The 57469-nt window shown below is 40.3% G+C and carries 62 protein-coding genes, 1 tRNA gene, 3 pseudogenes and 1 riboswitch (2 of these 67 running past the window's edge); of the genes and pseudogenes, 17 read left to right on the forward strand and 49 right to left on the reverse strand.

All coding sequences use genetic code 11. The features are described from left to right. The 3 genes from ABIE66_RS27040 to ABIE66_RS27050 form a co-directional block, all read right to left on the reverse strand. On the reverse strand, positions 1-52 hold the 5' portion of the coding sequence (locus ABIE66_RS27040) for a DUF423 domain-containing protein (RefSeq protein WP_054398573.1). The gene continues 317 nt to the left of window position 1, outside the view; only the first 52 of its 369 coding nucleotides appear in the window; it begins with the start codon at positions 50-52; its stop codon lies off the left edge, out of view. A 25-nt stretch (positions 53-77) separates the two neighbouring features. Next, positions 78-335, reverse strand: a complete 258-nt coding sequence (locus ABIE66_RS27045; protein WP_289327084.1) for a YwdI family protein — start codon at positions 333-335, stop codon at positions 78-80. 269 nt (positions 336-604) lie between these two features. Next, positions 605-1285, reverse strand: coding sequence for a uracil-DNA glycosylase (locus ABIE66_RS27050; RefSeq protein ID WP_370016882.1), 681 nt, complete (start codon positions 1283-1285; stop codon positions 605-607). Between the two features lie 150 nt (positions 1286-1435). Between ABIE66_RS27050 and ABIE66_RS27055 the strand changes: the two genes are divergently transcribed. Continuing rightward, positions 1436-2869 (forward strand): phospholipase D family protein, encoded by a 1434-nt coding sequence (locus ABIE66_RS27055; RefSeq protein WP_370016883.1) that lies wholly within the window; start codon positions 1436-1438, stop codon positions 2867-2869. Between the two features lie 136 nt (positions 2870-3005). Further along, positions 3006-3327, forward strand: a pseudogene (locus tag ABIE66_RS27060) (YflT domain-containing protein). A gap of 100 nt (positions 3328-3427) precedes the next feature. On the opposite strand, the gene ABIE66_RS27065 reads toward ABIE66_RS27060, so the two are convergent. Genes ABIE66_RS27065 through mobA form a run of 4 tightly spaced genes read right to left on the reverse strand, consistent with a single transcriptional unit; the run spans position 3428 to position 5797 of the window. Further along, entirely contained in the window at positions 3428-4447 is a 1020-nt protein-coding gene (locus ABIE66_RS27065; RefSeq protein WP_370016884.1) for a MoeB/ThiF family adenylyltransferase, read from the reverse strand. Positions 4448-4481: 34 nt separating this feature from the next. Further along, positions 4482-4715 (reverse strand): molybdopterin converting factor subunit 1, encoded by a 234-nt coding sequence (gene moaD / locus ABIE66_RS27070; RefSeq protein ID WP_289314266.1) that lies wholly within the window; start codon positions 4713-4715, stop codon positions 4482-4484. Beyond that, entirely contained in the window at positions 4708-5172 is a 465-nt protein-coding gene (locus ABIE66_RS27075; protein WP_370016885.1) for a molybdenum cofactor biosynthesis protein MoaE, read from the reverse strand. Before ABIE66_RS27075 ends, moaD begins: the two co-directional genes overlap by 8 nt. Beyond that, entirely contained in the window at positions 5162-5797 is a 636-nt protein-coding gene (gene mobA / locus ABIE66_RS27080; RefSeq protein WP_370016886.1) for a molybdenum cofactor guanylyltransferase, read from the reverse strand. The genes ABIE66_RS27075 and mobA overlap by 11 nt, the downstream gene beginning before the upstream one ends. A 379-nt stretch (positions 5798-6176) precedes the next feature. Between mobA and pdxK the strand changes: the two genes are divergently transcribed. From pdxK to bshB2, 3 genes are all read left to right on the forward strand, one after another. Then, positions 6177-7001 carry a pyridoxine/pyridoxal/pyridoxamine kinase gene (gene pdxK / locus ABIE66_RS27085; protein WP_289314263.1) on the forward strand — a complete coding sequence of 275 codons (825 nt, stop codon included), beginning with the start codon at positions 6177-6179 and terminating at the stop codon, positions 6999-7001. 125 nt (positions 7002-7126) lie between these two features. Further along, positions 7127-7474 (forward strand): YojF family protein, encoded by a 348-nt coding sequence (locus ABIE66_RS27090; protein WP_034315946.1) that lies wholly within the window; start codon positions 7127-7129, stop codon positions 7472-7474. Positions 7475-7571: 97 nt separating this feature from the next. Continuing rightward, on the forward strand, positions 7572-8237 hold the full coding sequence (gene bshB2 / locus ABIE66_RS27095; RefSeq protein ID WP_289314261.1) for a bacillithiol biosynthesis deacetylase BshB2: 666 nt from the start codon (positions 7572-7574) through the stop codon (positions 8235-8237). 148 nt (positions 8238-8385) lie between these two features. Here bshB2 and ABIE66_RS27100 read toward each other — a convergent pair whose 3' ends face one another. Both ABIE66_RS27100 and ABIE66_RS27105 read right to left on the reverse strand, forming a co-directional pair. Then, complete coding sequence (locus ABIE66_RS27100) at positions 8386-9591, reverse strand: MFS transporter (protein WP_289327092.1); 1206 nt, start codon at positions 9589-9591, stop codon at positions 8386-8388. A gap of 18 nt (positions 9592-9609) precedes the next feature. After that, positions 9610-10029 (reverse strand): MarR family winged helix-turn-helix transcriptional regulator, encoded by a 420-nt coding sequence (locus tag ABIE66_RS27105; RefSeq protein WP_370016887.1) that lies wholly within the window; start codon positions 10027-10029, stop codon positions 9610-9612. 165 nt (positions 10030-10194) lie between these two features. On the opposite strand from ABIE66_RS27105, the gene ABIE66_RS27110 reads away from it, so the two are divergent. Both ABIE66_RS27110 and ABIE66_RS27115 read left to right on the forward strand, forming a co-directional pair. After that, positions 10195-10347, forward strand: coding sequence for a hypothetical protein (locus tag ABIE66_RS27110; RefSeq protein ID WP_370016888.1), 153 nt, complete (start codon positions 10195-10197; stop codon positions 10345-10347). A 57-nt stretch (positions 10348-10404) separates the two neighbouring features. Continuing rightward, a complete protein-coding gene (locus tag ABIE66_RS27115) occupies positions 10405-10710 on the forward strand; it encodes a hypothetical protein (protein WP_370016889.1) in 306 nt (101 codons plus the stop codon). Between the two features lie 105 nt (positions 10711-10815). Here ABIE66_RS27115 and ABIE66_RS27120 read toward each other — a convergent pair whose 3' ends face one another. The 19 genes and pseudogenes from ABIE66_RS27120 to ABIE66_RS27210 all read right to left on the reverse strand — a co-directional run bounded on the left by ABIE66_RS27120 (position 10816) and on the right by ABIE66_RS27210 (position 28041). Next, a complete protein-coding gene (locus ABIE66_RS27120; protein WP_370016890.1) occupies positions 10816-11910 on the reverse strand; it encodes a PQQ-dependent sugar dehydrogenase in 1095 nt (364 codons plus the stop codon). 26 nt (positions 11911-11936) lie between these two features. Further along, positions 11937-12803 (reverse strand): Cof-type HAD-IIB family hydrolase, encoded by an 867-nt coding sequence (locus ABIE66_RS27125; protein WP_289327098.1) that lies wholly within the window; start codon positions 12801-12803, stop codon positions 11937-11939. Between the two features lie 155 nt (positions 12804-12958). Then, a complete protein-coding gene (locus ABIE66_RS27130; RefSeq protein WP_289327099.1) occupies positions 12959-14077 on the reverse strand; it encodes a PRK06851 family protein in 1119 nt (372 codons plus the stop codon). Positions 14078-14166: 89 nt separating this feature from the next. Then, on the reverse strand, positions 14167-14643 hold the full coding sequence (gene ybaK / locus ABIE66_RS27135; protein WP_289327100.1) for a Cys-tRNA(Pro) deacylase: 477 nt from the start codon (positions 14641-14643) through the stop codon (positions 14167-14169). A 95-nt stretch (positions 14644-14738) separates the two neighbouring features. Further along, positions 14739-16283 (reverse strand): gluconokinase, encoded by a 1545-nt coding sequence (gntK, locus tag ABIE66_RS27140; RefSeq protein WP_289318251.1) that lies wholly within the window; start codon positions 16281-16283, stop codon positions 14739-14741. Positions 16284-16305: 22 nt separating this feature from the next. Then, positions 16306-16846, reverse strand: a pseudogene (locus ABIE66_RS27145) (GntT/GntP/DsdX family permease); the annotation flags it as partial. Positions 16847-17206: 360 nt separating this feature from the next. Further along, positions 17207-17905: an ATP-binding protein gene (locus ABIE66_RS27150; protein ID WP_289327101.1), complete on the reverse strand. Its 699-nt coding sequence runs from the start codon at positions 17903-17905 to the stop codon at positions 17207-17209. Next, positions 17902-18396 carry an ECF transporter S component gene (locus ABIE66_RS27155; protein WP_289327102.1) on the reverse strand — a complete coding sequence of 165 codons (495 nt, stop codon included), beginning with the start codon at positions 18394-18396 and terminating at the stop codon, positions 17902-17904. Before ABIE66_RS27155 ends, ABIE66_RS27150 begins: the two co-directional genes overlap by 4 nt. A gap of 2 nt (positions 18397-18398) precedes the next feature. Beyond that, on the reverse strand, positions 18399-18983 hold the full coding sequence (locus tag ABIE66_RS27160; RefSeq protein ID WP_289314252.1) for a cob(I)yrinic acid a,c-diamide adenosyltransferase: 585 nt from the start codon (positions 18981-18983) through the stop codon (positions 18399-18401). 14 nt (positions 18984-18997) lie between these two features. Next, positions 18998-19372, reverse strand: coding sequence for a bifunctional adenosylcobinamide kinase/adenosylcobinamide-phosphate guanylyltransferase (locus ABIE66_RS27165; RefSeq protein WP_289333844.1), 375 nt, complete (start codon positions 19370-19372; stop codon positions 18998-19000). 5 nt (positions 19373-19377) lie between these two features. Continuing rightward, positions 19378-19995 carry a histidine phosphatase family protein gene (locus tag ABIE66_RS27170; protein WP_289327104.1) on the reverse strand — a complete coding sequence of 206 codons (618 nt, stop codon included), beginning with the start codon at positions 19993-19995 and terminating at the stop codon, positions 19378-19380. Continuing rightward, positions 19953-20744 (reverse strand): adenosylcobinamide-GDP ribazoletransferase, encoded by a 792-nt coding sequence (gene cobS, locus ABIE66_RS27175; protein ID WP_289314249.1) that lies wholly within the window; start codon positions 20742-20744, stop codon positions 19953-19955. The genes ABIE66_RS27170 and cobS overlap by 43 nt, the downstream gene beginning before the upstream one ends. Continuing rightward, the gene (locus ABIE66_RS27180; protein ID WP_370016891.1) at positions 20741-21316 is read right to left on the reverse strand and encodes a bifunctional adenosylcobinamide kinase/adenosylcobinamide-phosphate guanylyltransferase; all 576 of its coding nucleotides are present in this window, start codon (positions 21314-21316) and stop codon (positions 20741-20743) included. The genes cobS and ABIE66_RS27180 overlap by 4 nt, the downstream gene beginning before the upstream one ends. After that, complete coding sequence (gene cobD / locus ABIE66_RS27185; RefSeq protein WP_370016892.1) at positions 21289-22362, reverse strand: threonine-phosphate decarboxylase CobD; 1074 nt, start codon at positions 22360-22362, stop codon at positions 21289-21291. The genes ABIE66_RS27180 and cobD overlap by 28 nt, the downstream gene beginning before the upstream one ends. After that, positions 22337-23302, reverse strand: coding sequence for an adenosylcobinamide-phosphate synthase CbiB (gene cbiB / locus ABIE66_RS27190; RefSeq protein WP_370016893.1), 966 nt, complete (start codon positions 23300-23302; stop codon positions 22337-22339). Before cbiB ends, cobD begins: the two co-directional genes overlap by 26 nt. Further along, positions 23299-24771: a heme ABC transporter ATP-binding protein gene (locus tag ABIE66_RS27195; protein ID WP_370016894.1), complete on the reverse strand. Its 1473-nt coding sequence runs from the start codon at positions 24769-24771 to the stop codon at positions 23299-23301. The genes cbiB and ABIE66_RS27195 overlap by 4 nt, the downstream gene beginning before the upstream one ends. A gap of 5 nt (positions 24772-24776) precedes the next feature. Beyond that, positions 24777-25790, reverse strand: coding sequence for a FecCD family ABC transporter permease (locus ABIE66_RS27200; protein ID WP_370017125.1), 1014 nt, complete (start codon positions 25788-25790; stop codon positions 24777-24779). 4 nt (positions 25791-25794) lie between these two features. After that, a complete protein-coding gene (locus ABIE66_RS27205) occupies positions 25795-26760 on the reverse strand; it encodes an ABC transporter substrate-binding protein (RefSeq protein WP_289327111.1) in 966 nt (321 codons plus the stop codon). A gap of 179 nt (positions 26761-26939) precedes the next feature. Beyond that, a riboswitch (cobalamin riboswitch) is annotated at positions 26940-27114 on the reverse strand. 87 nt (positions 27115-27201) lie between these two features. Next, a complete protein-coding gene (locus tag ABIE66_RS27210; protein ID WP_370017126.1) occupies positions 27202-28041 on the reverse strand; it encodes a polysaccharide deacetylase family protein in 840 nt (279 codons plus the stop codon). Positions 28042-28287: 246 nt separating this feature from the next. Between ABIE66_RS27210 and ABIE66_RS27215 the strand changes: the two genes are divergently transcribed. Both ABIE66_RS27215 and ABIE66_RS27220 read left to right on the forward strand, forming a co-directional pair. Next, positions 28288-28361 (forward strand) — tRNA-Arg (locus ABIE66_RS27215). A 497-nt stretch (positions 28362-28858) separates the two neighbouring features. After that, positions 28859-29026 carry a hypothetical protein gene (locus ABIE66_RS27220; RefSeq protein ID WP_289314241.1) on the forward strand — a complete coding sequence of 56 codons (168 nt, stop codon included), beginning with the start codon at positions 28859-28861 and terminating at the stop codon, positions 29024-29026. Positions 29027-29240: 214 nt separating this feature from the next. Here the strand turns inward: ABIE66_RS27220 and ABIE66_RS27225 are convergent. After that, positions 29241-31434, reverse strand: a pseudogene (locus tag ABIE66_RS27225) (DNA topoisomerase III). A 248-nt stretch (positions 31435-31682) separates the two neighbouring features. Here ABIE66_RS27225 and ABIE66_RS27230 point away from each other — a divergent pair. Both ABIE66_RS27230 and ABIE66_RS27235 read left to right on the forward strand, forming a co-directional pair. After that, entirely contained in the window at positions 31683-33233 is a 1551-nt protein-coding gene (locus ABIE66_RS27230; RefSeq protein ID WP_061465848.1) for an ABC-F family ATP-binding cassette domain-containing protein, read from the forward strand. A 75-nt stretch (positions 33234-33308) separates the two neighbouring features. Beyond that, positions 33309-33515 (forward strand): hypothetical protein, encoded by a 207-nt coding sequence (locus ABIE66_RS27235; protein WP_370016895.1) that lies wholly within the window; start codon positions 33309-33311, stop codon positions 33513-33515. A gap of 168 nt (positions 33516-33683) precedes the next feature. On the opposite strand, the gene ABIE66_RS27240 is transcribed toward ABIE66_RS27235, so the two are convergent. The 3 genes from ABIE66_RS27240 to ABIE66_RS27250 form a co-directional block, all read right to left on the reverse strand. Then, positions 33684-35090 (reverse strand): hypothetical protein, encoded by a 1407-nt coding sequence (locus tag ABIE66_RS27240; protein WP_370016896.1) that lies wholly within the window; start codon positions 35088-35090, stop codon positions 33684-33686. After that, complete coding sequence (locus ABIE66_RS27245) at positions 35087-35776, reverse strand: ATP-binding cassette domain-containing protein (protein WP_289327414.1); 690 nt, start codon at positions 35774-35776, stop codon at positions 35087-35089. The genes ABIE66_RS27240 and ABIE66_RS27245 overlap by 4 nt, the downstream gene beginning before the upstream one ends. 102 nt (positions 35777-35878) lie before the next feature. After that, a complete protein-coding gene (locus tag ABIE66_RS27250; protein ID WP_289327116.1) occupies positions 35879-36091 on the reverse strand; it encodes a hypothetical protein in 213 nt (70 codons plus the stop codon). Between the two features lie 333 nt (positions 36092-36424). Here ABIE66_RS27250 and ABIE66_RS27255 point away from each other — a divergent pair, with 333 nt between their 5' ends. Then, complete coding sequence (locus tag ABIE66_RS27255) at positions 36425-36619, forward strand: hypothetical protein (RefSeq protein WP_289314235.1); 195 nt, start codon at positions 36425-36427, stop codon at positions 36617-36619. Between the two features lie 716 nt (positions 36620-37335). On the opposite strand, the gene ABIE66_RS27260 is transcribed toward ABIE66_RS27255, so the two are convergent. The 3 genes from ABIE66_RS27260 to ABIE66_RS27270 all read right to left on the reverse strand — a co-directional run bounded on the left by ABIE66_RS27260 (position 37336) and on the right by ABIE66_RS27270 (position 40088). Then, positions 37336-38052 (reverse strand): LytR/AlgR family response regulator transcription factor, encoded by a 717-nt coding sequence (locus ABIE66_RS27260; protein WP_289327117.1) that lies wholly within the window; start codon positions 38050-38052, stop codon positions 37336-37338. A 130-nt stretch (positions 38053-38182) separates the two neighbouring features. Next, on the reverse strand, positions 38183-38827 hold the full coding sequence (locus tag ABIE66_RS27265) for an accessory gene regulator B family protein (protein WP_370016897.1): 645 nt from the start codon (positions 38825-38827) through the stop codon (positions 38183-38185). Further along, positions 38808-40088, reverse strand: a complete 1281-nt coding sequence (locus tag ABIE66_RS27270) for a sensor histidine kinase (protein ID WP_289327119.1) — start codon at positions 40086-40088, stop codon at positions 38808-38810. Before ABIE66_RS27270 ends, ABIE66_RS27265 begins: the two co-directional genes overlap by 20 nt. 212 nt (positions 40089-40300) lie before the next feature. Between ABIE66_RS27270 and ABIE66_RS27275 the strand changes: the two genes are divergently transcribed. Then, positions 40301-40510 (forward strand): response regulator transcription factor, encoded by a 210-nt coding sequence (locus ABIE66_RS27275; RefSeq protein ID WP_289314231.1) that lies wholly within the window; start codon positions 40301-40303, stop codon positions 40508-40510. A gap of 187 nt (positions 40511-40697) precedes the next feature. Here the strand turns inward: ABIE66_RS27275 and ABIE66_RS27280 are convergent, their stop codons facing one another. Both ABIE66_RS27280 and ABIE66_RS27285 read right to left on the reverse strand, forming a co-directional pair. Next, positions 40698-42428 carry a sensor histidine kinase gene (locus ABIE66_RS27280; protein WP_289327120.1) on the reverse strand — a complete coding sequence of 577 codons (1731 nt, stop codon included), beginning with the start codon at positions 42426-42428 and terminating at the stop codon, positions 40698-40700. Continuing rightward, positions 42425-43132: a response regulator transcription factor gene (locus ABIE66_RS27285; RefSeq protein WP_289327121.1), complete on the reverse strand. Its 708-nt coding sequence runs from the start codon at positions 43130-43132 to the stop codon at positions 42425-42427. Before ABIE66_RS27285 ends, ABIE66_RS27280 begins: the two co-directional genes overlap by 4 nt. A gap of 142 nt (positions 43133-43274) precedes the next feature. Here ABIE66_RS27285 and ABIE66_RS27290 point away from each other — a divergent pair, with 142 nt between their 5' ends. From ABIE66_RS27290 to ABIE66_RS27300, 3 genes are read left to right on the forward strand one after another with little or no spacing between them, the layout of a single operon-like run. Further along, positions 43275-43964, forward strand: a complete 690-nt coding sequence (locus tag ABIE66_RS27290) for an ABC transporter permease (RefSeq protein WP_289314228.1) — start codon at positions 43275-43277, stop codon at positions 43962-43964. Further along, a complete protein-coding gene (locus tag ABIE66_RS27295; protein ID WP_370016898.1) occupies positions 43964-44893 on the forward strand; it encodes an ABC transporter ATP-binding protein in 930 nt (309 codons plus the stop codon). Before ABIE66_RS27290 ends, ABIE66_RS27295 begins: the two co-directional genes overlap by 1 nt. A gap of 1 nt (position 44894) precedes the next feature. Next, positions 44895-45173, forward strand: a complete 279-nt coding sequence (locus ABIE66_RS27300) for an AbrB/MazE/SpoVT family DNA-binding domain-containing protein (protein ID WP_289314226.1) — start codon at positions 44895-44897, stop codon at positions 45171-45173. A 204-nt stretch (positions 45174-45377) separates the two neighbouring features. Here the strand turns inward: ABIE66_RS27300 and ABIE66_RS27305 are convergent, their stop codons facing one another. Genes ABIE66_RS27305 through ABIE66_RS27320 form a run of 4 tightly spaced genes read right to left on the reverse strand, consistent with a single transcriptional unit; the run spans position 45378 to position 49179 of the window. Then, positions 45378-45638, reverse strand: a complete 261-nt coding sequence (locus ABIE66_RS27305; protein WP_370016899.1) for a hypothetical protein — start codon at positions 45636-45638, stop codon at positions 45378-45380. Then, positions 45622-46566: a class I SAM-dependent methyltransferase gene (locus tag ABIE66_RS27310; protein WP_370016900.1), complete on the reverse strand. Its 945-nt coding sequence runs from the start codon at positions 46564-46566 to the stop codon at positions 45622-45624. Before ABIE66_RS27310 ends, ABIE66_RS27305 begins: the two co-directional genes overlap by 17 nt. A 39-nt stretch (positions 46567-46605) precedes the next feature. Continuing rightward, positions 46606-47514, reverse strand: a complete 909-nt coding sequence (locus ABIE66_RS27315; protein ID WP_370016901.1) for a phosphotransferase — start codon at positions 47512-47514, stop codon at positions 46606-46608. Between the two features lie 15 nt (positions 47515-47529). Further along, positions 47530-49179, reverse strand: a complete 1650-nt coding sequence (locus ABIE66_RS27320; RefSeq protein ID WP_370016902.1) for a DEAD/DEAH box helicase — start codon at positions 49177-49179, stop codon at positions 47530-47532. Between the two features lie 300 nt (positions 49180-49479). Between ABIE66_RS27320 and ABIE66_RS27325 the strand changes: the two genes are divergently transcribed. After that, the gene (locus ABIE66_RS27325; protein ID WP_289327127.1) at positions 49480-50772 is read left to right on the forward strand and encodes an NCS2 family permease; all 1293 of its coding nucleotides are present in this window, start codon (positions 49480-49482) and stop codon (positions 50770-50772) included. Between the two features lie 86 nt (positions 50773-50858). Here the strand turns inward: ABIE66_RS27325 and ABIE66_RS27330 are convergent, their stop codons facing one another. The 8 genes in view from ABIE66_RS27330 to ABIE66_RS27365 are tightly spaced (at most 59 nt apart) and all read right to left on the reverse strand, a layout consistent with a single transcriptional unit that may run on beyond the window. Then, positions 50859-51395 (reverse strand): serine O-acetyltransferase, encoded by a 537-nt coding sequence (locus ABIE66_RS27330; protein WP_289327128.1) that lies wholly within the window; start codon positions 51393-51395, stop codon positions 50859-50861. A 19-nt stretch (positions 51396-51414) separates the two neighbouring features. Next, the gene (locus ABIE66_RS27335; protein WP_370016903.1) at positions 51415-52527 is read right to left on the reverse strand and encodes a glycosyltransferase; all 1113 of its coding nucleotides are present in this window, start codon (positions 52525-52527) and stop codon (positions 51415-51417) included. After that, a complete protein-coding gene (locus ABIE66_RS27340) occupies positions 52524-53810 on the reverse strand; it encodes an O-antigen polymerase (RefSeq protein WP_370016904.1) in 1287 nt (428 codons plus the stop codon). The genes ABIE66_RS27335 and ABIE66_RS27340 overlap by 4 nt, the downstream gene beginning before the upstream one ends. Next, entirely contained in the window at positions 53807-55078 is a 1272-nt protein-coding gene (locus ABIE66_RS27345; RefSeq protein ID WP_370016905.1) for an oligosaccharide flippase family protein, read from the reverse strand. Before ABIE66_RS27345 ends, ABIE66_RS27340 begins: the two co-directional genes overlap by 4 nt. A gap of 59 nt (positions 55079-55137) precedes the next feature. Then, the gene (locus ABIE66_RS27350; RefSeq protein WP_370016906.1) at positions 55138-55851 is read right to left on the reverse strand and encodes a WbqC family protein; all 714 of its coding nucleotides are present in this window, start codon (positions 55849-55851) and stop codon (positions 55138-55140) included. Further along, positions 55852-56478: a PIG-L deacetylase family protein gene (locus ABIE66_RS27355; protein ID WP_370016907.1), complete on the reverse strand. Its 627-nt coding sequence runs from the start codon at positions 56476-56478 to the stop codon at positions 55852-55854. After that, entirely contained in the window at positions 56478-57455 is a 978-nt protein-coding gene (locus tag ABIE66_RS27360; protein WP_289327134.1) for a Gfo/Idh/MocA family protein, read from the reverse strand. The genes ABIE66_RS27355 and ABIE66_RS27360 overlap by 1 nt, the downstream gene beginning before the upstream one ends. Further along, positions 57445-57469: the end of a DegT/DnrJ/EryC1/StrS family aminotransferase gene (locus ABIE66_RS27365; protein WP_289327135.1), read on the reverse strand. It continues 1100 nt past the right edge of the window; the window shows 25 of its 1125 coding nt (coding positions 1101-1125); its start codon lies beyond the right edge, outside the window; the stop codon is at positions 57445-57447. Before ABIE66_RS27365 ends, ABIE66_RS27360 begins: the two co-directional genes overlap by 11 nt.

Genomic DNA, 57469 nt, shown 5'->3' on the forward strand with positions numbered 1-57469 from the left:
GTGCTACAGCAATAAACCCATTCAATGCACCTAAAATGATGAACAGTTTCACTATGATTTCGCTCCCCTACTCTAATTTAAAAATCAAACAAGGATTCCCCATTGGCTTCTTCCATTTTAACCGGTTCTACATTCGATGTAGCCGACATAACGGGCTGGCTCAATGTGATTGGCTTCGGGATGCTGATGTTCCCAGCCTTTTCATCAACCATTACTTCACAAAGGGACTTAATGGCAATTACATACCCCTGCACCTTATCTTCTGAATTTGCCTGTTTCGCTTTCAAAACAAGCTCTTCGATTTTATCTAACATTTGTCTTGATGAAATATCCACCTTTACCACCTCGTCTATTTACAGGTCAAAACTTTCATAACTAGCATAGCAAAAATCAGAGAAGAAAACACCTTGCATATCCCTACTTTTTAATTGGCTTGGAGTGAAATTTCAAGCATGGTTGTCCTGAAGAACGAAAGACCTCAAGAGAGGGCAGGTTTGATGTTTTGAATTGAAACGCACGGCAGCCCTTTGGAAACCTGGGATCCCAAGTTATATAGAAATGACAGCACGCCATACAATTCACCCGTTCCTTTTTCTTGCCCATATCATCGCTTCGAGATTTTCCAATCAATTGGGAATTCCCCCATTTCCACCAGTAACTGATTTGTTTTGGAAAAAGGTTTGCTGCCAAAGAAACCACGGGAGGCAGACAGCGGACTAGGATGGACGGACTTAATGATTCTATGACGGGTTTCATCAATCAAAGGGATTTTGGATTGAGCAGGTTTCCCCCACAGGATGAATACAACCGGTTTCGGACGTTCATTCAATAGGCGAATAACTTGATTCGTGAAATTTTCCCATCCTTTTCCTCGGTGTGAATGAGCCTCTCCCTCGCGGACAGTCAAGACTGTGTTCAATAGAAGCACCCCCTGTCCCGCCCATTCAACAAGGTAACCATTATCAGGAGCCTCATATCCTAGATCAGTGTGTAACTCTTTAAAGATATTTCTTAAAGAAGGCGGGATGCGAACCTCCGGCTTAACTGAAAAACTAAGGCCATGCGCTTGATCCGGGCCATGATAAGGGTCCTGTCCAAGGATGACAACCTTTACGTCTTCATAAGAGGTATAGTGAAGCGCATTGAAGATATCATCTTGATCCGGGTGAATGACTTGCTGACTGTACTCCTGCTTTATAAATTCCCTTAGCTCCTGGTAATATGTTTTTTTGAATTCCTCTTCCAATAGAGGCCACCAATCATTTGTTAATAACTGCTTTTCCATGTGCCACAGCCCCTTTCAACCTTTTGAAACTATATTATATCAAACTAATCGCCTTACCTTTTTCCATAGATTAAGATTTATGTTTCTATATACCCCTATGTGGGAAAATAGATAGTTAGCAAGCAATTTATCCATGTTGGAGGATTCCCTATGAAAAAATGGTATAAAAGAAAACGGTTTTATCTGCTTGTCTGCATTTTGATCGTCATTACGGCCGTAATCGTCTATAACAGCTACAAGCCTCTCCCTGATGGCATTTCTTATGAAGGGAAGGTTCATCATGTCGAGGATATTGATTTCATCTATGACCTTTCCTATCATGATGAACAAGGGAATCTGCAACATGAGCAGCGAATTTTCCAAACCATAAATCAAGCCATAGAAGACGCTGATTCTTTTATCGTAATCGATATGTTTTTGTTTAATGCTTTTTATGATGAAAAGATAAACTTCCCGAAGTTAACCGAGAATCTGAAGGATAAACTGGTTGAACAGAAGAAAAAGAAACCTGACCTCCAGGTTATCTTCATTACTGATGAAGTGAATACTTCCTATAATGCCTACCAGTTAGAGGCATTGGAAACGATGAAGAAAAATGGCATTGATGTCATCGTTACCAACTTAGACCGGCTTCGGGATCCGAATCCCCTCTATTCAGGTGTGTATCGGACCTTTTTCCAATGGTTCGGTGAAAGCGGGAAAGGATGGATTGTGAATCCAATGGCTAAAAGCGCACCAAAGGTCACCTTTCGTTCTTATCTTAGACTGATGAATATTAAGGCCAATCATAGAAAAGTGGTCGCTACCGAAAAAACGGCCATCATCTCTTCTGCCAATCCTCATGACGCAAGTGGATTCCATTCCAATATTGCGTTTCAGATGGATGGGAATATCATCGGCGACTTTGTTAAAGCCGAAGAAGCAGCTTCGAAATTCTCGGGAGGTCCAAAGTCATTTCCTGAGTTCAAAGGGGCATCAGCAGATAAAGGACCGATATCGGTACAATTGCTAACGGAAGGAAAAATCAATAAACATGTCCTTAAAGTAATAAAGGATGCAGAAAAAGGCGACAAGATCCATCTTGCCATGTTCTACATTGCCGATCGTGATGTTGTCGAAGCATTAACCGATGCAGCTAAACGTGGTGTAAAGATCCAAATGATATTGGATCCGAATCAAAATGCTTTCGGAAGTGAGAAAATCGGGCTTCCTAATCTTCCAGTTGCCGCTGAATTCGAAAAACTTGGGGATGAAAATATCTCGATCCGCTGGTACAAAACAGATAAAGAACAGTTCCATACAAAGTTGATGATGATCCAAAAGGCTAATGAAACGATTATTCTTGGAGGATCGGCTAATTATACATCACGTAATCTAGATGACTATAACCTTGAAGCCAATGTTGAAATCCATGCTCCAAATGATGCGGACGTTTCTAATGATGTCGATAGCTATTTTCAAAGACTATGGACAAATCAAAATGGAACATACACCGTTGATTACAGTGAATATCAGAAGAAACTGCCTGTCTTCAAATACTTGACCTACCGCATCCAGAAGGTGTTCCGCTTCACCACTTACTGAATAAATTCGGTATAAATGTTTATCAGTAACCAAATAAGGTTATATACTACTATAGCCAATCAAGAACTGTAATAAGCAAGATTCCATTTACCTATATCCAAGAGAATCTTACACTGAAATTCAAGGAGGAGTTTATATGTATCAAGTACATGTAGTAGAAAACGGTTTACAAGCAAAGGAAAAAATCGATGAACTAGTCACATCAGGTTATACGAAGGACGATGTATATTTGTTTGCCCATGATAAAAACCGTTCAAAAACACCTAACCGAGAATACAAATACAGAAGATGTAGGCATGAAGGAACAAGGTTTCCTTGATTCCGTTGGAAATCTCTTTAAATCACGCGGCGATGAACTTCGTAATCGAATGAGCAACCTTGGCCTTAGTGATATGGAGGCAGAACGTTACGAGGAAGTGCTTGACGAAGGAAAAGTCGTCATCGTTGCTTCCAAATAAGAAAAAAGCGGGGTTACACACTAATACCCGAAAACCATTACCCTATATGGATTCATAAAAAACGAGGCTCCTTAATCGGCAGCCTCATTTTTTATATTCATTAACCCAGAATTCTTTGGTACGTGGCCTTTGCATGGACCATGTCCTTCGTGCCGTGAATCAACGCCCGGCCATCCTTGAAAATGACAATACGTTCCTCGGCTTTTTCACAAGAGAGTAGAAATGGATTGAATTTTACCAAATAGCCGCTGCCATTCAGTTCCTTGGCTAATTTATCGAGTTGAAGTTTCAAAGGTTTTGGCGGTCTTACCTGTACAGTATCCCTTCCGCAAAGAACCGCAGTTTTCGTTGCGTTTTCCATAGTTAAAAAGGGATATGTCCTCTGATCTCCGCAAGAGAGACAATCTTTCTTTTTAGCTTTTGTTAATCGAACGGTTTGGTATTGATTCCTCCACAGATCAAAAGTAACAAGTGCAGGTCGAACCGATTTCCAGTCTTCAACAAGGATTTTCAAAGCTTCGGCAGTTTGGTGTGCCACTACCATCGTTACAGCTGGCGATATGATTCCTCCTGTGTCACAGGTCATTCCTTGAATGGGGATAGATTTAAGTAAACAGTGCAAACATGGCGTCTGTCCGGGAAGAATGGTCAAAGTCATGCCCACACTCCCCACACATGCCCCATAAATCCAAGGTATTTGAAGCTTTTGTGACAAATCATTTATAATCATCCGTGTCTCAAAATTATCGGTCGCATCCAATATCAAATCAACATCACCAAGCAGCTGTTCAAGGTTCTGGGCGGTTGCATCCATGATGATGGCATTCACTTCAACTTCATGATTGATTTCAAATAAATGACGCTTTGCCGCTTCTGCTTTTGGCAGATTCTCCTCGACATCCCGTTCCGTATACATTTGTTGGCGCTGTAAATTACTAGTCTCCACATAATCCCTGTCGACAATCGTAAGCTTCCCTACTCCCGCACGAGTAAGGGCCTCGGCGTTAGCAGATCCCAAAGCCCCTGCCCCTAGAAGTAAGACATGCTTCTTCAAGATTTTCAATTGGCCGCCTTCACCAATGGGGGCGAATAAAGTCTGTCTTGAATAACGCTCTTTCACTGTAAACCCTCCCCTCCAATTCAATCCGATTCTCTCAGCCTCCGCTGACAGGTGGAATGAAAGCTACTGTATCTCCATCAGATAGAACCGTGTCATCGTCGGCAAATTCTTCATTGACCGCTGTCATCACGGATTCAAGACCTTCCAATTGAAATTCCACCCTCATCTTCCCTTTTAGCTGGGCCACACTCATTCCATTTCCTTCTATAGAAAGAGTCTCTTTGCCTAACGCATCTTTCAATTGGGCAAATAAAAGTACATTAATCATTGATATCCACCTCTTCCGGTTTTCCTTTTGGATATGAAACGGTTTCCAACTGGTTTCCGACCCATGTCTCCCCATCTTCCCAATGTTCTTTTTTCCAAATCGGGACGATTTCTTTAATTCTTTCAATTGCATACCTGTTTGCCTCATATGCATCATTTCGATGTGGCGTACTAACGGCAATTACGACTGCGATATCCGTGATTTCAAGTTTACCTACACGATGGGTGATTGCCGTTTCTGCATCAGGCCAACGCTCCTTGATCTCAGATCCGATTTGCTCTAATTTCTTGATGGCCATCGGTTCATATGCTTCGTAAATTAAGAAGAGGGTCTTTTTTCCTTTCGTCATTTCCCTCACTGTACCAATAAAGGTCGTGACGGCACCTGCATTCCTCTCTACTACTTTATCAATCACTTCCTGGATGACAATCGGCCCTTTTGAAATTTTATAATTCATGTCTACCATCCTTTATATATAATTCGGTTTGGCTAATATAACCTGCCTCTTGATAATCTTCCCTCGTATTCATATTGAAAAAAAGGTATTGAAAATGTTCAGGATTTTCATGATATATCTTAAAGTCGCTTTCCTTCATGATTTTCACCGAAATCTTTTCCAAAAACAGACTCATTTTTAATTCGTTTTTCAATAAACATTCTGTCAGTACAGGAAGACATCTTTTATGATAAACAGCAAAAAGCGGCTGAATCCTGCCATTTATCTCCGGAATGACAGCATCGAATTCAGGTTCATAATAGGATATGATATCATTTATGGCAGCTGCACTCACAAACGGCATATCACAGGCTGTAAGGAATTGGAGCTCCGTTTTCGAGGAGGCCATCCCTGCATGCAATCCCCCAAGTGGTCCTTGATCTTTATGTAAATCCGGTATTAACGGAAGTTGCAGAAAACGATAATCTTCAAATGTATTCGTAATGACCAGAATGTTTTCTGATACCTTTTTCAATACGGATGCCACTCTTGAAATGTTCACAACGCCACCTATGGTCAACAGGGCCTTATTCACTCCCATACGGCTTGATTTCCCACCAGCTAACAGCAACATTGTCCACTCCATACGTATCACCCTCCCTTTTTGGGGTTTAATCTAGCATCCAACGGTAAAGCTATAATAAATATGTCCACTATATTTAAATATTTTAAATCAATTTTCAAAATAATGACACTTTCACAAACTTTGCTTTGTATATCAAAAGATGGAAAATAGGATTCAAAGCTTAAAAGCAGGCGGCCCATCTATCCAATTTCCTGAAATCCATGTATTATTTCAATTTTAAAAATGGCTTATGCGAGGCCATTCCATCTCCTTCTTATAGGCACTCATTTTAGGGTGAAACTAAGTTTTACATAAAAGAAATTTTGGTATATTCTAAAAATAGCATATTATCTGGTATGCTGATAATATCGAAATCCAATTCTCCTGAGGAGGTCACATAATGACTATGAAAAGAGCTATGACAGTTGCCGGATCGGATTCGAGCGGCGGCGCGGGTCTTCAAGCAGATTTAAAGACATTTCAAGAATTCGGCGTTTACGGTATGTCCGCCTTAACGACAATCGTTACGATGGATCCCAAGAACGGCTGGTCCCATAATGTATTCCCTACACCGGTCGAGGTTTTGGAAGCCCAAATCGAAACGATTCTATCAATCGGCATTGATGCCATGAAAACGGGAATGCTTGGATCAGTGGAGATCATTGAACTTGTTGCCCGTAAAATAGACGAGTTGAAACTGGACAAAGTCGTAATCGATCCAGTTATGGTATGTAAAGGTGAAGATGAAGTATTGCACCCTGAAACAGCTGTAGCCCTGCGTGAACTACTTGTTCCACGTGCAACTGTAGTTACGCCTAACCTGTTCGAGGCTGCTCAGTTAGCAGGAACAGCGCCTATCAAAACGATCGATGATATGAAGGGTGCAGCCGAAAAGATTCATGCACTTGGTGCAAAATATGTCTTGATTAAAGGCGGTAATAAACTGGATTATGACAAAGCCATCGACCTTTTATATGATGGAAAAGAATTTGAGATCCTTGAATCCGAGAAAATCGAAACAACCAATACACACGGTGCCGGCTGTTCATCGTCAGCAGCCATTGCAGCTCAATTGGCTGAAGGGAAAAGTCCGCGTGAGGCTGTCCTCATTTCAAAAGACTTCATTACCGAGGCGGTTCGCCATTCTTGGAAGATGAATGACTATGTTGGACCTGTCAATCATGGTGCATACCATAAATATGGAAATGCTGAAAACACAAAATAATAGACCAAAGTTTAATGGCTGCTCAAATTCATCGAGCGGCCTTTTTCGCTTTTTTTGTTTTTATTTAGTAGAATGAAAAGAAGGAAAAGCTTATCTAGCCGCCCAGTTAAGGAGGAAATTATAGAATGAAACCTATAGACCGTACAGAGGTGCAAAATGCTATTGATTCTTTCGCCGGACAAGATGTATATCTTCACCTTGAAACGACAAATGGCGCCTATGCCACTCATGTAGATGAAGCTTTCTTTTCGGCAGGTGCTTATATTCGTAATGCTTTTATCCAGTATGAACATGGGAAGATAGTTGGGGATGGACCCTACCGCATCGGCTTGAAGCTCAATATTGGCTGGGTATATGCTGAAGGCGTCAACCACTTCGAAATGGATGAACAAGGGAGATTGCTGTTGGCAGGCCTTGATTTTTCCGGAAAACTTGCTGTCTCCATGCAGCTCAGCCCTACTCCCTTTGAATGATCACGACTAGCTTGATATGTATAATATAATTCCGATGAAAACTCCCATTCACCGATAACCATACTTACTGTAAGTAGAACGGAAGGAGAAATATACCTTGGAAAAAGAACGTCATGTATTAGTTATATTCCCACATCCCGATGATGAAGCCTTTTCGGTCTCCGGAACGCTGGCACTCCATAGAGAAGCTGGCACTCCTGTCACCTATTTATGTTTAACTTTAGGAGAAATGGGACGTAATTTAGGCAATCCTCCATTTGCAACAAGGGAATCGCTCCCTAAAATTCGCAAAAAAGAATTAATTGATGCAGCAAATGCGATGGGCATCCAAGATTTGCGCATGCTTGGATTGCGTGATAAGACAATTGAATTCGAAGATGATGAAAAGCTGACTTCATTATTTACCGAAGCCATCAATGAATTGAATCCTTCATTGATCATAACGTTTTATCCGGGATACAGTGTCCATCCAGACCATGAAGCGACAGCACGGGCTGTGGTTCGGGCCGTGGAAAGAATGGAAGAGAAAGAGAGACCTAAACTTCATTGTGTCGCGTTCTCCAATAACTGCATCGATGAGTTAGGGCAGCCTGACATCATCCATGATATCTCTGCCGTCGAAGAAAAAAAGGTAGCTACATTCACTGCCCACCGTTCGCAAACGCAGGCAATGGTGATCGATTGGAAAGAGAAATTCGAAAATCAGGATGCTGATTTTCTCGACTGGATCCGCAAAGAACGATTATGGACCTATAAATTTTAAAGAAACCGCCAATTAGGCGGTTTTTTTGTTTATGGCATAAAAAAAACGCCTGTGGATTACAGGCGGAGAAAAGGGGGATACTTTGGAAAATCAATCATAATATAAGCATCCCCATTTTTGATTATTTCATACATGCATATTCAAAAAATTAAGCAGACAAGCGTTCTTCCCGCTGCATTTTCTTTCTTGCCGCGGCTTTTCTACCATGTGCGAAAAAGTAAATCCCTATAAGAGCGAATGCCAAGACAGACATTCCTATGAACAACCCTTTGAAGCCGGTAAATGGAATAAGGAATCCCAAAAGGAATGGGCCAACACCGATTCCAAAATCGTACATTGTATAAAACGTGGATGTGGCTAATCCCATCCGATTTGATGGTGCTTCCTTAATGGAAATCGCTTGACAGCTTGATTGGAACGTACCATATCCCACTCCGATAAAGGCACCGGCAATCAGAAGCGTAATACCATGATGGGATTGGCTGAGAATCACCATACCCACGGCAAATAGTAAGAGCGAAGGATAAATGACTGCATTCTCCCCCTTCACATCAAACATTCTTCCTGTAAACGGACGGGACGCCAAAAGGAATACAGCAAATACGACAAAGAAAAAACTTGCCGCATCCATTAAATCCATTTCCTTTGCAAAAGATGTTAAATACGACAAAATGCTCGAATAGGTAAATCCGGCAAATCCGATAAAAATGGAAATGGGCAGAGCTTTTTTTTCAAAGTAATCACTAATTTTAAATCCTTCTTGTTGTGAAGCTCTGCCTTTTTCTCCTTCAGGAACATTCATGAATAACGATGCCACTAAAGAAAACGCGGCAAATAAAGAGGCAGCATAGAAAATGATGGAATAACTAAAATGCTGTGTGATCAGCAATCCAATAAACGGACCGAACGCCATTGCCAAATTGGTACTCATGGCAAAGTAACCTGTCCCTTCCCCGCGTCTCTCATTCGGAATGATATCTGCAGCAATCGTTCCAGTTGCCGTAGTGGCAAGGCCAAAAGCAAAACCGTGAATAAGCCGATCGATCAATAATAGGGATAAACTATTAACCAGGAAATAGCCAATGGATGCGATCAGGAATAGAATCAAGGATCCAAGCAACATTTTTCTGCGGCCGATCTTGTCAATTTTTTTCCCTGCAATCGGTCTGACAAGCACAGCCCCGAGGACAAAAATACTTGAGGCAAGTCCCGCTTGTGCTTGCGACGCATGAAAGTTATCAATCGTGTAAATGGTCAATGTCACCATCAAAACATAAAAAGTTAAAAATAGAAAAAAGTTCGCAGACGAGACAATCAGAAAGTCTTTCGTCCACAATTTCGGTTTGTGATTCATTTCAATCCTTCTTCCTTACTATTGTTTTAATTTTTCCTTCAGGAAAATCAACGTTCGTAACGTTGCCTCTCGATCCTCTTCAGCCAAACCGCTCATTAATTGAAGTTCAAATTCTTCAACTACCTTTTTGGCCTTTTGATAAGTCCTTACACCTGACTCCGTTAACTGTATTCTCCGCTCCCGCTTATCTTTTCCTGGGATTTGTTCAATCAAACCAAGTTCCTCCAACCGGTTTACCGTCCTCGTTACCGTCGGTTTCTCCACATCTAGATAATTGCTTATTTCAACAAGCGTAGAACAACCAAACTCATTCAGATAATATACAATCGACCATTGGGAATGAAAAAGATCAACCTTGGTCAATTGTTCATTTAATTTTTTAGTAAATGACCTTGAAAATTGTAAGTTATGATGAAAAAAACCATTATTAAAGGACAAAGGTATTCCTCCTGTAAATTAGTTACCTAGGTAACTATACACCTATTCATTAGAAATGTCTAGCCTTCTGATGAACGAAAATAATTGTATGCATGTACACTGTTTAACACAACAAAAAGATACCCTTTGCAGGAGTTCGTGCACATTATTTCGTGCTACTCGTGTTTGGTAGTTAATTTGGAGCTTTTACTCGTGAGGTTCGCGCTTTTACTTGTGAGGTTCACGCTTTTACTCGTGAGTTTGGGCGTTACTCGTGAGGTTCGCGCTTTTACTTGTGAGGTTCACGCTTTTACTCGTGAGTTTGGGCGTTACTCGTGAATTTCGCGCTTTTACTTGTGAGGTTCGCGCTTTTACTCGTGAATTTGGGCGTTACTCGTGAATTTCGCGCTTTTACTCGTGAGGTTCCGGCTTTCACTCGTGAATTTCGCGCTTTTACTTGTGAGGTTCACGCTTTTACTCGTGAATTTCGCGCTTTTACTCGTGAATTTCGCGCTTTTACTCGTGAGGTTCCGGCTTTTACTCGTGAATTTCACGCTTTTACTCGTGAATTTGGAGCTTTTACTCGTGAGGTTGGGTCAAATGGGGCCATGCTCTTTGTGGTCGATGCTTCGAGGCCATATAAAAAATGAAACCCCGCTATTAAAAGCGAGGCTTCCCGAGAGATTGAAGAATCATCTATAATATTAAATATAATGCAATGGATCTTGGACAACCTCATTCGAAACGGTGTTATCATGAATCACAAACACCTCGTCTCCGTCTTTTAGCTCCTTCGCATTGATAACTTCAGGGCATATTTCCTTTTAACCGAGATAGTGGCAAACGATATAGCTTATCGTCTTTTTCATCAGGATTTCCTCGGCCATCCGTATTGTTGCTTATGAAATAAAGGGATTCTCCATCTACGAAAACATCACGTATCCTTCCTGAGCCCGTAATGATATTAGTCAGTTTTCCGCTCTGTACATCATAACCCTTAAGCGCTTTGCCCCTTAATGCTGCAAAATAAAGCTTTCCGTCAAAATAGGCCATTCCAGAAGGAGCCCATGTATTTTCACCGGAATGAATCAATGGATTTACCATACCAGGTTTTTGCTCATCGCCTTCTATTTCTGGCCAGCCGTAGTTTTTACCTGGATCGATCTTATTTAATTCATCGTGAGCCGAATCGCCGTGCTCACTTTCATACAATTGTCCGGCTTCATCCCACGCCAGACCTTGTGGATTGCGGTGACCGTATGAATAGACGTATGAATTCCCGAAAGGATTATCTTTCGGAATGGTGCCATCCAGATTCATGCGCAAAATCTTCCCGCCTAAAGAATCTATGTCCTGTGCGATCTCCGGCTTTCTTGCATCACCTGTTGTTGCATATAGCTTATCGTCCGGTCCAATCTTGATTCGGCCACCATGGTGGAATTCCCCGCTTGGTATGCCATCGATCAAGGTCTCCATCTCCTGCCATTTATCATCATCTTTTTGTAAAATGACGATTCGATTGATGGATTCCCTGCCTTCTTCATACGTATAATAGGCGAAAGCTTGCCTGCTCTTAGCGAAATCGGGAGTTAACGAAAATCCAAGTAACCCAGCTTCCGCTTTTGTAGACAATGTCTTTTTAAGGTTGACCTTTTGCCGTGTCATCTTACCCTTGTCCCATTCTACGATGGTTCCTGTCCGCTCTGAGACATACATTGTGTCCCCTTCCTTCTGAATCGACCATGGGATATTCAGGTTCGTTACTAGCTCATCCGGATCTTCTCCTAAAGTGCCCGTCACTTCTTTATCAGGATTCGGCTGGGTTTTGCTGTCCTCTTCATTCATGTTACAACCAGTTAAAGTCATTGTTGCCATAAGGAAAAATAAGAGCCATTTTTTCAAAACTTTTCCCCTTCCGATTCATGAGTTTAATAGGCTGACTGTTTAAGTACCTTTAAAATGGCCTCCGCTACACCGGACTCATCATTCTTGCCTGTTACTTCATCACACAGTTTTTGAATATCAAGCGGGGCATTTCCCATTGCGACAGACAAACCTACCCGTTCAAACATGGATACATCATTATAATTATCCCCAATGGCCATGGTTTCCTGCATCGAACCGGATTTTTCATTCACATATGTTTCAAGTGCCGTACCTTTTTGAGCTGTCCCACTCATGATTTCCACATTTTCACGTCCTGATGAAGTGACTGTAACTCCCTGTCCTTTCAATTTCGTTGCAATTTGATTCAATAAACTTAAATCTTTTGAGAAGCTGAGAATTTTATAATATTCCACATTCGAATGGCTGAATAACTCGGAATAATCGGAAATGGAAGTTACCTGTCCAAGCTGTAAACGCTCCTCCGCATATTTCCGCATATTCTCAGGGTCAATGTCCGGATTGGCTGTAACGAATACATCAACCAAAGCTGATATTGCGTTTTCATAGTCTTTAGAATAAATCCCCTGACTCGTATATATTTCGAAATAAATCCCTTGTTCTTCGAGGAATCCAGCGACCATTTTAGCAGTGGCAGCTGACATTGGATTGGAAGCAGCAATCTTTCCATCCTCCGTGAAGAGGGCAGCGCCATTTACACAGATTACAGGGCAAACGATTCCTGCTTCATCTAAAGCGAACCTTGCTTCAACATAAGATCTTCCAGTAGCAATGATCACTTCCACTCCCTCACTTTGCGCCCTCTGGATTGCATGTTTATTTTCCTCACTGACCTTTTGCATTTTGTTTAACAATGTTCCGTCCATATCAATCGCAATCGTCTTTATCAATTCAACCGGCTCCTTCTTTTCAATATAATCCCTATTTTAACCGAATCGGCGTGGATAAACACGTTTAACAAACCCATATCGATTCTTGGTGTGACTTAATCCAATTATGTATATAAATAAACTGCACCTAATTAAGTTAGGTGCAGTTTGTTTTTTTAATGCAGGATCGTTTGGCTATCCACTTCCTGTGCCCGTTCAATAATCTGTTCGTGGATGTCTCTTTGAATGTCATCGATGGCTGTAAAGTCCATCGCTTTTACATAAATCTTTTCAAGTTCGTCATGCAACTCTTTTGCTTTAGCCAGACTGGCTGTCGCTTCATTCATTTTCGTCCGGTACCTGGAGGAAACATCCTTTAACTGATCAGCATAAATTTCGTCCGTTCCTGGCAGGATGGCCGTTTTATATATATCAATGATTTCATCACCTTCACAACTCGGGAAATATTCATGAGGAGATGTGCTGTCAAAAATGGCGATCCCTACCTCCCGGACAATTACCATGTCCAAGCTATGCGGATCGAAACCGCAATGATATACTTCCACATCAAAGCCTCTTTGTTCCGCAGCCTTTGCAATCTTCTTCAGCATCGTTGATTTCCCTGAACCTGGGCGTCCCTTTAAAAAGTACCGTTTTTGTATTCCCTCAGTAATATTGGGGATGAAATCAACTGCACCCTTTGGTGTAGCGGCCCCTAAGAATCGGTGACGAACATCCGACTTCTTATTGAGGATGATATCTCTATAAAAGCCTTCTATCAATTTATTGGTCAACCCGTTCAATTTTGCGAAATCAATATTTGCTTTATAAATGTCTTCCCATTCATCATGTATCTTCAATGCTTCAGCGAATAGGGCATATGCCTTCTCAAAACTCTTGCTTCTCGCATTCGTCAATCTTATGATGGCGGCTCTTTCAGAAGCCAGCTGCTGGGAATTCCAGGCAGCTCCTAGATTGACATATTCCTCAATGGCCCCAGGTGCCTTCGGCTCAATCACATGCGGCGCGGTCCCATCCACGAGTCCGATTTTCAAAGCCGGTATGATCACGCCATCAATGGAATCATTATCGGACGAACAATGTAAATACTCGATATCATAGTCTTTATCCAGCCATTCTTGGCCGATTTTTTTCATTATGGTCGATTTACCGGAACCAGGTCCGCCTTTTAATATGAATAATCTTTCCAGGCCTGCTAAATTGGAATCATATAAACTATAAAAACCTTTAGCCGTATTGCCTCCAGCGAAATAATGCATCACTTTTCCTGTCACTTTCACACTCTCCCTCACAATACAGATGTGAACTTCAAGACAGCGTATGCAGAAAAGACCTAATAGGTGAATGCCTAAAGGTCAACAGTCTATTTTATTAGGCCTACAGATTCCGCTTGTGTGACCTCCAGGAATTCTGACGGTTTTAAAACGATCTGTGTACCGATCTTCCCTCCGCTTACGATGATTTCAGGCAGGTTTGCTGCACTTTCATCGATAAAGGTCGGGTATTGCTTTTTCATTCCGATCGGGGAACAGCCTCCCCGAATGTACCCTGTGTATTTTTGCAGGTCTTTAACTGCAAGCATTTCTATTTTTTTTGCCCCTGCCGCCTTCGCTGCTTTTTTCAAATCCAGTTCGGTGGCTACAGGAATGACGAATACATAAAGCTGCTGTGGTCCGTTATGGGTAACAAGCGTTTTAAAAACGGTTTCTGGCGCTTTTCCAATTTTGTCCGCAACAGTGATCCCGTCGATTTTTCCATCGGTGGCATCATAACTCATCATGCCATACTCTATACGTTTGTTATCTAGAATTCGCATTGCATTCGTTTTACTTGCTCCCATATTATAAATCCCCTTATCGTTTTCTTCATCTTACCATTTTTAAATACAGGCAAAAAGAAAAGCACAGTGCTCATGCATCTGTGCTTTCCTTATATTCATTCTAAATGACGTCTTTGGAAATCAGCGATCCTCTTATAGTCGTCTTCTAAATTCCTGCTCACGGATAAATAAATCGACATTAATTCTTCATACACTTTAACGTTCTCTTCGATTGGGACAAGTTCATTCGTCTCACCAATCATACCTTCAACCTCATCGAGGCTCTCGATTTCCCCTAAAGCGTACAATCCAAGAACGGCGGCACCTAAGCTCGAACTCTCAAAGCTTTCTGGAATTGTCACGTTCTGATTAAATATATCAGCCATGATTTGACGCCAGAGCTTCGAGCGGACAAACCCACCGCTTGCATGAATTTTCTCGGGAGCACCAGTCAGTTCCCTAACAGCAAGAAGGACACTGTATAAGTTATACATCACACCCTCCAGCACTGCCCGGACCATATGGTCACGAGTGTGATGAAGAGCCAGTCCAAAGAAGGAGCCCCTTGCATCGGCACTCCATAATGGCGCCCGTTCCCCTGCCATATACGGATGGAATATCAACCCATCCGATCCAGGTGCAATATTGGAAGCCATATCCGTCAGTATCTCATAGGAGTCCTGTCCAGAAGCCTTCGCTTTTTCGATTTCCACACGTCCTAATTGATCCCGTGCCCATCGGAAGGTGATTCCCCCATTGTTGACCGGTCCACCGATTACCCAATGATTCTCAGTAAGGGCATAGCAGAATGTCCTGCCTTTCGGGTCGGTAAGCGGTCGGTCACTAACGGTTCTTACTGCACCGCTCGTTCCGATTGTCACTGCCAGAACGCCTGGCTTGATGGCGTTTTGCCCTAAGTTCGCAAGCACGCCATCACTCGCGCCAATAACAAACGGGGTACCTGCCTGAATGTTCATTTTTGCAGCTAATTCCTCACTTAAACCTGAGAGAATATGCGTTGTGGGGACAAGCGTTGGCAGCTTGTCAGCCCCAATTCCAGCAATGGTGAGTGCCTCTTCATCCCAATTCAAGTCATTCAAGTTGAACATGCCCGTTGCAGAAGCGAGCGAATAATCCATCACATACTCATTGAAAAATTTATAGATGATGTATTCTTTAATCCCTATAAATTTGTCCGTTTCGTTAAAAGTCCCGGGATGCTCACTTCTTAACCACATTACTTTCGTGATTGGGGACATTGGATGAATGGGCGTCCCCGTCCTGTGATACAATTGCATCCCCTGTTCCGAAGCCTTCAATTTCCCCGCATAGGCAGCACTTCGATTATCCGCCCATGTAATGCTATTCGTAAGCGGATTACCGTCTTTACCCATGGCGATCAAGCTATGCATCGCCGAACTGAACGATATGAAACCCAGTTCATCCTTCTTTATTCCGCTTGTAATCATAACCTCGCCTATTGCAATGATGACCGCTTTATAAATTTCTTCTGGATCTTGTTCCGCAACCGAAGGCGTTGGACTGTGAAGAGGGTATCCCTTCGAACAGGATTGGACAACCTCCCCCCTTTTTGAAAAAAGAACAACCTTCGTACTCGTCGTACCAATATCGATCCCCATCATATAACCTGAATGTCCCATACTAACATCATGCTCCTCTCTCTTAAACAATTGAATTCAATAGTAAGATTAGGATAAGTGAAACGACTGATACAATCGTTTCCATAACCGTCCAAGATTTTAGCGTTTGTGCGACTGTAAATTAAAGAACTCTTTGATCATCCAAAATCCGGCATCATTCACGTGGGATAGAATGAATGAACCTGAACCGATTGCAAGGACCGGCAATTAAATATTAACACCTGGTACAGAAGATGATCGGCAGCACAATACCTACCGCAGTTGTCATCGCGACAATTGCTGAACCTGTGGCCACACGAATCATAGCTGCAACGCAGCCAAACAGAATTAGTGAAATATCAAAGAATGTCGTTAAACTTGCAACGGCTTCACCCACTCCGCCCGTGTTCAATACATTTTTAAATGCACCGCCCGCTCCGATAATCAAGATAATGGAGGCAGGTGGAGCAAGGCAGGCTGACATGAATTGGTTTAGTGCTACTTTATTAATACCCCTAGCGTAACCTAATGTAAAGAATGAAACCACCACAGAGGACCATGAGGGCGATGATCGGTTCTCCAATGAGATATGTAGGAACCAAAAACAGGACCAGCTAAAATGTGCTGCGGGAATACCGATGATCAAATATCCCTGTCTGAACAGCATCTGCAACATCCGGAACATCCATACCTGCTAATCCCTAAAGGACGGAAGCGAGAAGTAACGCAATAAATGGGCTTTGATAACGATCAAGAAAATGGTGGAAACAAGCGCATAAATCAACAAACTATTGTTCTGGCTCTATCCAAATAAACTAAACGTCTTATTCAATCATTCACTCTAAATCAGGATAAGGAATCCATATAGGTAAGATTTCAATGAAAAAAGCATCGAACCTGTTCAACGTGAACTAAACTCGATACCTGATTCAGTCATGAAATGATCATTCACCAATAAAAAGAGGACCGGATCGGTGCTTGATTTCTTTCTCCAGTTGTTCAGGATAAGCAATGAGGAAGCAGGTGGATGGCCCTGACGATTTTTCAATATCGACTTCATTGCTTATATGCACAGAAACACCTTCACCACTTTGATCCAGATGCTCCCATTCATATGCTATCCCTTTTGAGCCGACTGGAAGTGCCTGAACGTCTTCCATTTCACATAGGCTTTTATATAAAGATAATGGCGCGACCCAATCTTGCTGATCCATTACTTCTTCTCCAACGAGCGGCCTGCCGATCAGTGCGATTTTTCGTAAAGGATGTTGCTTTTTAATACATTCATTCACTCGTTTACCGATCACCATAAGTCCAACCGCGGATTGAAGAAGCGGCATGTTACTTTCTGTGCTGCCAGTAATGGGAAGGTCCTCCATTCCCAATTCTTTCAGCCCCTTCCTGACACCCCTGGTCAAGTCCTCCCAGGCTTCATCACCGCAGAAATTATTTAGGACAACGGATACTGGACTTCCGCCAACGCCCAAACATTCCATGACGGCAACCCGAAAGGAATAATATCCAACGACCTCATAAGGAACATGGACAAGATCTTTTTCCTTCAGGCCGATTCCGCCGCTATTATCACTTGAAACAATCAATGAATCTGATTCAGAAAATGGTAAAATCAATGAATCACTCATTCTACGAGTCCATCTTTAAAGATCATTTTTTTCAAAACAGGCTCCAAGCGGGGCAGTAAAAGGACTGCCAATACTACATTTACCGCCGTCGCCACCGTTAATCCCGGAACCAACAACGCGTAAAAACCATAGCTGATCAGAAATGCGAAAGGCAAGGCTAAGATGAAAGCATTACCGATAAAGAAGAGGAAAAATGCGCCTACTTTTTTTCCTTGTATATATAAAATTCCAAACATCCATACGAGAACCGCCATTTCGACCATGATCAAAAAATGGAATGGCCCAAGTGTCATTCCGCCAATGAACGCTGAAATGATATGACCAAGCCCAGCTACAATAGCCCCCGATACCGGGCCAAGTACGATGGCAGCCAAAAGGGCCGGAAAACTATCCAAAGCGATACTCCCGATCGGGGAAGGGATTTTAATCATTGCCCCTACTGCCGATAAGGCAATGAATATAGCAATTGCACTAATTTTTCTTACATCCATGTTTACTCTTTTTCCTTTCTTTTCCCTCCACGGAACACATTTGCGCTACGGATATATTCCACATCTTTCACACCAAGACGGAAATTGATCACACGTGCAACAGCAAAGAAGTAATCCGACAAACGATTTAAATATTGAAGTGATAATGGTGAAACAGCCGCACCAGACTTGATCAATGAAACGACCAATCGTTCCGCCCTTCTTGTAACTGTACGGGCAATATGAATGGTTGCAGCTGCTTTTGTGCCGCCAGGCAGGATAAACTTTTCCAATTCCGGAGCTTCGATTATGAAGGCATCTATTCGTTCTTCCAAATAGGTAATGGCCTCATCCGTCAACTTTTGTGGGGCCTTCTCTGAAACGGTTGCCAAATCACCGCCACAGTCAAATAACTCATGCTGGATTTTCTCTAGATCGGCCAATACATCCGTAAATATCGCGGGGTCCAATTCAGTAACCGCAAGACCGATATAGCTATTCACTTCATCCACCGTTCCATAAGAATCAACACGGATGTCATCCTTGTCAAGCCGACCACCGATTACGCTTGTTTGTCCCTTATCCCCTGTACGTGTATAGATTTTCATCCCCATTACCTCCTCTATTTTATTCGCTGGTTTATTCCATACCAGATGATATCAACGCGCCTTGATATGGATGCTACATCTTGAAAGACCCATCCGCAGGCATCGCGCCATCTGCGATCTCTCGCTTCCATCGGGACAATGCCTTTGGAAATATCAGAACCGATCACAATGCAGTTGTGTTCATCCCTTTCTTTCTCCCATATTCGCCAATCAGCCATGATTTCCTTCCATCTTTTTCGAATCGAATCTGAATCCATTTTTTCTGCATCTTGCTGAATCCATGCATCCAACCCTTGCAATACAACAGTCTTGCCTTGAAAATCAATCAATTCCGGCTGTTCTTTTCGATAACCGGATAGCCAAAGGACATCATTTTCCAAACCATACAATTGCTTTACCCATTTAGTTTTCCCATTATAGGCGCCTCCTGTAACAAAGTGCAGCGTTCTCCCCTCCTTAAACTGTTCCGGTCTTCCCATATCAGCTCATATCCCCTGCCATGGGAAGTCCCCCAATCAAAAAAAGACTTTTCCATCGGGGCATAGCGGACCAATAAATCACGTATTACCCCTCCATGCGTCATTAGGGCAAATCGGTTCTCCTTACAGGCAATCAATTGATTCCAGCCATCATTGACACGTTCGGAAAATGCCGGATAACTTTCACCCCCAGGCACCATTGCCTCCATGGGACGTTCCAGCCAATTAATATAATCTTCATCGGTCTTCAACTCTTCATACGTTCGCCCTTCCCAACTTCCGAAGTTCATTTCACGAAACGAGGGGTTTTTGACCGGAACTACATCTGGAAACAACAGCCTTGCAGTTTCCACACAACGAGGCAAATCACTCGTGTGAATTTTTTCATACTGCGGGTAAGAGCCCCTTAAGCCCAGTATTTCCTTTTCTCCTTCTATACTTAATGGGGAATCCGTCCAGCCTAAATAGGCCTTTCGCTCATTCGCTTCTGTCAGCCCATGGCGAAGTAGTGTAATAGCCACAATATCAGCCATAACCAAAGCTCAACCCCTTCCACGGATGCACCCAGTACATCCCCAGTAATCCCACCGAACCAACTTACCACTTTACGTTTTATATAAAGCAAGAAAAACAGCGCAGCCAGACACATGATGAAAAATAGGGTGACAAGCTTAAAATCGATGATCCAGGCAATCGCCAGACTTACAAAGAGGTACAGCCAATAAATGGGCAAACTGCTTTTCTTTACTGCACTTTGAAAAAAAGCACCGAGTCCCTCATTTTTAGCCAGCGGCATCCGGATGAGCAAATAGCCCATCACACATTTGCTTAAGAGCGGAAGGGCAATGATCAAGAAGTATGTCCATTCATTTACCCTTTCGACAATTTCATAGATAAAAAGAAACCGTGCTGCCAATAGGACGATGACGGAGATGACACCGAATGCACCCGTCCTTGAATCCTTCATGATTTCCAATCGGCGCTCTTTATCCTGATAGGAAAAAAAAGCATCACTTGCATCGATCCAACCATCGAGGTGTAAACCTCCAGTTAATGCCATCGTCAAAAACCAAAGGAAAAAGGCAATCGCAAGGGAGGACAATGGGGTCCATTCCACTAGTGCATATAAAACACCACCCAATATCAAGCCTAGTAAAAGACCGACTAATGGAAAGGTTTGAATGGCACGGTGAATATATTTCTTCTCCATCGGAAGCTGTTTCTTTATTGGAAAAATCGTAAAGAACTGCAGGTTAATTAAAAATCCGATCGCTCCGTTCATTCCTGGATGCACCCTTTCTTCCGCAATGGTATTCCCGATTCAATGAGATAGGCTTCATCGGCCTGCCCGACAATCGTTTGATGAAGCAGACCTAGTGTTTTTCCGTATAGATGGAGGAATTCATTATGGAAAATCGGTTCTTGCACCAATTCATTGCTCACGACTATTAAACAACTGGATTGTTTTCTAATCTCATTGATCCCGTTTATTATTTTTGAAAAAACGCTATCTAAAAATTCTTTTTCGAGCGGAATGCCAGGGCCAAATAGTTCGTTATCAAGCAGGGTTGTCAGACAATCGACTAGGATTATAGAATCCTGATTAATGTCCGCTCCTATTCTTGTAATATCCGTTGCGTATTCCGAAGTCTGCCAGGCAATTGGGCTGCGTTCTCTATCTTTCTGGTGCCTATGGATGCGTTCACCCATTTCAACATCACTGACACGCCCACAGGCGAGGTAATGCAAGTTCCCATCCATTTGGAGTGCATACTCCAGGGCTTTTCTTTCTGCGAAACTGCTTTTTCCGGAACGGACACCCCCGGTTATAAAACAGAGCCTTGCTTTCTCCACTGTCTTACCCCCTCCATCAGTGCTTCGTTATCATGTTCACTCTTCACTGCAAACCGAAGCCACTTTCCATCCAAACCCGGGAAATTATAGGTATGGCGCGGTACGATTCCTTTTTTCAGCAAAAAGGGGAAAAGGGATAAGGATTCATCTTTCACTAAATAAAAATTAACTGTGCTATTGGAGACAATCAATCCTTGCTCCTCATAAAACCGGAATAGTTTCTGCTTTTGCAATTGAATATAGTCTCTTGTTTCTCTCATATATTCTTCTTCTGCAAGACAGATTTCCCCTACTTCCAATGCCACATGGTTGACGCTCCAATGCGGTTTATAAGTTCTTACCTGAGTTATGATATCCGGTGCCGCAAGCAAATAGCCTAGTCTTAAACCCGGAATGGCAAAGATTTTGGTCATTGATCTTAGAATGAGTAAATGTGGAAATTCATTGATTAAAGTAGCATAAGTAAAGGCGTCTTCCGTAAAATCATAAAAAGCCTCATCGATGACAACCAGGCAATCCGCTTTTTGACATTCGATGATCAATTCCCTAACTTCATCCCGCTTAAATGAAACACCCGTCGGATTATTAGGGGTACACAAGAAAATTGCATCATATTCGGGTAACCGCGAAATCAATCGATCCAAGTCAAGTTGCCACTCAGGTGCATTAAGTTGATGAAAATCGACCTCACACCCTGCCGCCAAACATGCCTCTGCATATTCCGCAAATGCAGGCTGAATGATTAACACCCTTTGATTGGCTAATCTGTTCGCTACCAACATGATTATTTCTGCACCACCGTTACCCACCAAAACGGATTGCTCTGGAAGAGCTTCTTTTTTTGCGATCGATTTTGTCAGCTCAATGGCATGCGGATCTGGGTATTGAAGGATTCCTTCGAAAAACCCAGACCACTGTTCCTTTATGCGTAAAGGCGGACCCAATGGGTTGATGTTAGCACTGAAGTCGAGAACCGATTCAGGCATTTCGATTTCCAGCGCTTCGTAAAGATAATGAGGATTAGAGCCATGTGAAGGTAACGTCAAGAATAAGTCCCCCTAGCCATAGCATCAGTAGAAATAGAAAAGATGACCGATGCATGATGGTAATCGTTTTTGGTATATGTTTTGCTTCCAATCGAACAAGCGGAACTCCCATCCTCGCACGGTCGGAAACAATTCCTTTGTACATATTCCGGCCTCCAAGCTGTATTCCCAAAATGGCAGCAACGCCTGCTTCACACCACCCGCTATTCGGGCTTGGATGTTTTTTTGCGTCATTGAATAATATCTTCCATCTAGCACCAAATCCATGATAGCCGGATTTCGAGCTCAGCAACATCAGGAACCCGGTGAGGCGGCTGGGAATCCAGTTGACGATATCATCGAGCTTGGCTGAAGCCCAGCCGAATTGCCCATATTTATCATTTTTGTACCCTACCATGGAATCGCAGGTATTAATCGCCCTGTACACCATCGCTAGCGGCGCACCGCCAATGGCTGACCAAAACATCGGGGCTGTAATCCCATCACTGGTATTTTCCGCTACGGTTTCCACGGTGCCCCTGACTATTTCGGATTCATCAAGATCCGCAGTATCACGGCCCACGATATAGGAAAGCTTTAGCCTCGCTTCAGGAAAATCCCCTCGATTCAACGGATGGCAAACATCCATTCCAGCATGCTTCAAGCCTTTCTGAGCTATCGTAGTGGAAATGACAACAGCTTCCCAAAGGATACCTGCAAGCGGATGGATACGATAAGCCAAATAGACGGTAAGACCAGTAATCAATAACACCACCGATAAGACGATGAACAACATGAAGAGTCCATTCCGCTTCTTATGTGTTCCTCTATTGAATGCCTGATCAAACTTGCTTATCATCGTTCCTATCCATTTGACTGGATGCGGCCAATTTGGCGGATCACCAATTAATAGATCAAGAAAAAACGCCAGCGTAACCGCAAAAAGATGATGGTAAATCATAAATCCTCAATCCGTTTCCGATTATTGTTTAATGCTTCCACTGTACAATCATATACACCGCGGCTGATCAGCTTCCCTAACGGAGTGATGGTGCCTGCATATTGAAGCTTTGCCCCTCTTTGAGTTGCCGCAATCAAAATGCTGTCTGTCGATGTTCCTGTTGCACATGTATTTGTCACCTTATCCAAGACATGCAAATCATGAAGCGCTTTTACTTTTGCCTCGGTCGCAGTAACTATGCTGTGGATGAAAGCCTCTTCTGCCAAATGCCCATTTACGAAGATCCATGTATTTATCGTTCCTGGAGCGGAACTCCAAGAATGTCGGTCAGCTAAAGATGCGTCGATGGCATTCCCTACACCAGCGGTCACGATGATAAAAACCTTGAAATTTTCAGCTCTTAATAACTTGAAGGCAACCGTATCGAGAAAGACAGCCGTCATCATCCCTACCGTTTGCTGCGGGTCAAATCCATGAGTTTTTAAATAGTCAGCCATTTCAACATGATGATCCTCGCAATCATATCCATGATGGACATGCCTATTCACGAAATATTTATGCCATCCCGTCCCCGAACCAGTCACTCCAGAAGACATCGTTCTAAGCGGGATCGGGGAATTCAATTGAATCATTTCAGATCCGACTGTCAGATAAGAATCATCAATTTCCAATGGGATAGTATCATAGCCATGCTTTTCCGGAACGATGAACATTTGCGGTTTCGGAAGGGCGGGATGTGGATGTTTTTCGATCGTCGTACGATATACCCCCTGAATCCGTTCCTGTCGGAGCACTTCATTCGGCACATCCACAACCAAAATTTTCCCTTTTTCAAGCAACATAAGCCGATCACAATATAACCCAGCCAAATTCAAGTCATGAAAAATTGAAATAACGGTCAACTCTTGCTCTTTTGCCATTTTCCTCATTAGATCAAGAAGATCCTTTTGATAGGAAAGATCCAAGTGGTTCGTAGGCTCATCCAAAAAAAGGATTTCCGGTTCTTGGGCAAGTGCCTGTGCCAATAAGACCCTTTGTCTCTCCCCGCCTGATAATCGTTCAAATTGAAGATCGTGAAAATCTGCTACTCCCGTTTGTTCCATAACCCGTTGGACAATCGTTTCATCTTCTGCGGACCAACTATGGAACCAACCTGTTTGATGGGCATATCGCCCAAGTGAGACCGTCTCTTTTACCGTATATGAGAAAGCTAATGAGGAATGCTGAGGGAGCACAGCAATGACCTGTGCAAGTTGTTTTGACGAATAATCCTTCAAATCCCTTCCTCTTATCCGTATGCTTCCGCCCGTATAATCGAGCACCCCGCTAAGCATACTTAAAAGCGTCGTTTTTCCGCTGCCATTTGGGCCAAGAATCCCGAATAATTCCCCTTTATGTACATCAAAAGTAACAGAGTCCAAAACAGCTTTGTTGTCATATCCACCTGTTAACCCTTTAACTTCAAGCATCCATCTTACCCTTCTCTCCGTCTCTTTAATAAAATCAGCGCGAATGCGGGTGCCCCGATAAGTGAAGTGATCACCCCGATCGGCAGTTCCGATGGGGCAATGATCGACCGTGCTACAAAGTCCGCCAATATTAGGAATCCGCTTCCTACCAGCAATGACAACGGAAGCAAATGTTTATGGTCAGGTCCCCAAATCTTTCGGACAAAATGAGGAATGACCAATCCTACAAAGCCAATCGCCCCTGAAACGGCAACGGCTGCCCCTGTCAACATCGAACCGGCTATCAAAATCCACATTTTCCGCCGCTTAACATTAACACCTAAGTGTTTTGCCCGGTCTTCCCCGAAAGTCATCGCATTCAATTCGCTCGTATTCATCATCAAGATCAGCGAACCAATAATAAAAAACGGCAAAATGATTGCAATATAATTCCATCCGCGCATTGAAACGCTTCCCATCAGCCAGCCGATGATTTGTCTTAATTCATCACCAGTCAGCGCAATCATCAATGAAATGAAGGCACTTAAAAACGAGCTGAAAATGATTCCCGTTAAAATGATCGTTTCCACTTTCATCGATCGATCCATTTTTTTTGCAAAAGCCAGTACGCAGAACATCGTGAGCACTGAGCATACGATGCTCAATGCCGGAAGAGTATATAAACCGATGAATGGTAGTGATATATTCAAGAATATTGTCAATACGGCACCGACTGATGCTCCTGATGAAATACCTAATGTGTAAGGGTCAGCGAGCGGATTCCGGAGCAGGCCCTGAAACCCCGCTCCCGAAATCGCAAGTGATGCCCCAACAAAACCCGCTAGCAACACACGCGGCAAGCGGATGTTCATCACAATATTCGTAAGCATTACATCCGGATCATCTGAAATCGGTAAATGAAAAATCTCCTTGCCGATAATTTGTAATAGTACAGGAATCGGTACTGGCACCGAACCAAAGGAAATGCCTATCGTCATTGCGAATAACAAAAATAATAACGCAATCAAATAAGCAATCATCCATTTAGTTGTCAAATAGGTTCGGATAGACTGATTTGGCAAGTTCCTCTACTCCCTCTATTAAGCGTGGACCGGAACGGGTCACCAAGTCGGAATGGACATCAAAGACTTGGTCATCCTTCACAGCATTTACGTCTTGCCACCCTTTTCGGCCCTTCACTTGACTTACTGCATCTTTTGTATAATAACCATACGTTGTAATGATGACATCCGGATTTGCAGCAATCATAGACTCTTCATCAATTTTTGCCCATCCGTCCAGTTCAGCAGCTGCATTTTCCGCTGAAATAATTTGAAGCATTTCATTCATGAAGGTATTTTTTCCAGGTGTATATATCTCAGGTGACGGTGAAACCTCCACAAAAACGGTTTTCCTATCCGCTTCCTTTACGGATTTGGCTTTTTCCTGAATATCCTTGAGCTTCGTTTTCATGTCCGTAACGATTCCGTTTGCCTTATCATGTTCCCCTGTTGCCTGTCCAATCATATCTATAGAATCATAGACTTGGTCAAAGCTTTGTGCATCATTGACTACGAGGACAGCAATTCCAGCATCCTTAAGCTGCTGCAAACCCTCATTCGAATTATGGGCACTGGATGCATGGGCAAGAACAAGGTCGGGCTTCAAGGAGACAATCATCTCCGTGTTCATTTCCATTCCGCCAACTTTTTCAATTTCTTTCGTTTCTTCCGGATAATTATCATAGTCGGAAACACCAACAACTTTTTTACCCAAGCCAAGTGCAAAGACAACTTCCGTATTACTTGGTATCAACGAAACGATTTTCTTCGGTTTTTGTTCTATCGTCACCTTTTCGCCTGTTGCATCTTTAATCGTAATCGGGAAAACTTCCTGTTTGGCATGATTCGTTTCCTGCTTTTCTTTTCCTTCATTAGTAGCATCGCTACAGCCAACCATCATACCTGCAGTCAGCAACATCACCAGTATCAGACCAAAAATCTTCTTCATTTTCATTCCCCACAATCTTTTTTTCTTTTAATTTCTTCACACCTAATGAACAAAACGCATTATCGGAAGATGCACCCCAAAACAAAAGCACCTCCCGTTAAACGGAAGATGCTTGTATGGCAACAATATAATTACGGACTCTTTAGGGTCTGCCACACACCTTCCCATCCGCGTAGGTTACAGGTGTACGAATTTTGGCAGGTCTCCTGGCTCATGGTCATCGTCAACGGCACCTTCCCATATCTCATACAGTGGTAAACATCCGTTGGCTCCCATATACAGTGGCGGGACCGCGCTGGCATTTCACCAACTTCCCTTTTAAGTCATTAAGACACCAAATCGTTCATATGTATATAATTTTCACTGCCTTTCATTATACACCATGTAAGAATCGATTATTATATGATTTTTCTGACTTGCCTCGAAATGACCCGTCCATCTTCAATGATTAGAAGCATTTTCAATCAGGGACGCAAATCCCTCGACTGATAATCCCGGTGAAATCCGAACCCTATGCAGGGAATGCATCCCTTGGTCCCTTGAAGCTCCTCCAGGTTCGGTAGTGACTGCCATCTTGTATCCAGCTTCTTCTGACACCCATAGACTTTCTTCGTTATACCGGCCAACCGGATAGGAAATTACTGTCGTGTCCTGGTCGAGGATACGGTCGAATAGCTCCTTCGACTGAACCATTTCCGCTTCTTGCTGCTCTGCCGTCATCCGGTTCAGCTCCAAATGGTTGATAGTATGACTTTCGATCGAAACCCCATTCCTGCTCATCTCCAACATTTGATTTTCAGTCAGGTGATGACCTTTATCAATGGACTTCCCAATCATGAAGATGGTTGCTTTCATATCATATTCTTTTAATATGGGGAAAGCTTCCGTGTAGTTATCTGTATAGCCATCATCAAAAGTAAGCCAGACGCACTTATCACTTGGCATCCGATTTTCGGTTAAAACGAGGAATGCTTCTTTAGGGGATAATGTATAGTAACCATTCTCCCGAAGCCAAGTCATTTGTGATTGGAATTCCTCTCTTGGAACCCGAAGGCCATTACCTTCAGAAATGCTATGATACATCAATATTGGAAACTGAACCGCAGAATCGGCCCTTATCCAATTTCTCGTATCGATTTGTTCCGGTTCGTCCTTTGAATCCTGTCCGGTGCCATTCTCCGCTGCCTCAACCACTTCAATGTCATCTTCCGCAATCGGCGCAGCCCTCTTTTTGCCTATACCCTCTAAAATCCCTTGTGAGCATGCAGGTAAAATTAACATCCCCAGCAATGCCACAAACAGTAAAACTCTGTATTTTCCCACTATCATTCTCCTATTTTTTTCTAGTATAATAGTACCAGAAAACCAACCAATAATAAAGTATTCCATTTAACGAAAAAAAAGGAAAAAACAGAAATAAGAGACCCGCTAAGCGTTTAGATGATTTTTTCATAATTATTATTGCTATTAACTTGAAAAGTTTGCCTATAAGAAATATAATAAATAAGTCGTCGACTTTTTTTATATGTCCCAGTAGCTCAGCAGGATAGAGCGACAGCCTCCTAAGCTGTAGGTCGTAGGTTCGATTCCTATCTGGGACGCTAATTTTAAAACCCTGTTACAATGCGGTACCTCCGCGTCGTAACAGGGTTTTTCTGTTGGTATGGCCTTACCTATTTAGGTTTTTGAGGGGCTTCCAATGTAAAGGTCGGATTTCTAGATACCGGTATGAGAAAAGTCGGAAGTATCGGCGAACAATACATTATGAGATTAACCATTTAATTTTCTTTCAACTTTTTGACTCTGTTTAAAGAGAAGTTTTAATTAATGATGTTTTTCGATATATATATCCGCAGAAAAGTAATATTTTTTTGAAATATATGTTTTAACCTGTCCCATCCGGGTAGATAAATACTGTAAGACATTCTCACCAAAGGAGATGATGTGCACGATGAGTACAATCAGAAGCCAATGGAACAAAGAGAATGACGCAGCGGTGTTTAGTCCCGGTGATCAGCGTTAGAGTCAATTGAAGAGTTAGTCGATAACCAAAAAGGGAATTACTAGTCTTCTCGCCCAAAGGAGGAGGATACTGATCATGAGTATTTACAACCTATGGAATCCAGAGAATGATGAAGCAATTTTCAGTCCGGGTGATCAGCAGACATTCAGTACGCTTACACTAGCAGATACGGATAAACACACACACACAACTGACGAAACACTTGAATATGAATTACACGGCACCGTACTGAATGAAATTTAACCCGAAGCAGTGATATATGGAAAAGGATGGAGCAAATGCTCCATCCTTTTCTGCTTTTACTTTTATATGGATTTCGCCACTTCATCAAGCGGCAATCTTTTGTCTGGAAAGATAAACCTGCCGACAAGGAAATTTGCCCACCCCGCCCCATTCAAATACCCCCCAAAAAAAAGGCCCTTTCACTATTAAGCTAAAAGTGAAGGACCCTTTTCTTTTATTTATCGAATTTCAGTTTGGCCAAAGCATCCGCTAAGGCAGTATTGATCGGCTCTTCTTTATTTTGCTTTTTCATATAATTGGAGACTTCATTTTTTGATACTTTTTGATTTTTATTTTGCCCTCTTCGTTTATTGTAAGAAGAAAGTTTTTCGTGGAAACCGCATTTACAGGTGAATGTCTGTGCTTCTCCTTGACCGCGCATTTCCATCTTTTTGTGACATTGTGGACATCTGGCATTTGTTACACGTGAAACACCTTTTTTGTGGCCACATTCACGATCCTGACAGACAAGCATTTTTCCCTTTTTACTATTCACTTCAAGCATCAGCTTGCCGCAATCAGGACATTTCGTTCCTGACACGTTATCATGCTTGAACTTTTGGTCACTATTTTTGATTTCTTGAACGATATTTTTGGCATAGGTGCGCATATCGCCGATGAATGCCTGTTTTGGTAGCTGTCCTTTGGCAATCGCTGTTAACTTTTGCTCCCATTGAGCTGTCAGTGCTGGAGATCGTAAGTCTTCAGGTGCCAATTGAAGGAGTTGTTTACCTTTCGAAGTTACATGAAGGCCCTTCCCTCTCTTTTCAATCAGGAAGCTATTGAACAATTTTTCAATAACGTCAGCACGTGTTGCAACAGTCCCAATCCCTCCAGTTTCACCCAGAGTCTTGATGAGTTCCTTGCTTTCCCCTGCCATGAAACGAGCAGGATTTTCCATTGCCGAAAGAAGCGACCCTTCATTGAACGGCTCCGGTGGTTTCGTTTCACCCTCTGTTTGTTTCACAGTCGAAATGGATAAACTGTCACCTTTTTGAACGTTCGGAAGCAGTTGCTCAGCAAGGCCATCTTTAGCTTCTTCCTCGTCGAATTGGTGATCATAGACTTCCTTCCAGCCTGATTTCAGGACGACCTTCCCTTTTGCCATGAACGTCTCCTGTCCCATTTTTGCGGTGACGGTCGTTTGCTCATATTCAAAAGGCGGCATTAATACGGCAAGAAACCTTTTAACGACCAAATCATAGATTTTAGATTCTTTGTCGCTCAGTTTTCCCGGTAGCGGAGTCTGCTCAGTGGGGATGATCGCATGGTGATCCGAGACCTTGCTATCATCCACGAACGATTTATTGGCCTTAATCGGGCTGCGCAGGATCCTTGATGCATACTGGGCATATGGTTTAATGCTGACAGCCTGTAATCTTTCTTTTAGCGTATCAACCAAATCCGTTGATAAAAAGCGTGAATCCGTCCTTGGATACGTCAAGACTTTATGGCTTTCATATAAGCGCTGCATGATCGATAACGTCTCTTTCGCCGAATAACCAAATTTCTTATTGGCGTCCCTTTGAAGTTCCGTTAAATCATATAAAGAAGGGGCAAAACTTTTTCTTATGTGCTTTGTTCACTTCCACCACTTCTGCCTTTTTCCCCTTCACGGCTGAAAGAACCTTTTCTGCCTTGGCTTTATCAAATGTGCGGATATCTTTAGATTGGGCATCTTGCCAGATTAGGCGCAAATTGGATTCTGCAGTTGCCGAAACGCCATAATATTTCTTAGGCTGGAATTGTTTTATTTCTTCTTCTTTTTTTGCAATCATCGCAAGTGTCGGCGTTTGGACGCGGCCGCAGGATAGCTGGGCATTGTGCTTCGTAGTAAGTGCCCGTGTCGCGTTCATCCCAACGATCCAGTCCGCTTCTGCCCTAGCAACAGCAGAGGCAAATAGGTTTTCATACTCCTTGCCATCCTTCAGCTTTTTAAATCCATCTTTGATCGCTTTATCCGTTACAGAGGAAATCCAAAGCCGTTTGATCGGCTTCTTTACATTCGCTTTTTCGAGAATCCAGCGTGCAACGAGCTCCCCTTCGCGGCCTGCATCTGTTGCAATGATGACATCCTTGACATCATTGCGGTTCAATTGTGTTTTAACCGATTGGAACTGTTTGCCTGATTGCTTGATCACGACCAATTTCAAAGACGGCGGCAACATGGGCAGGTCCTCAAGGCGCCAAGTTTTATATTTTTCATCATAAGTTTCCGGATCTGCATGTGTGACCAAATGACCCAGGGCCCAAGTGACGATATACTGATCGCCTTCAAAAAAACCATTTCCCTTTCTCCCGCAATTCAGCACTTTCGCTATATCTCTTCCGACCGAAGGTTTCTCGGCCAGTACGACTGTTTTACTCATAGTGACATCCTTTCCCTTTTAAACTGATTCCTCTATTATCTCATATAATTTATGACAGGGCGATAATGCACAGGCATGGCATCCCAAAAACAGATCCAACAGGTATCGATCCATTGAATTTCCCGCCTGGGCTCACTTGTACCCAAGGGGATAAATGTAAATTAATAGATTAGATAGCAATCCCGTGCAGTTTTTAGTATGATGAAACGTAGGGATTTTTTCAAATTAATTGGGAGGTTCAATATAAAATGAGCTTACTTTCTATAGATAAATTAGCACACAGCTTTGGCGACCGTACCTTATTCAAGGATGTTTCCTTCCGCCTGATGGCCGGCGAACATGTTGGTCTGGTCGGGGCAAATGGTGTCGGGAAATCAACGATGATGAATATCATTACAGGACAACTTATCCATGATGATGGCCGGGTGGAATGGACACCTGGTGTCGAATATGGCTATCTTGATCAACATACGATACTTTCAAAAGGTAAATCGATTCGCGACGTCTTAAGGGATGCATACTTACCTTTATTTGAGCAGGAAAAAGCACTGAATGAAGTAACAGAGAAAATGGGGACAGCCACTCCAGAAGAACTTGAAGAACTCTTGGAACAAATGGGTGAGATTCAGGACAAGCTGGAAGCTGGAGGTTTTTACAATCTGGATATTAAAATTGAAGAAGCGGCACGCGGTTTAGGGTTGGATGCAATCGGTTTGGACCGTGATGTCTCTGCCCTAAGCGGTGGACAACGGACAAAGGTTTTACTAGCCAAGTTACTTTTGGAACAGCCTGAAGTGCTGCTTCTTGATGAACCGACGAACTACTTGGATGTAGAGCATATCCGCTGGCTGAGCAGCTACTTAAAGGAATATCCTAATGCATTCTTATTAATTTCGCATGACACTGAGTTCATGAACGGCGTCGTCGACGTCATTTTCCATCTTGAATTTTCAAAACTGACCCGTTACACGGCAACTTATGAAAAATTCCTTGAGCTGGCTGAATTGAATAAAAACCAACATATTAACGCATATGAAAAACAGCGCGAATTCATTAAAAAGCAGGAAGACTTCATTGCAAAAAATAAAGCCCGCTACTCAACGACCGGTCGGGCAAAGAGCCGTCAAAAGCAATTGAACCGGATGGAACGCATCGATCGTCCAGAAACTGCAATGAAACCTACCTTTGATTTTAAAGAATCACGTGCGAGCAGCCGTTATGTATTTGAAGGTGAAGATTTGGAAATCGGATATGACCGCCCATTACTTCCGAAGTTGTCCATGACCATCGAACGGGGAGAAAAAATTGCCGTGGTCGGCTGTAATGGAGTTGGTAAATCCACTCTTTTAAAAACGATATTAGGTAAAATTGATCCTCTAGGCGGCAAAAGATCACTTGGCGATTTCCTTTTTTCTTCTTATTTTGAACAGGAAGTGAAAGCAGGCAATACGACGCCGATAGATGAAGTATGGAATGCATTTCCACATCTGGACCAACCGCAGGTACGTGCCATTCTTGCCCGTGTCGGTTTGAAAAACGAGCACATTACACGTCCGATGAGCCATTTAAGCGGTGGTGAACAATCTAAAGTACGCCTGTGCAAACTTATGCTTACCGAAAGCAATTGGCTGTTATTCGATGAGCCGACAAACCATTTGGATGTCGTTGCAAAAGAAGAACTGAAACGTGCATTGAAAGAGTATAAAGGAACGATTGTCCTCGTATGCCATGAACCTGATTTCTATGAAGATTGGGTTACCAAAGTATGGGATGTAGAAGAATGGTCTGCCCAAAATTAATTTTTTTAGGGGATGTCGCAGAATGCGGCATCCCCTTTATTATGAAATAAATAAAAAGCTAGATCATACTTTTAATTGTTCGGACAGGTCCTCATCCCGAACCATGATTTAAAAAGATGGTTATTTACTGTTTTATCTGTAATCCCCATTGGATTGAGGAAATTTGCGACACTCCTGCCGAATAACTGGCTAGACGAGACACCAAAGAGCTTCGACGAGGTGACTTGGCAGACAGTCGGCGGAAAGGGAGCGGAGTCTGAAAACAACTGGAACGTTTATTAAAGAAAAAAACTGCAGGCAAACTCGCTTTTTTCGAATTTGGCTACAGTCTGAAAGTCAATTCTACATTTTTTTCTATTTATTGATTTTTCCCTCTGTTATTTCACTGGACCGTTTTCATTTTGAATGAAACTGTGAAAAACTGTGCTATTAGATAATCAGAAAGATGTTCTATGTACGGTTATATTGGTAGTTACTCACCTTTTGTTTTTTGGGTTTTCCTCTATACCTTAGGAGGTAAAGGATCAGTGTCAATGTAACGGCTATAGTCAATTGAATTATAAAGATTGTTTTAATAATAAATAACGATTCAATAAAGATGCCAATAACCATATACGAAACGATCATCAAGGCTTTTATCTTCTTTTGAATTTCATACTTATAAAAGCAATCTAAAATTAAGCTTAACATAAGAAAACAGTAGAATGCCTTATAACCATCAAGTATCAATAATAAGGGAAGACCCTCTACGAATACTTTTAATAGAAGAAGAATGGTGAACGTTACAAATAGAAAAAAACTGTTCGTAATGTCTACAGCAATTCGTTCCGTTTTTAATGAAACGGGTAATAAATCAAGTCTAAGCTTTTGATGTAATTTGTATTCAATTTTGATATTGGTTAAATTTAGGAAATTGACGAAGAAAGCAATATAAATGGTATCCACGAAAAAGTTAGTATGTATATCTTCCATTTTCATAAAAGGCAAATACATACTAAGTATATTAAAAACGATAACCGTAATATTTATCGTAATGAGTTTACTAATATAGTTAACATCTCTCAGTAGCCTGAAGAAATTGTACTTTATTAGACCATTTATAACTTTATTCCGTATGAGGATATTCACTATCCTTGTAGATATCCGGTTCGTGACGTGATTGAATTTCTGAGAATCTAGATTGGCACCTTTTTCTTTTATTAATCCACCAACAATGATTGGATAAGTGATAAACGTTATGACTAAAAACATGCAGAGAATAAGCAAAATGGTTGTTATCGTGAAATCCAATTTGGATAATAAAGGCGAAAGCTTACTTGAATTAATATATAAGATTAAAACGATGAGAAGGGTAATGGCTGGAAAATACGGGAATCGAACCTGATACTTCTTAAACCAAAGGATGAAAAACTCAGAATATGTCCGAAGAAACTTCAATGAGAAAACAAAGAATAATAGCAATAGGATATTTAACGTTGGTGCCCCGTAAAATAAAAGAAAAGAAATCACGATTGTAAGCTCTAGAACAATTTCTGCTGTTAGGTTCGATTTAATCAAATGATAAAAAAAGAGTTGGTTGGGCTTAATCGGAATGGTTTTGGAAAAGCTTATGATATAAGTGGTGCTTTCATATAACGCCATAAACACGAAAAGCAATAACAACTCGATTACAGTGAGCACAATAATATAATAGTGGATTACCGTACTCGTATGTACATCAAAAAAAGACAAAAGGATAAAGAGCAAAGAAACCCAAAAAAGAGCTGTGAATATTAATTTTACAGCTTTTTGCTTTTGGTTTAGACTCTTTTCTTCGGTATAGATATTGTATAGCTTGCTGTATGAATGAAAATTCATTCTACTACCCTCTCTGTCATTTCTTCATTTTTTTGACTATGAAGCTTTCCATTTTCCAATCGGTATATATAGTCTGAAATATCCCATGTATGGTCCATGATATGACTCGTGAATAAAGTAGCTTCTCCATTTGCTTTTCGTTTTAGGAAATATGCTTTCACCCAGTTAACAGCCTCATGGTCCAAGCCCTCGAAAATTTCGTCACAAACCAATACCTTAGGATCATAAAGAATGCTACCGATCAATTGGATTTTTTTCTTTGTTCCGAAAGATAAAGAACTAAATGTGGAATCTAATTGATTTATTACATTCAATTCCTCTGCATAGGATGTATATTTAGCAACAACTGATTCTTCTGGAAGGTTGTATATAGAAATTATAAGTTCAAAGAACTCTCTTCCGGTGACCTTCTCCAAATGCAGTTGATTATCTACCGAAACGAACGATGTAACTGTTCTCAGGAAGTTATGATTATTATGATTTTCATTCAAAATATTAATTTCACCTGAATCATAATCCATAAAGTTCAATAAGCAGTTTAAGAAAACACTTTTCCCAATTCCGTTACTTCCTACTATCGCTACTACTGAATCACGTTCAATAGTTAAATTTAAATTGTCTAATACTTTCTTGGAACCAAAACTCTTATTTAGATGATGGACCTCTATACTATTAATCGCAATCACATCCAATTAACTCTTAGTATTTATATCGTACCAGAAAATGACAGATAAAGTAATGACATTAGGATAAGTATTAGGTTTTGTTGCTTAAGTTAAATTAATAAATTAATCTATTAGTCCAGCAGCTTTTAATGCATCATAAATTGCATATAGTGCACTTGCGTTTGATGCTAACCATTTAGTGAAAGCCCAGTATCCAGCTTCCCATGCAGCCTTTGCTGCATTGTATACTGATGCTGCGCCAGCTTTGATTGCGGCCCATGCCTTTGATCCGTATTTTGAGATTGCGTTATAAATTTTAATAGCGATACTTAACATTTTTAATCATCCACCTTTTGGTTTTTTTATAATTTCCTAATGTCATTACGATATCTTGCTTTAATAATACAAAAGAAAAAAAGAAAAAAAAGGTAAAAAAGGCAATGTTTCGGAAACCCGAAGACCCTTTGTCACAGATGGTTTCGTCTTTCCGCAAATCCTTTTACATTCATAGAATTTCCATGTAAATTATGGTAAAATTTCCTTTCATGGATTAGTAATTCAGTTTCTCCTGGATGGAGATGAGAGGCTTTCATTTATTTAAGTAAATTAAGAGCATAAAATCCATGTTATACATAATCAGCTTTTAAACTTAGAAAAGGAGTTTTTATAGTGAAGAAACTGACCGTATTTTTCGAAATTATCTTTGTATTAAGTTTCGTTGGTTTAACGCTCCGGTTTTTTGGAGTTGAAAAGGCAGAAGAATGGGGCATCATCTTTTACATAACGGGTGGATCTAGTTTCTTAATCAGTTACTTGCTTCGACAATCAACAAAGAAAAAAGATACCGTAAGTAGTGATAAATAAAGGTGCTTAATTCCATTCCCACTTCATGAAAAGGCGTACTCCATCCGGAGCAGCGCTTTTTATTTTGTTTATATTTGTTATTTAACAGGATAGAAAAGGATAAATGGGATCACTTCCTGCGGTTTATCGTACGGCTCCTCCATACTTATCTCCTTTTTTGGGATCCCACTATTAATTCCTGGCAGGGAGCACAGAATTCCCCTTACTAGGGGCTACACAGGCAGTTAAATTAGGTGTTACCTTTGGAGACGAGTCTATCAACTCCTTATCCTCCCTTTGGTCCGGTACAGTTGACAGACGCCAAATATAGGTAAAGGGTTCTTATCTAAAATTAGATAAGAACCCTTTACCTATTTCATTCCTATCCATATGATCAATAGAATTAACGCAATACTAACCCAAATTATTACTTGACCGTTTTTTTTCAAATTAACACCTTCTTTTAACAAGCTGATACCACTTACTTGGTTTATCCACATCCATTATCTTGTTTGATAATGTAAAACTCTGCAGAGCTTCTTTGTCGTGGAACGTGTCGGCAAAAGTTTGACTTGTTACTTGGCCAATCATCTCAAATTCTCACACAGCACTCGCTATTACTGTAGTTCTTGGCGGTTCTGGTTATTTAGGTACATATATCTTATGTTATTGAAGATGATTTAAAAAACGTAAAATGCCAAAGAAAGGTCATCCCTTCTTTGGCACTTAATAAAAAATTAAAAATGTCGTTCGATGAGATTTTTTAATGCCGTAAATTTGTGCCGGCTTAAGTTAATCTTGTGATTGCAGTGATGTAATTTCACATTATATGATTTCATATAATTGTCCGATTCTATGTATTCGATTTGGTCAATCGACACCAAATAGGATTGATGCGTTCGATAAAAATTACACTGATTAAGAATGTCTTCTAACTTATTTAAGCCTTCCGAGCATTCCACAGTCTCTGCATCTTTTAGGTGGATAAATGTTTTTCTCCCCTTTTTCTCTATATAGAGAATGTTGGCGGTATCGATTAAAGAGATTTTCCCATTCGCTTTTACGCCAATTCTTCTTATCTTTTTATGCGTATAACTAAGGCGATCAAGTGTCTGCTTTAGTCTTACGATATTAATTGGCTTAGTTAAAAAATCTTCTGGGTAATATTTGTAACCCTGCAAAGCGAAGTCTTGATGGGCACTCATGAAAATAATCTTGATTTGGGGATGATTCTCTTTCAGATAATGGGCAATGTCAAATCCATTGGACACAGGCATATTAATATCTAATAATATTACGTCAATGGTCAGCCCCTGATCGATAGAATTAAACAATTCACTCACATCAGTTGTACTTAATATCAAATTCACATTTGGGAATTTAGTTACAAACCCCTTAATCTCGTTAAGGATCGGTTCCTGATCATCAATAACAGCAAGACGTATAAATCCCATCATGACTCCTAGTTTTCTTCATCTGGTAGCTCTGGTTCGTAGGAAAACCAGAAACAACTACTCATCGAGGTGATGGAATTAAAAAATAACGATATCATTCCAATAGCAAAAGTTAGAAATTTCAACATAATCAATGTAACCCCTTTAAGGTAATTTTATATATAAAAGCATCTAAAATTAAGACGCTTTTCCCCCAAAAATCCGTTAAGGATAGTCCTTGGAAAATTAGAGCAGACCACACACAATACATTATGGTTTGAGGTAGAAAAACGCTCAATCCCGTGCATAGGATAAATGTGGTCACAGCCTTCATTTTCTGTTTTAAAATACTTTTTTGTGTGAAAAGGTGCTTTTTTTTATGTAATATTGGTGCTTTTTGAGCAGTAATCAAAAAACTTATCAGTAATAATAAGATAAATAGAATCTTATAGGATGAAAGAACGTCTGTATATTGTACGCAAATTAATGTCAGAAAAATAATTTGCAACGTGCTAAGAATAAGACATGAATAATACCCTTTGAAATGGGCACCTCCTGAAAACATTCGAAGGAGAGCCCCTGAAAGCAAGCCCATCATGGTTTCAGGTAAGATTCCTAAAGGCCAAACAAGTAAACTGACCAAAACGATTTGATTCATCCCCGATATCATCCATTCAAGTCCATAGCGAATTTTATCTTTACTTTTTACGAGTTGTGGATTCTCAGAGACAACTAGATTTGAGATGTTCGTTGCCAAAAGGTTCGGTAAGAAATGCTTAAACATATTGCCCTCCATGCGGTATTTTTACAATGAACGTAATCATGTCTTCTATTACTTCTGGGTATATATGTCCTCCGTACTGTATGACAAGACTTTCAACAATGGCCAATCCCTGTCCAGTGTTGCATGCATTTTTTTTAGTCGTAAAGCCTTGATCGAAGATGCTACCAATATTTTCTAAAGTTCCACCCTCTATAAAGTTGCTTACTTCTAAAATATAATGGACATCGTTTCTTTGGATTTTCATGTTGATATATCTCTTTTCCTCTTCTAATTGATCGACAGCTTCAATTGCATTAAGGATTAAATTTCCGAATATCTTATTTGTTTCATAAATCTTACAAGGAAAGGAAGATAAATCATCTGCAATGTAGTAGTACATGTTGATGCCTTTTTTGGCACCTTTCTCTTTGTAGGAAAGTAATAACCCCCCAACAGCTTCTGAAGCTATCGGTAATATATCGCTTACATAGGATATTTCTTCTAGCACTGAGTTAACATAGTCTACTGAGTCATGGTATTTTCCACTGTTCAGCATTTGTTTCAGCGCTAATATGTGATGAATAAAGTCGTGTCGCTGCGAACGCATTGTAGTGATATGTTTAGAAATGTCTTCTTCATATTGACCATCTAAGGAAACAGCCAGATCCTCAATTTTTTTCACCATATGATACCGAATTATATACAATAATGAAATTGTAATTAAAACTAATACTATAGCTGATGTTATGCTTAAAAACTTTAACTGTTTGAATTCAAAAACGAAAATGTAAAACAAAAAAAGAAGGCCAAATAAGAATACTAAAACAGATAAAATAGTATCGTTTTTATTTTGTTTTTTCTTGACTGGTATCGGAATATAATAATTTGCTTTTCTCAAGATTACATAAAATATTACCATTATCACAAGGTGCGGAATGGCCCTTACTAAAGGTAAAGCACTCAAAGAATGTATATATGGGAATTCCTTAAAGAGCGTGAATCCGATAACCTCTGAGACTAACAATAAAAGACATCCTAGCAACACAGCTATAATTGATGCAAAACTATTCAGGTTCGTGACAAAAGTCAACAGAAACCCAATCGCTAAAATCGTTACTAGAAGGTAAGTTATCGAAGGCAATGTTTCTTTTACCATTAACAGAATAATGCTTCCATAAAAACTTACGATGCATATCGGGATCATTTTATCTTTTAAAGAAATTCCAATTAGTCGATACCCCACTAGGATAATGACTAACGTTTCCAAAAACCCACCGAAAATCGACAATAACACGACAAACTTCCTCCTTAGCTTTACAAAAATACCATAAAAGGAGTAATTTTACATCTATTTTTAGGATAATTTATGCAAATATTGCAAATTAGGGCAAAATATTTGTTAATTGGGATAAATTAAACGTAGTTATGACCCATCTGGACCTTTATTACCAAATCAACTAATAACTCTGATAATATTTGTTTTATAAATAATGGAGGAGTGTTATCGTGAAGAATGAAAAAGTGGGGTTTAATAGTGTAGAAAGTCGTATTATTCAGCTAATTGCCAATGAAGTGCCCAATAAACAAATTGCGGTAGAATTAAACTATTCGCAGAGGATGGTAGAGTACTATATTAGTAATATTTCCAAGAAACTTGAAGTACATACACGAGTCGGCATTGTTGTGAAAGCTTTTCAAAGTAAAATTCTCCATTGAAAGTACTACTCCTTCTATGACGTTTCTTTTCTAATAGCCTGTAGAGAAAAATTGTCATTTCTCTCTACAAGCTTCTACTTTTCAACTTAGAACATTTTACATGAAAATATATATCCTGCTTAAAAAAAGGCTGAACTGGTGGCCAGTTCTTTCTTGGATCCTAAGTAGTGCAACATTTGCTGGTGTCCTAATTCGGGAAGAGGAGCGTAATCTTTGTCCCCTTATTTTCTTCAGTTTCGACTTCGATCATTCCATTATGGTATTCTACGAGTTGTTTTGTTATAGCAAGTCCTAACCCTGTTCCATCAGTATCTTCTTTTACAGATGTGCCACGATAATACCGATTAAATAAATTTTGCTTCGTATATTCGTCCATGCCTATTCCATTGTCCTGAACATGGATGCTGAAACAACCTTTCCCTTGTTTTACGATCACCCCAATTGAAGTTCCTTCAAGATTGTATTTTGCTGCATTACTTAGCAGATTCACAATAATTCTCTTGAAATACTTCTTATCAATTTTATAGAAAATGGGATTATCTTCAACGTCGACGGTATAAAAGTGATGTTTCTCAACATTCGTTTTAAAAAACTGATTTACAACTTCCTTAATAAAGTCATTAATATCAACTTCTTCTCTATACATCGGAAGCGCATTATTTTTTATGCGGTAGGTCAAGTTGATGTCCTCTATGAGATCTGACATATAAGAAGCGTTCTGTTCTATCGATAAGTAAAAGTCACGAACTTCATCCTCTGTCCAATTATAATCAGAAGAATTCAACATCACTGCATATCCGTAGATGGTACTTAGAGGAGTTTTCAGATCATGTGAAAGTCCCGAAATCCATTCTTCTCTCGTTTGCTGTATTTTTTTCTGCTGCAATTCACTTTCTTTTAGCATAATTGTCAGCTTTTTCAACGAATTTATGACCTCTTTAAACGGTTTAAAAGAAGATTTAAGATTTCCGTTTGTTTTCAGACTGTACGCCAAATCCTTACGTTTTCCCAGTGGTTCCTCATAGACACCTTTGGCTAACAATTGAAGCCAATGAATGATATGGATAATCGGCTTTCCAAACTTCTGGGCATACCACCAAGAAATCATAAATAGAATAAGCAGCATCACAATGAGGGTAATAACTAGGCCTCTTAGTACGGTTTGATTAATATTAATTGAACTAAACATGTGTTCTTCGTAGTTTTTATTAGGGGCTATTACGACATAAGATGTGTCTGACTCCTTATTATAGTAAGTGGCGATATTCTCTGTTTTTTCCCAGTAGCTATCTTGAAAATCAACTATCTGAAACAAGGAAGGTTCTGCTAGATTTTCATTCGTTACATGCTTTCTCAATAACTCACTCTGATCATCATAAATGTAAAGGTTAGCCTTTTCCTTGGATAACACTTTTTTGATTTGTTCGGTCACCAACTGTTTTGCGTCTGATTTCCCCATCTGTTCTCTAACCACTCTGATGATTTCATCCAAAGATCGCTTCGAACCAAATAGGGCAATGAATGATTGGTTTTCTATATCAAGGGACCAAAACGTCCTTTTATTCGTTTGATTTGATGTCATTTCAATTATTTGTTGTTTTGAATACGCCGATGGAAGGCCCTGAGGAGTATTCAGGGAAAACTGAACTTCACCTTTTTTATCAATGATCTGTAGCCATCCATCCTGTTTAAGAATGCTTTCCTTGATATTCTCATTTACGCTTACTTTTCCGTCATTTAGCTTTATGGATTGCTGCAGGAAATCACCTGGCGTTTTAGAAAAATCCTCCTTTGCATCTTGTTCAATGATGGAAAATGCTAGAATGAGAAGGCCAATTACTGAAAAGAAAATCAAAAAACTTAAAGCCATGACAATTTGAACAATAAATTTAATTATCAGATGCTGTGTAACACTCATTTGACCGATTTGCTCACAAATTTATACCCAATGCCGCGAACTGTAAGTAATAGCTTTGGATTACTTGGATCTTGTTCGATTTTTTCCCTTAGCTTTCGCATATGTACAATAACGGTATTTTCATCTCCGTAAGAGCCTGCCCCCCACACCCTATCATAAAGTTGTTGTTTTGAAAAAATCTGATTAGGAGACTTGGCGAAGAAAGTCAGAAGCTGGTAAAGCTGTGCTGACAAGTTTATTTCTTTCCCATTTACTTTAACAACAGCCTCATTATAGTTAATGAATAAGACGCCATTATCAAATCTATCATTAACTTGTGAAAAACTAAGATTCTTTTTATTTCTTTTCAATTGAGCTTTAATTCGGGCTACCAGTTCCAATGGGTTAAATGGCTTCGTTATATAATCATCAGCCCCATATGCAAATCCTGATACTTTATCAAAATCTGAACCTCTAGCAGTGAGAAAAAAAATCGGAACATCCGATCTTCTTCTTATGATGGAACAAATATCAAACCCTTCCATATCCGGAAGCATGACATCTAACAAAATTAAATCATATTCATTTTGTTCAATTAAGTCGAGTGCATCTCTCCCAACATATGAAGCATCGACGTTTGTAAAGCCTTCTTTTTTCAATAACACTTTGACCATCTTAACCAACGTCATTTCATCATCCACGATTAATATTCTTGATGCATGCATATTTATCACCCCTGATTAAAAATATATCACGAATAACATGTTGTAATTATCCAAAATTAACAATTTTAAGGTTCTGTTAATGTACCTTTATGTAAATGTTAATCTTGCGCTCTTATAATAAGTGGTGAAAGGAGCTGTCACGATGACAACGATATGTTTACGAGAATTCAAGAGTCTTTTCAAGAGTATTCGCTCAATTATTATTATTATTTTTATGCTTGGGGTTACATTAGGGTCAGCGAAGTTACTTAGTAAATGGAGCTCTGAGTTACAGGATGTAGGTCTTGATAATGCTTATATGGGCGGTCTTTATATTCTCCTGTTGCTCGCAGGTCCTATTTTTGTTACGAGCTTATCTCATGATGTGATAAATCGGGAGACCCATTCTCGAACCATGCGTTTTTTAGTAACAAAATTGTCGAGGGACAAAATTGTTATCGGAAAATTTTTAGGGGTTTCACTCTTCTGGTTTGTATGTATTTTACTTTCTTTAATCATGTTGATTCCTTTTGCAAAAACATTCTACTTTGCCGAATTGATTGAATCAGTTATTTTTATTACGTACTTTGTTGCCCTGTTCCTATTTATCTCAACCTTAATTAATAAACCTGGATTAAGTATATTTTTAGGTATCATTCTATCGATTACACTTCCAGTTTTGGGGATTTGGGGTATGGTTTCAAAAGAAATAATCTTCCTGAGGATATTTAGTTACTTGACCCCTTACTTTTATGTTGGGCAAGAACAGTCCTTTTATGTTTATTTCATCCCAATCTTGTCACTGGTCTTTCTTTTATCAAGCATAATAATTCTTAGAAAGAGGGATTTCTAATGTATGCTTTTGAAACAAATCAAATAACCAAAAAGTATGGAGATCATACCGTTGTCAATCAAGTTGATTTAAATGTTACCCAGGGTCATATATTCGGCTTCTTAGGGAAAAATGGAGCTGGAAAGTCAACCTTTATTAATATGGTAACGGGCATAACCACACCTACCTCCGGCGATTTTAAAATTCTCGGCTCAAGTGAGATTACGGAAGATAAAATCAAGCGAAGAATAGGCGTCCTTCCTGATTACTCCACTTTCTATGACGATCTAACCGGTATTGAACATTTAAAGTTCTTAGGAAATGTATTAGGTGTGAGACGTTCAAAAGCTGATTTAATTGCGTTATTAGAACGTGTTGAACTTGGAGATGCAATTAAAACGAAAACCAAGAAGTATTCGTTCGGGATGAAGAAAAAATTAGGTGTCGCCCAGGCGCTCATTAATGATCCGGATTTAATCTTTCTCGATGAACCAACTTCTGGTGTAGATGCAAACGCGGTTCTAAATATCCATTCCTTGATTAAAAATGTAGCTGCAGAGGGGAAAACGATATTTTTAACATCTCATAACTTAAATGAGGTTGAAAAGCTTTGTGATGAAATTGCAATAATGGATAAAGGCATTATTCAAGCTCAGGGAAGCATGGAACAATTAAGACATAAGTATCAATCCCAATTAACAGTTAAGGTGAAACATGGAAAGATTCCTATTGAGCACAAAGCTGGGTTACAACAAATTTTCGAGAAAATTGGAAAAGACATTCAGTGGGGAACAGAAAATACATCGTTAGTAGTAGCTGAAGAATCAAGCATTCCTGTCATTAATCGAGCCTTTTCTAATACAAAAGTGGATATCTATCGGCTTGAGGTCAATGAACCATCTCTGGAAGAAATATTTCGTAACCTTGGTTCTAGCCAGAAAGGAGCATGATATGAAGCCCACTGGAATTGTACGGAGACTAGATCCATTAGGAAGATTTTGCATACCTAGTGAAATAAGAAAGATGCTGGATTTGGAGATAAGTAACCCACTTGAATTGTTTATAGATGACGAACATATCATCCTAAAAAAACATGAACCGCAAAATGAATGTATATTAACAGGAGAGGTATCAAGTCAAAATCTTATCCTGGGAGATGGTTCAATCATTCTGACTCCTAAAGCTGCTGAATTGCTTTTTGAAGAATTGCAACATTTAATGAAATCCTAAAATTTCGGAAACCATGTAGGCTAAATCCCCTAAAGGCAGATATCACAATGAAATAAAAGAGAACAAAAACTTATATAAATGCAGAAGAAAACCAGTATCGATAATTATACTGGTTCTTTTGATTTCTATTTATTTGTCGCTCCCATTTTAAAATGAAAAGCGTGGAAGGCTCTTTCAGCCAGCCATATTTCCTTAACCTGCGGCTTAAACTCTTTCCGCCACCAAGGTATAGGTTTTCGGAAGTCCAATATCGTGGATTTTATGATTTGGTTCTTCCTCGAGTACTTTAATGACAAGTCCTGATTGACCTATCGACGTTATAAGTTCCCCGATTGTCCATTTACGCTGCACAACTCTTGAAAGGCTCCCTTTTTCCTCATCTGGCATATGCTTCGAAAAAGCGACCTCATTGTTTTCGATTGCCGGGGCGAAATAGCTGCCTGAAATCTTATGTTTTTTTACCATTGGAAGTAATGAGCTTTGTTGAAATGGGGTGAAATTCATGCAGTACGAATCGGCCTCCAGGTTTCAACATCATTTTAATTTTTTCAAATAACGGCTGCAGATCTATTAAATAGTGAAGCACACCGAGCTCCATTAAAACCAAATCCTGATTCCCTGATTCATGCTCTGATGATAATGAAAGGACATCTGAAACGATATACTCGATGGTAACATTGGCCCCATTGGCCAGCTCATTTGCAAACGTTGCATTTTCCTGGGAAAAATCAACAACCTTCACTTCAGCTCCCAATATGGCCAGGGCAACTGCTTTAACACCGTTCGACCCCATCAAATGAGTTATCTTTTTACTTGTTACATCCCCCATATATTTATAAAAAGGATGCAGTCTCCATTTTGGATTTTGCTTGATTTTTGATGCCAATTCCACGGGATCTCCATAACGATTGACAAGCGCTAAATAATTATTTTGGTTCCACGCCTGTTCATTTTCCGCTGTGAATCCCTGCTGCTCGGCAGATAAATAAGCATGAATCTCGGCACTGTACCTGCTCATTTCTTCATCGTATAAATAACTGTACAACGACCTGCACCAAATCTCCATATCCCCCAGCTTTATAGATAACCGGTAAGGATCTGTTTTAATGGTCGTGTTAAACCGACAGCGGACAGTTACTGAAGCCCCCTCGACATCCATTAGAAAGGAGGCAGTCTCAGGACTTCTTTCAGGCTTTGTTGGGGAGTATTTGGAAAAAAGATCTAAAGCCTCAGTAAAGACATCCCATTGTACATCAATTTCGATGTTCTTATACTCATCAATTTCAACTCCTTGCACGAAAAGAGCAGATCGACCTGTATAGTGGTAAGGTATATTAGCTTGATCCAGCATGTTCCCCATTAATGTGATTGAATGATAATAACTTGCCTTCATATGAACCTCCTAAACGTCAAAAAAGCATTACAATTATTCTTATTCTTCCATAGCAAATTTCAAACCGGTACTCGTAATGACAATCAGCTCTTCATCATGGCGGTCAATGCCATAAACGAGTAATGTAACAAGCATATATATGGCTCTGAACCTGGCTAAGCTTTCTGTTTCCTTTTCGATTTCACCATAGATTTCAAAAAAATCACGGCGCACCTCTTTTGGAAAGTAACTGTATAAAAAAGAAAAATCAATGGCTCGGTTTCCGATATGCACATCTCCCCAATCAATGATACCTGCGAGAACGCCTTCATCATCAAGTAAGACATTCCGGATATGAATGTCTCCGTGAACGAGTGAAATCGGATGCTGAACATCCAATTCGCCTAGCCCTTCAACAAATTCCTTAACCGCATTGGCCTGTTCCAAGTATCCCAGCCTTAATAGACTTGAGACATTTTCCATTAGCGATTTCTTGCGAAAGGAAACATCAAGCCTCATCATCCCATCAGGCTGTACACCTAAACGCCTAGCCTTTTCCACAGGGAAACTGTGAAGAACTTTCAAAAAACGGGCAAATCTTTTTGCCGATTCGACCTTATTTTCAACCGATCCTTCTACAGGCAAGTGTCCCTTTACCATTTTATAACCGGTAAAAGGATAAGGATATAGAGTACTTGGTTTCCCAAAAAAGATCGGTTCAGGGATATCAAGCGGAAAAGTGCCTGCAATTGAAGGCAAAAGCTGATTTTCCACCTGAATCAACGTAACTGCAATAGGGCGGCGGGGGAAACGGAATACAAATTGCCCATTGATCTGTATGACCGTGTTATCGAAACCCTCCCCAAGTTGCTTGATCTCTTTCAACTCAATTTCCGGAAACTGCAGCATGACCAATTTCCCTGCTAGCTCCAACGAAACTGGATATTCTGCCAACCAAGGCTTTTCCACTCCCGACTCCCCCTTTTACCGGTTTCTCCCTCTATTGGGGCTGCTGCCAGATCCACCCCTGCGATTACTTGGACCTTGTGTACTAGTAGATCTACGGCTATCTCTTTGATCTCCTCGTGGATTGTCACGTTTTGGTCCACGGCTATCTTCCGAGCGGGCCCCCCGCGGATTCTCTCGCCTTGGTCCGCGGCCGATTTCCGAACGGCCTCCCCGTGAATCCTCACGTATAGGTCCACGACCGTTTTCCGAACGGCTTCCCCGTGAATCCTCACGTATAGGTCCACGACCGTTTTCCGAACGGCTTCCCCGTGAATCCTCACGTTTGGGTCCGCGGCTGTTTTCCATCCGGCCTCCCCGTGGTTTCTCCCTCTCGACTTCACGATTGTCCGCTTGATTTACAGAACGGTGACTGCCTCGATTCGGTCCTCTCGTATCTATCCGTTCCCGATGTTTCCTTCCTCCTCCCGAACGCGGTCGGCGGGTACTCTCATCAGAAGAGTCTTCATAACGCTTCCTGTTTTGCCTCACCTCATCAGGTTGGAACATTTTCACTCCTTCAATCGTCCTTCTCTCGATTTTCATGGAGATCCCTTTTTCAATATCGCTTAAAAGCTGAAGATCCTTCGTTGCTATGAAGGTTACAGCCAAGCCATTCTCACCCGCCCGGCCTGTACGGCCAATTCGGTGGATGTAACTTTCTGCATCCTCGGGAACATCATAATTAAACACATGGGTCACGCCTTCTACATCGAGCCCCCGGGCAGCAACGTCCGTTGCCACTAAATATTGAAGCTTTGCGTCTCTGAAGTTTTTCATGACACGCTCCCGCTTTGCCTGTGAAAGGTCACCGTGAAGTTCTTCAGAATTGAATCCAGCTGCCTTCAGGGCATCATTCAAAATCGAAACGCGACGTTTTGTACGGCAAAATATGATCGCAAGGTATGGCTGTTCTTCTTTGATCATGTTAATTAGTGAAGACTGTTTGGCACGATCGGTCGTCTCAATGACAAGCTGCCTGATTTTCTCGACCGTTACTTGCTCAGCCTTCACAGCGGCAGTTAATGGTTTAGTCATGTATCGTTTAGCCAATTGATGCACCTGTTCAGGCATCGTCGCTGAAAAGAGCAACGTTTGGCGCTCCTCTGGAAGCTGTCCCATGATCTCTTCCACTTCTGGTAAAAATCCAATATGAAGCATTTGATCAGCTTCATCAAGCACGAGTGTTTGAGTTTGTGATAGATCGATGGTGCCTCTTCGTAAATGATCTAATAACCTGCCTGGCGTGGCGACCACCACGGAGATGTTTCTTGTCAGCTTTTTCATTTGCTGCTCGACATCCTGTCCGCCATAAACTGCAAGCACTTGAAGTCCTTCGATTTCATTAGCGAATTTTTTCAATTCAGCAGTGATTTGCAAAGCCAATTCCCTGGTTGGCGTGACGATCAGTGATTGTATGTGGGATGCGGAGGGATCGACTTTTTCGAGGATTGGCAACAAAAACGCCAAAGTCTTCCCCGTCCCCGTCTGCGCCTTCGCGATGACATCTCTTCCAGCAAGGATATCTGGAATCGATTTCTCCTGTATGGGGGTTGGGTGGGATATTCCTATTTGCTTTAATATCATGTTAATCGCCGGGCTGACGCCAAGGTCGATGAATTCTGTCATGTATGGGCCTACTTTCTGAATTTCTTCATTTAATTGACTGGTAAATCCACTTTAATGGTAACAGCTTCCTTCACTTTAAGTCATTTTCCTTAGTCTAAGCTATTTGTTAGTATATCATTATCTATTTTCGAGAAAACCTGTACCTTAAAATTTTTCATCCTATTGTACTTTAGTTATTTTTCTAATATAATTTATTAGATTTATTATCCATATATCGAGCTACTTACTTGAAAAAGGGTAAGCATCTCCTCCTTGTAGATTTTTACAAGGATTTTTTGTATATAAAAAAGGAGTGACCGCATGTTTAAATTAAAAGAACGGAATTCAAATATTAAGACGGAAGTACTTGCGGGGCTTACAACCTTTTTAACACTGGCTTATATCATCGTTGTAAACCCAATGATCCTTTCTGATGCCGGTGTTCCTTTCGACCAGGCATTCACAGCAACCATAATCGCAATAATAGTCGGTACCCTATGCATGGCCCTATTAGCCAATTACCCGATTGTCATAGCCCCGGCTATGGGATTGAATGCCTATTTTGCATACTCGGTACTGGGAACCCATGATATCTCATACACAGTTGCCTTTTCTGCAGTCTTTGTTACGGGTATCATCTTTATCCTTTTATCCCTTACCTCTTTCCGCTCAAAATTGATCGAGGCCATCCCCAATAACTTAAAGCATGCAATCAGTGCCGGAATCGGACTTTTCATCACCTTTATCGGACTTCGTTTGTCAGGTGTCGTAACACAGCATGAATCCAACCTGGTTACCCTTGGAAGCTTCAGGGATCCCAGTGTGGCACTTACATTGGTTGGTCTGGTCATAACGATTGTGCTGATCGTTCGTAATGTACAGGGCGCCATTTTCATCGGAATGATCGTGACCGCCATTATCGCTTTCTTTACAGGCCAATTGGAAATTAACGGCTTGGTTTCCACCCCCTCCTTACCTGAAGGAATAATAGTCGCCAATCCAATCACATCTTTCGCCGATGTCATTAACTACGGGCTTTATGGCGTCGTCTTCTCCATTTTGCTTGTAATGCTATTCGATACGACCGGTGCTTTATTAGGAATTGTCCGCCAAGCTGGATTGCTGAAGGAGAATAAGCTTGAAAAATCCGGCAGTGCCTTCTTTGCAGATTCCGTCGGCACTACTGTTGGCGCCATGTTCGGTACAAGCCCGACCGCTGCCTCGGTTGAATCATCAGCTGGTGTAGGAGCGGGCGGCAAGACAGGTTTAACCGCTTTGGTAGTGGCCATCCTTTTCTTGATAACAGCCTTCTTCAGTCCATTGATAGGAGCTGTCTCAAATGTAGCGGCAATCACGGCACCTAGCTTGATCATCGTGGGAAGTATGATGATTAAAAGCATTAATGAAATTGACTGGACACACTTTGATGAATCATTCCCAGCCTTTTTGGTCATTGTCGCCATGCCGTTAACATCAAGCATCGCCAACGGGATAGCACTCGGATTCATCGCCTATCCCATTTTAAAAATGGCAAGAGGCAAATTCCGTGAAGTGCATCCGTTCGTGTATATGTTTGCTGTTCTATTCCTTTACCAACTGATTTTCCTGGCTTGATCATTTCATGAAGGGCACCATGGAATAATAAAAAGGAGTGTTCAATTCATGTTAATTGAACACTCCTTTATTTTGTTTACGTGCAATTACTTTATAACGTTTTCTTTCTGCTTACCTTTAATCACACTTGGTACTCCAACTGCCGTGCAATTATCGGGAACGGATGTCAAAACAACTGCATTTGCCCCCACTTTCGAATTCGTGCCAATTCGAATGCCACCGTGTATTTTAGCGCCATTTCCTATAATCGCATGATCACAAACGATAGGTGCTTTTTTACTTTCTTTATTTTGTCCGAGCGATACTTGATGCATAATCGTAACATGATCCCCTATTTTGCAATATGGGTTGATCAGAACGCCTTTAGCTCCATGAGGCAGACGTAAATCCTTTCCAATTTGACATTGCCCAGGAAACTCGCAATTCAGGAAAAGTCTTATGATTAACAAATCTACCATGCGGTACATAATCCATAATACTTGTTTTAAGATTGGAATGTTCACTTTATAGTAAATTATATTGCCTATCCGGTAAACAAACATGACGATTATTCCATGAATGCCGCCCAGTCTCCCCCAGGTATTAATAAATGCCAACTTATTGAACCATTTAAATAAACCCATGATATGCCTCCTAAGAACATTATATTAATTTATCGAACAGTGATCGCAGCTTCTCCTCTTCATTCTCCCAATTATATTCTTGTCTATATGCAGCTTTTCCTCGTTCCCCCATGTTCGCTGCCATTTCAGGGGATTCCAGTAAATAAACCGCTTTTTGAACCATTTCATCCATGTTTGCTACATCAGCCGACATTCCACAGCGCCATTTATACAGTACATCTTGAATAAGAAAATCAGAAACCATAAATGGAATGCCAGCGGCCATATATTCAAAACATTTTGTTGTTTTACCACCCATGAAATTAGGATCAGGAACTAAAAACGCCATGCCTGCATGTGCTTTCTGGATGGATTGGAATGCTTTATCAAAGGCCATTACACCCTCTAGACTGATATAATCTTCTAAGCCGTTGTCAAGGATGAATGTTTTCAATTTTTCGATGTATACTTCTCTGCCCGTTCCAATGATCTTCATGTGAAATACTTTCTTTAATTCTACTAATCTTTTTGCAAGAAGCAGCATGGTTTCCCCGCCACGTATATCAGATATGCTTCCTAGGTAGATAAATGTAAACACATCTTCTTTTACTTTATTTTCTTTCATTACAGGAATTTTCGGGTAATTGTAAACATCCGTTGTTGGACAAGTTAAGAATTGATAGTCATCTTTATACGTCATTTCTGCAAACACGACCCCGCTGCATGCCCTTAGCAATTGTTTCTCCAAATAACGATACATACTCAATGCAATTTCGGGGATTTTTTTTCTCATAAGGACCTTTGGTACATTTTCATGCATGTCATAAACAATGACTGGATGATAACGGGGAATCCTTCTTATTATGTTCATTAAAATCAGCAGCTCCGGATCATGAAACTGAATCACATCAGGTTTATCTTTCTTAATCTTCAGGTAAAGAGCAATCCAATTTAACATACGCCCTTTCCTGGATTTCTTAGTCAACAGTTCAACTTCTATATTGGCAGGGATATTATCAGGGATTAGGTTATTTTCAATCGCTATATGCTTCACCTTGTACATTCCTGTTTCTCCAAAAGAAAAGGCTTGCCGAAAATAAATCCTGGTATCATTCCATGGGTGCACCGAACTAATATTATAAAATAACTTCATCTCTTATCTCCCTTTTGTAAATCTGACCCTAACAATAAATACATGATAACGAAAGTAAAAACCATCCCGCCTGTCACAAACGTTGTTGTAAGCGCAGTATCCGCTAAACACCATGCAGGTACCACAAACAGGATTATGCCAACACCTTGCCACTTTTCATTTTGCGTCAGGCTATCATAAAGCCATAATATCGCTGCTAAGATCACTGTATAAACCAAGAATCCAATATAACCGAAATTAGCAAAAGCATCGGCGAACATATTGGCATTGGCTGCCATTTCAGGTCGCCCAAAGTACTCTGTACCGATAATGAAGGGCGGAGTCTGGTCATAAACAGGGTCTATGAATTTTTCAAAAATACTATACGATAGCAAGGCTTTTGGATTATTTGAAAAGAAGTCTACATAATAGGTTGTCAGCAAACCCGGTGTGATGATCATCCTTCTGGCAAACAAATTAGATAAATATGTCTGATCAAGGATAAAATCCAGAAAAATGCTGATGCCTAAAAGCGAGCAAAGACTTACACAAAAAAGAATGGAGAAATTCCTTCCCTTCTTCCGAAAAGCAATGAATACAATGATTAATAATCCAGTCGATAAAAGGGTGGATTTCAAGCCATTGACGGTGTACAAAAGGTATTGCAGCCCTAGTCCGATAACCACATAGATATTTTTTTTTTTGCATAAGCCAATGGTCACGATTAAAGGATTACATACTTTTGCAAGCCACTGTATAATATAGCCTGCAAGAGGGGTTAGTTTTGTTCGAAAAGTCATTCGCTTATCATAGATATCCTCAGAATTTATAGGAGGCTTTAGACTAATTCCGCCCGAAACCTTGAAGATGTAAAGAAAAAAAATCAATAATGTTATAACAAAAATGATTTTTAGTAGACCGAGATTAACATTAGGATGTATAAACTTCATGGCTGGCAATCTATTAACATTTCCAATGATAAGTAAACAAAAAAACAAAAGAACATTCGTATATATGAAATCAGGCTTTATCGTATCAAATAAATAATTTGGAACCCATACTACCGGTATATAGACAATAAAATACAAAATCCAGAAAACGAGTTCCGACGGCTTATCTAAATCCTTTTTTATGAATATGGCTGGCAATATAATGAAAAACATGGAAACACCTATCATGACTGCACTTGGATGTTGTTGATATATATATCCCATATAAGCATATTCAGGGGAAATAAAGTAAACGTAGGATATATCCAGTAACCAGACGTATATTCCTACCAGGCCCAGTTGAATCAGCTTCATTTTTTTAGGTTATCCTCTCGATCTATGGAATGTATCGCTCTATATCCAAGGAGAGCAAAAAAGTAGTAGCTCGCCCCCATACAAATGCTATAGTATAAAATGGCTGTTTCAGCTGAACCCCCTGAAATGAAAATGACCAGTACTCCAATAGATGACAGTAACAGCCTTGAAACATCCCATAGAAGCTGAGTCCGTTGTTTTTTTATTAAATACAATATTTGGGAAACCGGTATGACAATCACTTGACTTATAAACATAAATGACATCAACGTCACGTATTCACCGGAAACACGCCACTCTTCACCAAAAACAAAGCTGAAGAGCCCTGGGGCGATCCAAGCAAGCAGTATCAGTGACGGTATACCTGCCATCGCTAACTTAGCAAGGATGCTTCTATATAATTTCAAAACTCTTCGAGGATCATTTGTAATGCTTTTTAACGCTTCGGTGTAGAATACTGGTGAAATACTCGCTCCCACCATCGTAATAGGCAGACCTACCGTTTTTGAAGCCATGGAAAAATAACCTGTCACTTCAGGTCCGTATAGGCGCATTAATAACAAAAATATGATTTGCATGGATAAAGAACTTAATAGTGTTGACCACGTGGAGTATTTAGCGAAATCCTCATACTTTTTGAACAGATACCGGATTCTTCTAAAGTTCACTTTCGGCCAATGCATCTGCTTTAAGAAAAATCGCCAAATATATACAAGGGTAATTCCTCTTCCAATCATATCTCCCGTAGCTAAACCTATTCCTGGAGTAAGATGATTAATGGACGTAAGCGAGAACTGGCTTATTACATTGCTAATCGATTGAAGTATTTTAGAATGAGTTATACCTTTAAACTTATCCTCTTTCACCAACCAGTAAAGCAACACTTGGTATATCCCTGCAAAAAATAGACCACTTGAAAGCAAAAGGTCATTTTTTATAGTCGTCTTAATCCCGTATATTTGAAATAACGATAGATTCAAAAGGCTTAAAATAATATTCAGCATACAAACAACGGCAATCGTAAACAAACTGATGTACATTAAGTGAACCGTATTCTTATGGTTTTTTTCTAAAGGAATCGCCTTTTCTAAACAAAGAGATGAAAATGACATGAGAATGGCCAAAAGGGAAGTATAGGTTGCAAACACACCAAAATCTTCTGGTGTATATATTCTTGTCAGTATGGGAGAACTTGCGAATAGAATAAGCTGTGCAATTGAATTCCCTGTTAATAATAAAAGTATTTTATTCATAAAATCATTTTTCATTTTCATATTCTCATACCACGCCACATCTCTATTTTATATACTAAATTTTGCTTTTCAGATTAGCCTAATCTATCGTCCATTAACGTTTCTTTTATTTGATCCGCTGGATAGTGCATGATCCAGTCAAGAATTGATAAATTTTTTACACATTCTTTCTCATTTTTCACATAATAGACAGGATGAATGAAATTTTGATATACGACTTCAATATCTTCTTTATGAAACAATTCTTCTTCCAAGTAATCCTTTCCGCTATTTCCGCTTAAATAGCATGTACCGCCAGCTTGCTTAATTAAGCTGACTAATCTCTTAGTTTTTCCAAAGGATGTTTTAAACTCAGTGGAAAGTTGTGTTTCTCCTTCATAGTTTAAATAATGTAAGATCAATTCAATTAAATGAATATTTAAATCTACTAACAAAGCGTGTTCTTTTTGATATGCCTCTTCCAACAGTGGGAAGAAATCTTGAAAGTGCCGAGTTTTTTTATAAACTTCCGAGATTTGCTTCAAATGGTTCCTTTTCCATTTTTGATTTGGGGAATGATAACTGATTACTTTTTCATGTAACATTTCAGGTTTTTTTTGAAGTGGCACAGTTAGCCTTGACTCTTTTCCGTCAGCACCTAAAATATATGTTTTATTTTGAAAATTACTTGAAGAGTATTTCACATCCAATAGATATATAAATACATCCGATTGAAAAATCTTGTGAATCAATCCGATCCAAGGCAGGAAATTAGGCTGGTGAATTGTGACTATCTTCTGTTTTTCCACCTACAGAACCTCTATTGAAAAGATTAGTAGGAATGTTTCCGCGTATTTACAATTCACTTGGGAACCCCTCCAACTACCGATATGCTCGGCATTAACTAAGTAATGCCCCATATAACCGGATAACTGTGATTGGAACAAGGTAATCATACGTTTTTTATCTTCCATAAACTCTGTAATATCACTATAAATATTCGGGTGAAATTGATTGGCGGCGATGTTATTATTTTGGTTAATTTGTTCAAATTCATATAGAGTAAACTGTTTTTTCCTAAAACAGCTTCTTACGACCTTAGATAATTTTTGATGATCTTGATGACTGTCATTCATCCAATGTGTGTAGACTTCGTCAGGATTGATCTTTTCAATGATTTCATCGAGCTCTTTTATTAATATATGCATAGGAATATCCTCAACGTTTTTACCCTCGCTATATTTAGAGAACTGTACCTCATATCCAAAATTCCTTGATGACTCCATAGCCTCTTGTTTCCTGACCTTGATATTCGAAGGGATGGAAAATATGATGTTGATAATGTAATTTCCTTGATTCAGTAGCTTACGAATGGTACCGCCCATACTGATTTCCGCATCATCTGGGTGCGCTGTTACTAGCAATATTTTTTTCATCATGTTCCTCCATTTAGTGCTTGTTCAATGATAGATATCACTTGAAGTGTTATGTTCTTTCGTTCTCTGTACGCTGTTTTATTTTTCATTAAAATATGTTCCGAAAATTCAGTAATTTCATAAAGCAAACTATTATCACTAATGGGGTTGCTTATTGTTTCTCTAATGTTGTTACTGATACTGTGGTAACTAATTTTTCGAATATCGTATAATGAATGAAAACGCAACGTTCCGTTCTCTCCGTAAATTTCCGATATTGAATCATTCGTAAAATTAATTTTTGAAATCAACATGGTTATCTTATAATCTTTATATTCAAAAATGAGCGTACCGCCCAAATCAATATTTTTTACGATCATTTGTTTAAAATAAAAGCTGTTAACGGGAACACCGAATAATTGAATGGCTGCATAAATAGGATAAATTCCAATTGTCCTTAATGTGCCGCCACCATGATTTTTATCAAAAAGTGGAGCTTTTTCTCCTTTTAGTAAAGCCAAATACTGCTTGGAGTAGTTTTGATACTTTAGAGTTGCCCCATGAATTTTCCCTAACTTTTTAATGGCATTCTTTAAACTATGAAAGTTAGGTTCATAAATGGATCTTACTGCCTCAAACACAAAAACATTTTGTTTATCTGCAGCATCGAAAACTCGATTTGCTTGATCGGTTGTCATGAATGCCGTTTTTTCCACAATGACGTTCTTTCCATGCTCAATGGCCGCCATAGCTTGTTCATAATGGGAGGCATTTGGCGTAGCAATATAAACAGTATCCAGCTCCTCATCTTCAAAGACTTCATTCAGGGATCCATAAACTTTAGAAACTCCTTTTTCTTTTGCAAGCTCCTTGGCAAAATGAAATCTTCTCCCCCAAATTCCAATTACCTCTCCATTTGAACTTTCATTAATGGCATCGATCATTGCACAACTTATGGGACCTGAACCTACCACTCCAATCCTATTTTTAATTGCCATGTTCCACTGCCTGT

The sequence above is a fragment of the Peribacillus sp. B2I2 genome (assembly GCF_041261685.1).
Classification (GTDB): domain Bacteria; phylum Bacillota; class Bacilli; order Bacillales; family DSM-1321; genus Peribacillus.

Excerpts from the sequence above, each read along its gene's own strand:
- ABIE66_RS27310 (WP_370016900.1), bottom strand. The coding sequence starts at position 46,566 with ATGAAGGCAAGTTATTATCATTCAATCACATTAATGGGGAACATGCTG.
- ABIE66_RS27160 (WP_289314252.1), bottom strand. The coding sequence starts at position 18,983 with ATGAAAATCTATACACGTACAGGGGATAAGGGACAAACAAGCGTAATC.
- cbiB (WP_370016893.1), bottom strand. The coding sequence starts at position 23,302 with ATGATTTACCATCATCTTTTTGCGGTTACGCTGGCGTTTTTTCTTGAT.
- ABIE66_RS27280 (WP_289327120.1), bottom strand. The coding sequence starts at position 42,428 with ATGAGTGTTACACAGCATCTGATAATTAAATTTATTGTTCAAATTGTC.
- ABIE66_RS27300 (WP_289314226.1), top strand. The coding sequence starts at position 44,895 with ATGAAGCCCACTGGAATTGTACGGAGACTAGATCCATTAGGAAGATTT.
- ABIE66_RS27230 (WP_061465848.1), top strand. The coding sequence starts at position 31,683 with ATGAGCTTACTTTCTATAGATAAATTAGCACACAGCTTTGGCGACCGT.
- ABIE66_RS27240 (WP_370016896.1), bottom strand. The coding sequence starts at position 35,090 with ATGAATTTTCATTCATACAGCAAGCTATACAATATCTATACCGAAGAA.
- ABIE66_RS27295 (WP_370016898.1), top strand. The coding sequence starts at position 43,964 with ATGTATGCTTTTGAAACAAATCAAATAACCAAAAAGTATGGAGATCAT.
- ABIE66_RS27265 (WP_370016897.1), bottom strand. The coding sequence starts at position 38,827 with ATGGAGGGCAATATGTTTAAGCATTTCTTACCGAACCTTTTGGCAACG.
- moaD (WP_289314266.1), bottom strand. The coding sequence starts at position 4,715 with ATGATTAATGTACTTTTATTTGCCCAATTGAAAGATGCGTTAGGCAAA.
- ABIE66_RS27205 (WP_289327111.1), bottom strand. The coding sequence starts at position 26,760 with ATGAAGAAGATTTTTGGTCTGATACTGGTGATGTTGCTGACTGCAGGT.
- ybaK (WP_289327100.1), bottom strand. The coding sequence starts at position 14,643 with ATGGGAGCAAGTAAAACGAATGCAATGCGAATTCTAGATAACAAACGT.
- ABIE66_RS27305 (WP_370016899.1), bottom strand. The coding sequence starts at position 45,638 with ATGGTAAAAAAACATAAGATTTCAGGCAGCTATTTCGCCCCGGCAATC.
- ABIE66_RS27360 (WP_289327134.1), bottom strand. The coding sequence starts at position 57,455 with ATGGCAATTAAAAATAGGATTGGAGTGGTAGGTTCAGGTCCCATAAGT.
- ABIE66_RS27170 (WP_289327104.1), bottom strand. The coding sequence starts at position 19,995 with ATGGCTGATATTGTGGCTATTACACTACTTCGCCATGGGCTGACAGAA.
- pdxK (WP_289314263.1), top strand. The coding sequence starts at position 6,177 with ATGACTATGAAAAGAGCTATGACAGTTGCCGGATCGGATTCGAGCGGC.
- mobA (WP_370016886.1), bottom strand. The coding sequence starts at position 5,797 with ATGGAGTGGACAATGTTGCTGTTAGCTGGTGGGAAATCAAGCCGTATG.
- ABIE66_RS27055 (WP_370016883.1), top strand. The coding sequence starts at position 1,436 with ATGAAAAAATGGTATAAAAGAAAACGGTTTTATCTGCTTGTCTGCATT.
- ABIE66_RS27340 (WP_370016904.1), bottom strand. The coding sequence starts at position 53,810 with ATGAAGCTGATTCAACTGGGCCTGGTAGGAATATACGTCTGGTTACTG.
- ABIE66_RS27285 (WP_289327121.1), bottom strand. The coding sequence starts at position 43,132 with ATGCATGCATCAAGAATATTAATCGTGGATGATGAAATGACGTTGGTT.
- ABIE66_RS27355 (WP_370016907.1), bottom strand. The coding sequence starts at position 56,478 with ATGAAAAAAATATTGCTAGTAACAGCGCACCCAGATGATGCGGAAATC.
- ABIE66_RS27260 (WP_289327117.1), bottom strand. The coding sequence starts at position 38,052 with ATGGGATTTATACGTCTTGCTGTTATTGATGATCAGGAACCGATCCTT.
- ABIE66_RS27090 (WP_034315946.1), top strand. The coding sequence starts at position 7,127 with ATGAAACCTATAGACCGTACAGAGGTGCAAAATGCTATTGATTCTTTC.
- ABIE66_RS27155 (WP_289327102.1), bottom strand. The coding sequence starts at position 18,396 with ATGGATGTAAGAAAAATTAGTGCAATTGCTATATTCATTGCCTTATCG.
- ABIE66_RS27210 (WP_370017126.1), bottom strand. The coding sequence starts at position 28,041 with ATGTTAATTTTACCTGCATGCTCACAAGGGATTTTAGAGGGTATAGGC.
- ABIE66_RS27325 (WP_289327127.1), top strand. The coding sequence starts at position 49,480 with ATGTTTAAATTAAAAGAACGGAATTCAAATATTAAGACGGAAGTACTT.
- cobS (WP_289314249.1), bottom strand. The coding sequence starts at position 20,744 with ATGAACGGAGCGATCGGATTTTTAATTAACCTGCAGTTCTTTACGATT.
- ABIE66_RS27195 (WP_370016894.1), bottom strand. The coding sequence starts at position 24,771 with ATGCTTGAAGTTAAAGGGTTAACAGGTGGATATGACAACAAAGCTGTT.
- ABIE66_RS27335 (WP_370016903.1), bottom strand. The coding sequence starts at position 52,527 with ATGAAGTTATTTTATAATATTAGTTCGGTGCACCCATGGAATGATACC.
- gntK (WP_289318251.1), bottom strand. The coding sequence starts at position 16,283 with ATGGGACATTCAGGTTATATGATGGGGATCGATATTGGTACGACGAGT.
- ABIE66_RS27250 (WP_289327116.1), bottom strand. The coding sequence starts at position 36,091 with ATGTTAAGTATCGCTATTAAAATTTATAACGCAATCTCAAAATACGGA.
- ABIE66_RS27320 (WP_370016902.1), bottom strand. The coding sequence starts at position 49,179 with ATGACAGAATTCATCGACCTTGGCGTCAGCCCGGCGATTAACATGATA.
- ABIE66_RS27075 (WP_370016885.1), bottom strand. The coding sequence starts at position 5,172 with ATGAATTATAAAATTTCAAAAGGGCCGATTGTCATCCAGGAAGTGATT.
- ABIE66_RS27290 (WP_289314228.1), top strand. The coding sequence starts at position 43,275 with ATGACAACGATATGTTTACGAGAATTCAAGAGTCTTTTCAAGAGTATT.
- ABIE66_RS27200 (WP_370017125.1), bottom strand. The coding sequence starts at position 25,790 with ATGATTGCTTATTTGATTGCGTTATTATTTTTGTTATTCGCAATGACG.
- ABIE66_RS27050 (WP_370016882.1), bottom strand. The coding sequence starts at position 1,285 with ATGGAAAAGCAGTTATTAACAAATGATTGGTGGCCTCTATTGGAAGAG.
- ABIE66_RS27150 (WP_289327101.1), bottom strand. The coding sequence starts at position 17,905 with ATGAGTGATTCATTGATTTTACCATTTTCTGAATCAGATTCATTGATT.
- ABIE66_RS27100 (WP_289327092.1), bottom strand. The coding sequence starts at position 9,591 with ATGAATCACAAACCGAAATTGTGGACGAAAGACTTTCTGATTGTCTCG.
- ABIE66_RS27345 (WP_370016905.1), bottom strand. The coding sequence starts at position 55,078 with ATGAAAAATGATTTTATGAATAAAATACTTTTATTATTAACAGGGAAT.
- ABIE66_RS27220 (WP_289314241.1), top strand. The coding sequence starts at position 28,859 with ATGAGTATTTACAACCTATGGAATCCAGAGAATGATGAAGCAATTTTC.
- ABIE66_RS27330 (WP_289327128.1), bottom strand. The coding sequence starts at position 51,395 with ATGGGTTTATTTAAATGGTTCAATAAGTTGGCATTTATTAATACCTGG.